Here is a 56,348-nt window from a genome sequence, read left to right on the forward strand (position 1 = left end):
CGATCGTCATCCCGTCGGGATCAGGATCGCGCGACTTCTGCGTACAGTTCGACATCCGGTCAGGCAGCGCAGACGCGGCCGCCGGCAGCTTCTCGGCGCTGGCCTTCGGCGATGGCAGCGTGGTGGCCAGCAACGCCGGCCTGACCGAGACATTGGCCTCGGCATCGGCGCGCGGTGCGTCGATGGATCTGATCGACTGGAAGGTGCAGGCAACCCAATCGGCCGCCGCCGGCACCCTGCAGGTGCGCGCCTTCGACTGCGACGTCAAGTTCTGATGGACTGGTCGGCGATCATCTCGGAAATCGGCGGCGGCCTGCCCGCCGTCGTGATCGTCGCGCTGGCCTGGCGCGACTGGATCAACACCAAGCGCCTTGATGCCGCGCATGAGGCCCGTCTGAACGACATGCGCGATCACAGCAAGGAACTGCGCGAGGTGTCGGACAACGCCACGGCGGCGCTGAACGGAATGGCCCGCCTGCTGGAGGATCGCCGGAATGTTTAGTTGGCCCTGGCATCGCAAGCAGGCCCGCCACGAGGCGGCCATCGAAGCCCAAAGGATGCTGACCCGCGCTTCGGTGGACGACGTGAAGAATGCCGCCAGCAGACTGCAAACCGTGCTGGATCAGATGCGCGAAACGAACGAGGAGCGCCGCAATGAACGGCACGATTGATATTCCCCTGAACGTGCTGGTCGGGGTTCCGGCCACCTTCGTGATCCTGATGGGGGTGCGCGGCCTGGTACCGCACCTGTTCCGGCCCGAGCGGCGCGATGCCTTTCACCTGGCCATGGCCATGGTGCTGATCCTGGCGCAGGGCGCCGGGCGCACGGGCTATTGGGACCTGGTGCGCGTATTCACCGGCCCCGACCTCTGGGCCGTGGTGCGCGACGCCCTGGGCGGTGCCGAGGCGAATGCCATCTGGAACCTCGTTTTGCTCTGGGGCGGGCTGCACCTGCTGAAATTGTTGCACCTGCTGGTGCCGGTGGGCGACCGGCACCGCTACTCGATGTGGACCGCCTGGAACTATCCCACCCATCTTCGCGGCCTGCTGTGTCATCTGCGCCCCCGGCGGCGCCGTAATCGCGGAAAGGACGGTCAATGATCTATCAAGGCAAGGCACGGTATCCCGTGCATGAGGTAATCTTGCACACTTCGGCTACGCCGGGCGACTGGTGGAAGGGCAAGACGCCGTGGGAAATGCGGCAAGCGATCTGGGAGTGGCATGTCCACGACAACGGCTGGTCGGACATTGGCTATCACCGCGTTGTGCCGCCGCAGGGCGGGGTGGTGACCGGGCGGTCGATCTACAGGGTCGGCGCCCATGTGAAGGAGCGGAACAGGGGAACGATCGGGATCTGCATGATCCCGGTGCGTACTCATGCCGGCATCAAGACATTTGAGGATTATTTCACGCCCGAACAGCGTGAGAGTGTCCGATCCTACATCGCGGACCTGCGGACGCTGACGGACATAACGAAAGTCAGCGGGCACAACGATTACGCGAACAAGGAATGCCCAGGTTTCAAGGTGCGTTCCGAGGATTGGCTGAAGTGACCCGTTACGCCCTCGTAGCCGCGCTACTGGCCTGTCTGGGATTTGGCGGCGCGGCATGGTGGCAGTCCAGCAAGGTGGATGACCTGCAGGACAGGATTTCCGCCCAAGGCCGCGCCAATGCCGCTCTGATGGCGCAGGCCGTTCAAGCCAGACTGTCCGCTGCCGTCGCTGCTGCATACCGCGAGAGTGAAGCGCGCCGCGCCTCTGCCGCCAATGCCACCATCGAAAAAATCCTGACCGCCGATCTAGGGGAGTGTGCCGATGCGCAGCTTGATCCTGCTCTGTCCGATATTCTTCGCGGCCTGCGACAAGCAGATTGAGTACATCGAGGTCAGCCCCGATGTGCCGGCCGAGTTGCTGACGCCCTGCGAGATCAGCGACCGTGTGGCCGCGACCTATCGCGATCTGGCCGTTCTGGCGACCGAACATCTGCGCAGCGCGGAATGTGCGAATGGGAAGATCGAGGCGGTTGGGGAGATCGTTGGAGGAGTGCAGGCGACGAAAATGGTTGGGAGGTAAGGAAAGCGAGACACCAAGCGGCGCTGCAGACTGCCCTGCTTTTCCAGCCAGGATGGGCGGAGAGCGGACGTTCAATGCGCGTGCGAGATCAATGTTGCCAAATCGTGGAGGCAGACACTCTACCACCACCACCCGGAGGAACCCTAGGTGGCCTGCAGTCAGTGCGGAACGCGGCCCGACAGCGTCGCAGCATAGTAAGCGCGGCACTTTCACGAAAGCGGCCACAGATGCAGTCTGAAAAGTCTAGCAGCCCACTGCATGAAGTACACAGAGCGTACTAAGATGGCAGTGCGCTGTCTTGCTGATGGCACAATGATGCCAGTGGTGTTAAGGAGCGGCATGGCCAAGGAACTGAACGAACCTGACAACGACATAACCGCGCTTACGGTGCGGGTGCCACGTGCGCTGGTAAGCAACATTGATCACGAGCGGAAAGCTCGGGCCGTCCAGGTGCCGCGCAACACTTGGATTCTGGAGGCTGTTGTTGAGAAGCTAGATCGGGAAAAACAGGGTAAGCATAACGGAATGGGCCAGGGAGCAGACGATGGCGAGAAGTGATCTGCTTATCTCGCTGGTCAAGGCAGGATCAAGCGGTGACTCCCGAAGTGTGCGGGCTGCGGCCGAAGCCATTATTGCCGAAGAAAAGGCCAAGAACCATAACGTGCTGGCGGATCGCTTGACGAAGGCCATGCATGCCAATGGCAATGGCAATGGCAATGGCAAAGGTTACCAAGCATCTGCGGTTCTCGGAGGAAATCCCAATCGTCATCGGGAATTCCTGCTCGAACTGGTGCCCGAAAAGCGCATCGAGGATCTAGTGCTATCGGATCTGAACCGCCGTGCCTGTGCGGAACTTATCGAGGAGCAACAGCGCGCCTCGGTTCTGCGGTCGCATTCGCTCGAGCCGCGACACCGGATTCTGCTTTCCGGACCGCCGGGCAATGGCAAAACCTCGCTGGCCGAGGCGATTGCTGAGGCGTTGGCGCTGCCGTTTTTCGTAGTTCGCTACGAAGCGATGATCGGCAGTTATCTCGGCGAGACAGCGGCCCGGCTGAAACGCGTTTTCGACTATGCACGGACTACTCCCTGCGTTTTGTTTTTTGATGAATTCGATGCTGTTGGCAAGGAGAGGGGGGACGAACACGAGACTGGCGAAATCAAACGCGTCGTGACCTCGCTGCTGATGCAGATGGACGATCTGCCTAGCTATACGATCACCGTGGCGGCAACTAACCACAGCGAACTGTTGGATCGGGCGGTCTGGCGCCGGTTCCAGCTCAGGCTGTCGCTGAACGCGCCGACGCGGGCGGAATTGACCGCGTATTTTCAGCGGTTTGCGGACGGTATGGAACAACCCCTAGGGCGGGCTGCTGGCAGCATTGCGAAATCGCTCGGCTCGATCAGCTATGCTGAGGCCGAGGAATTCTGCCTAGATGTCCGCCGTCGGCACGTTCTGGCCATGGGGGAACTACCACTGAAAAAAACTGTCGAGGAGCGGCTGAAGATGTGGGCCGCGCGAACCTCGCCGAATGCTCGGGAGGATGCCTCGCATGACCGAATACCCCCTTCTGCCGGTTCCAAAGCCGGGGAGTGACAAGCGGCCTAAGGGCGGTAGCGGCGGGAGCAAGGTTCAGACCCCGTCGCGCGCCGAGCAGCGCGACCGGCTCGGCCCGATTTTTCAGCGGCTCCGCGATGTTTTCGATCGGAATGGAGATCCGCTGAGTCTTCGCGAGGAACCGCTTGGCATTGCGCCGGAACGGGCGCTGGTGTTCGAGGTCGCGGGCTCGATCGGCGACTTCAGCGCGGCAGTCGCACGTATCGGCGGGCTAGATTTTCTTGCCGACGAACAAATGATCTTCGAGCCAGACGATAAGTTCGGGGTGATCGAGACCCGCAAAGGGCGCGAGCCTGGTATCCGCGACGATAAGCCGATCGCAGGCCGCCTTTATATGGCCATGCCGGACACGCAGGCCCTGCGCAATCTGCTGTCGCTCTGGCGGCTCTATGAGGTGGGCGAGGCTGCTCCGCGTGGCTTCGCGCCTTGGTTTGAGGTCTTCAAGCATCTGCATACGCTGCGGGCTTGGGGACCGGCAGATCGGATCCCTAGCGAAACGATCCAGTATCTCGAAGAAGAACTGGCCGTAAAGGGGGCGAATGCCGTCGTACGCGTAGAGGTCGAGATGTGGTATGTCGGCACCGCAGCACGGCGCTCGGCGGCGAAGGCGAGTTTCGAAGACGCAGTCGCGGCGGCCGAGGGAGTGGTCGTCGATCAGGCGGAGATAGGTGAGATCGGCTACATGGCCCGGTTGGTCGACCTGCCGGCGGTGGAAGTGCAGCGGCTGATCGCGCGGGAGGAGGTCAGCCTGGCGATTTGCGACGATGTTATGATGGTGCGGCCGCAATCGACTGTGGAGTTTCCTGTCGGAGCCGATCCGCTTGACGAGGAGTTGCATGCGCCGCCCGATCCGGAAGTACGGCTTCCGCCAGTGGCCGCCTTGTTCGATGCCATGCCGGTGCAAAACCATACGCTGCTTGCCGGCCGCTTGGTTTTGGACGACCCCGACGATTTCGAGGCAATGAGCGTGGTCGCGGAGCGCAAGCATGGGACAGAAATGGCGTCACTAATCCTCCATGGCGACCGCAATCTAGAAGAAGAGCCTCTGTCCCGGCCCATTTATCTCCGCCCGGTGCTTTATGCACCGGGTGGGGGACGGAGTGAGCAGCCGCTGCGCGACCGGCTGTTGCTCGACCTGATCTATCAAGCGGTCCTCCGGATGAAAGTTGGCGACGCCGAGGGCGAAGCGACAGCGCCGGGCGTCTTCATCGTCAATCTCTCGTTGGGTGATCGTAACCGTCCCTTTGCTGGGCCGATGAGCCCTTGGGGCCGACTGCTCGATTATCTTGCGGACAGGTTCGGCATCCTGTTTCTAGTAAGTGCCGGCAATGTCACTGAACCGCTTGCGGTTCGGGACTTCGCGGGACTGACTGACTTCGAGAACGCCTCGGCCGAGGACCGCGAAGCTGCGATCTTGCGGGCGCTGGCGGAACAGCAGGCAGTCCGCACGCTGCTTTCGCCGGCGGAGTCACTTAATGCGGTCACCGTCGGCGCCTGGCACGAGGATGGCGCGCCGCCGATGAATGGCGCGGCGGTATTCTCGCCCTTTGCAGAAGCAACCGGCCCCAATATCTCCTCCGCCATTGGCCTCGGACACCGGAAGGTGGTCAAGCCGGACATCTTCATGCCGGGCGGCCGTGAACTCGTCCGGGTTTCCGCCAACGGCGCAGGCGGCGTTAGTCTTCGGTTGGTGCCGCCGGGGCGGCTATACGGCTTGCGTTGCGCCGTGCCCGACGGTGGAGGCGACGTGACCCGTGAAGGGTTCAGCTCAGGCACCAGTGCAGCGACGGCGCTGGCGACGAGGGCCGCACATCGCATCTTCGATGCGCTCTCCGATCCAGACAATGGTAATCTTCTCGAAGGAGTGGATCCCGATTTCTATGGGGTTATCGTTAAGGCGATGTTGGTGCATCGCGCACAATGGGGCAGCTTAGGTGGGCTACTCGACCAGACGTGGCTGCCGCAGGGGCCGGGCAGCCATGTCGTTCGCCGGGATGGTATCGCCCGGCTTCTGGGCTATGGTCGACCGGCGGTTCATGAGGCGATGGAATGTGCCGCGAATCGGGCCACGATGATTGGCTTTGGGGAGATTCCTGCCGGTGAGCAGGCAGCCCTGTACCGTATCCCCCTGCCGCAGAGCTTGGAGCGCGTGCGCGAACCGCGCGCGCTGACGGTTTCGCTGGCGTGGTTCTCGCCGGTAAACATTCGGCATCAAGCTTATCGACGAGCAAAGCTGGAGGTCGCACCGGATAGTCCGGATACCAGATTTGGTGTCGCGAGGGTCGCCGGTCAGCCCTCGGACAAAGCCGCGCCTCGCGGGTCGCTTTTACATGTTCGCTATGCCGGCGAGCGTGCCGTCGCGTTTGTCGATGGCAATACCTTAGGGCTCCGTGTCTTCTGCAGAGAGCAGGGCGGCGCGCTTGATCAGTCGATCCGCTATGGCCTCGCCGTCACAATCGAGGCAGGCGCGGCCATCAGCGTCTATGAAGAGGTACGCCAAGGGCTGGGTATCCGGCCTCGACCCTAACCTTCGACGTCTATAGCAGAAAATGCTGCGCTCTCTTTTGAACGAGTGCTTTCGGGGTGATCGCGTCGCAGCAATGAGCTAGGCGGAATGTCGGCTATGGGCCGTTCGCGACAGCGGCCCCACTGTCTGTTGCCATTCCTTGGCTGCCAAACCAACCTTCCCCTATGGAAACCGAACTAGCCAACATCGCCGCGATCCATCTCTGGTGCGCTAACGGTCACGCAGGCGAGGCCGTGGCCGTCGCGGATCTGCTACGCTTGCCGCACCCGCCTCGCACCGTCGGCGATGTAGTCCGCCGGGCCCGGTGCAGGCAGTGCGGTGCGGCCTGCGCTGACTTCAGGCTGTCGGGGAAGATGCATTCGGCCTGAAGGCTACGCTGCGATTGTCATCTGGGTTCTCAGGGTATTCGAGGTGCCGCAGGCTAGCGGGATCAGAGAACCGCACGCCCACGCTTGGCATCGCCCCGGGCACTACATCTTCCCGGTCTGCGTCGGTCATCCAATCAATGGGCCAGATCAAGTTAACCTGGCGGCCGGTGCAAGACGTGACGGACAAGACCGCGCAACGCTCAGGTGGAATTTTCATGGGGGCTCCGGGGCTAGTCGGATGTGGTGTCATGGTCTTTCCAACATTGCGTGTCGTTATCCGCCATCTCCCAAGTTCCGGCGTTGGGGCAGGATAGCGGTTATGGGTTAAGGGGTGGTTTAGCCGGTTTGGACGCCGGTTTTCTCATCAGCCCCGCCCGCGCAAGCGCCGCATCGTCGGTGGGGTCGATGAGGTGGTCGGTGCGGTAGCCGTTGACGAGAGTTGCGCAGAACAGACCGTCATGATCGTCGGCCACAACGGCCCCCTCGTGCCAATCTCCGTAGAGAGTTGTGGTTGCCCCACCGTCGCCGACATATCCGCAATCGCAAAGGCCAGACGACCACCGCCACTCCCCCGGCGTTGCCGCCGCGTCCAGCTTGGCAAGGTCAGTCATTCGGTGTCTCCCTTGCTTGCGTCCCGCCATCGCCCCGGCGCGACAGCTTCCATGGCCGTCAGCGCTGCCCTCGCCGTGTCTGCATCTGCCCCCTCGTTCCCCGCGATGCGTTCCAGGGCCGCCCTGCCTTCTGCCGCCATGGTCCTGTAATCGTCACGCGCACGTCTGGCCCGCTCTGCGCGCTTCTTCCACTTGGCCGCGTTGCCGTCAGCCTCCATGGCCCTTTCGGGCATCGTATAGTCCTCAGGCTGTTCAGCCCCGGTTGGGATTTCCACAGGGTTTCCCGTCGCTGGGTCAAAGTCGGGACGTGTGTCAGTCATGCTGAGTCTCCGTTGGTGTGGTGGATTGATCGTGCCGTGAGCAGGCGCTGGCACTGGATTCCCGCGCGAGAAGGCCCGTCGCAGGTTCGCCTTGTGTTTTCGGTTTGTCCGTGCGACGGATTTGGCCGATGTGATTGAAAAGACCGTAAAGCCATGGGATTCAAAATCCCCCGCCGCAAGGCGTGCCGGTTCGAGTCCGGCCTCGGGTACCATTGCTTGGCGGTGCATTGCTGGGAGCCTGCCGTGCGCCGCGCCCTTCTGATCCTCTCGCTCATGATCGCAGGCCAGGTGGCGCGGGCCGAAACCGTGACGGTTGCCGTCGCCGCCAACCTCCTGTCGACCGCGCAAGGCCTGGTGGCCGCCTATGAAGCCGATCATCCCCACCGGGTGGAACTGGTTCACGGCTCGACCGGCAAACTTTACGCCCAGATCCGCGCCGGTGCGCCCTTCGACATCTTCCTGGCTGCCGACGCCGAACGCCCCGAACTGTTGGAGCAGGAGGGGCTGACCGCCGCGCGCCGGGCCTATGCCCTGGGGCTGATCGCGCTGGTGACGGCTCCGGGTCTTGCCAACGACGCGGCGACGCTGGATTCCGTGCGCCTTTCCATCGCCGACCCCAAGGTCGCGCCCTACGGGCGGGCGGCGGAACAGGCGTTGCGCCATCTTGGCGTCGATACCGGCACGGCCCGGCTGATCCTGGGGGAAAGCGTCGGGCAGGTCGCGGTGTTCTTTGCCACGGGCAATGTCGATGCCGCCGTGATCTCGGTGTCGCAACTGGCGCAGGTGCGCGCCGAACGTGCGCTTGACGTGCACGCGATCGACCAGGCGACCTTCGATCCGATCCGCCAGGAGGGGGTTCTGCTGGCCCGCAGCGGCGACAGCCCTGCCGCGCAGTCGTTCTGGGGCTGGCTGGAATCGCCCGTCGCCCTCGCGATACTTGACAAGGCCGGCTATGGCAGGCCCGACCCGTGATCTGGGCCGCGGTCTGGTTGTCGCTGAAACTGGCGGCCCTGACGACGGTGATCCTGCTGGTGGCGGGGCTGCCCTTAGCCTGGTGGCTGGCCACCACCCGCAACCGCCTGCGCCCCATGGTCGAGGCGCTGACCGCGCTGCCGCTGGTGCTGCCGCCCACGGTGCTGGGGTTCTACCTGCTGATCCTGATGAGCCCGGAGGCCCCCCTTGGTGCGGCCTTCCTGCGGCTGACCGGTGATACCCTCACCTTCAGCTTTTCGGGGCTGGTCATCGCCTCGATCTTCTATTCGCTGCCCTTCGCTGTGCAGCCGATGCAGACGGCCTTTGCCGGGGTCGGCCCCGGGCTGATGGAGGCCGCGTCGATGCTGGGGGCCAGGCGGCGCGATGCCTTCTTCAGCATCGCCATGCCCCTGGCGCGGCGCGGGATGCTGACGGCGGGTGTGCTGACCTTTGCCCATACGCTGGGTGAATTCGGCGTGGTGCTGATGGTGGGGGGCAACATACCGGGGCGCACGCGGGTGATTTCGATCGAGATCTATACCGCGGTCGAAACCCTGGATTATGCCACGGCGCATATCCTGTCGGCCGCGCTTCTTGTCCTGTCGTTCGTGGTGCTCAGCTTCGTTTATGTCCTGAACCAGGGCCGGGGGCGGCGCCTTGTCTGACAGCCTGAGGTTTGACGTTGCGCTGGCGCGGGCCGGGTTCGGGTTGGCCATGGCTGCCGATGTTCCGTTGCGCGGGATCACCGCCATCACCGGCCCCTCGGGCAGCGGCAAGACCACGTTGTTGCGCATCCTTTCGGGGCTGGAGCCGCAGGCGACCGGCCATGTGCAACTGGCCGGGCGTATCCTGCAGGGGCAGGGCACCTTCGTGCCGCCGCACCGGCGCGGCATCGGCTATGTCTTTCAGGAACCCCGCCTGTTTCCGCATCTGAACGTCGCGGGCAACCTGGCCTACGGCGCAAGGCGGCGGGGTGTGGGCGCGGCGCGCGTGGACGAGGTGGCCGATCTGCTGAACCTCGGCCCGTTGATGCAGCGTGACATTCGCGGCCTGTCGGGGGGCGAGGCGCGGCGGGTCGCCCTTGGGCGGGTCATGGCCTCGGGGCCCGACATCCTGTTTCTGGATGAGCCGCTGACCGGGCTGGACACCGCGCGCAAGGCCGAGATCCTGCCCCATGTCACCCGCGCCAGCCAGGCCTTCGGCGTGCCCGCGCTGTTCGTCAGCCATGCCCGCGACGAGGTGCTGACGCTGGCCGACCGTGTTCTTTCCGTGGCCGATGGCGCGATCACCGGCTGGGCAAACGACCCGGTGCGCCTGGCGGCCCGGGTGATCGAACAGGCGGCGGGGGGCGCTGTCTTCGATGTCGGCGGGGCGCGGGTAACGCTGCCGGTGAAGGCGGCACCGGGCGAACGCTGGTCGCTGACGCTGCCGGTTGAATCGACGCTGATTTCGCTGGCCGATCCGGGGCCGACATCGGGGCACCTAACCCTGCAAGGCCGCATCGCGGGGATGACCGACAACCACCTGCGCCTGAGCCTTGCCGGGCAGAACGTGCTTTGGCCGCTGGCCAACTGGCCGGGCGCGGCTGTGGTTGGTGATCCGGTCTGGCTGACGCTGCTGGCGGTCTTGCCCCGCCCCGAGGTCGGCCGATGGGCGAATGATTCGAATTGATCGTTCCCGGAACACGATCAATTGCTCCGAAAGCACCAGATTGACCAAAATTATCGCTACGTCGTGCCTGTCGTCGCGATTGTTTGAACTGCCCTCGGGGTTGTGCCCAGGTTCTGCCACAATCCTGCCCAATTCCGGTCAGCCCAGCGTTGCGTTGCCGCCCAAAAAGGTTACCGAAGCGTCAATTTCAACAATAAAATCCTAGGGAACTGTCCGAATCCGCCCCTCGGAACGGCCTTTGAACCGCCAAATCAGACCACAATCCCCGGTTGTAGACAGGTGCTGAGTCGCCAACCGATGCGGGTGCTGCCAGCGGTTAACCTCCAACTACCATTATAATTTTCCGCTTGGTTGCGCCGTTGGCTGCGCTAGTTTGGGTTGCGAACTGGGTTTCGAGCGTCGTTGGGGGACGACCGGATCGAACCCGGCACGGAACATCGTGCCGGCAAGATCGAATGAATGTCTGCACGGGTCGGTTTTCGGCTCAAGCGCTTCATTATTTTTGCGTTCCAGCTGATGGGACGGTCGGAATGGGATTGCTTGCATCGAGAACCGATGAGGCATTCCGGATTGGAAAGCTCGACGGCGCGCCGCCAGGTGCAGTGCCGCGCGTCGCATGGAGATGGAGCCGGATTATGTCGAACGACACAAAGAACATTGAAAACCAAACCCCTGCTGCCGGTACGCCGGTCGCAAGCTCGGGGCCGGTGCCCGCCAGCCGTGGCGGCGTCGTCGATGGCGACCAGAACGCCAACCCCGATGACCTGATCGACCTGAACTATGACGACGACCCCGAGGGCGACCGCGTCGACAACAACGACGCCATCCTGTCGAACCCCGGGTCGAACGACGACATCATCAAGGCGCGCGAAGGGAACGACACGATCCTGGCGGGCGAGGGCGACGACGATGCCTATGGCGGCAATGGCGACGACTACATCGAAGGCGGAGCGGGCGACGACACCCTGCGCGGCGAAGCGGGCGACGACACGCTGAAGGGCGATGACGGGCGCAACTTCCTTGAGGGTGGCGATGGCGACGATAAGTTCATCGGTGGCGAAGGTGCCGACAGCCTCTTCGGCGGCGAAGGCATGGACACCATCGATTACTCGGGGTCGTCCGATCCGGTGAACGTCAACCTCGACGACAACACCCTGTCGGGTGGCGATGCGGGCAACGACAGCATCGACAGCGGCAGCCGCATCGAAGGCGTCATCGGTTCGGCCGGGGACGACACGCTGACCGGCGGCACGGGCCCCAACGACCTGCGCGGCGGCGACGGCGACGATTCCATCACGGCCGGCGCGGGCGATACCGTGGCGGGCGATGGTGGCGACGATTACTTCACCGTGGCCGACGATCAGCTGGCCCCCGGCGAAACCCTTTACGTCATCGGCGGCGAAACCGGCGAAGTGAACGGCGATACGCTGGATCTGCGCGGGCTGGTGGATGATCCGGCCGCACAGGTGACCTATTCCAACACCGATCCGGGCGCCGGTGGCGGCCTGACGGGCGTTGCCACCCTGAACGACGGCACGATCGTCGACTTCACCGAGATCGAGAACATGGTCTTCGACGGCCCGAGCGGTGGCCCCGATGGCATCGTGTCCGGCACGCCGGGCGACGACAACATCGACCTTGGCTATACCGGCGACCCCGATGGCGACCGGATCGACAACAACGACGCGATCCTCGGCCCGAACCCCGGCAGCAACGACGATATCGTGCGCGCCGGTGACGGTGACGATACGGTCGATGGCGGCGAAGGCGATGACGACATCGACGGCGGTACCGGCGATGACGATCTGTCGGGTGGTGTCGGCGATGACACGATCACCGACGGTTCGGGTTCGGAAACCGTCAGCGGCGGCGACGGCGACGACCTGATCGACGTGTCGGGCAACGATCCGGCGCTGGATACCCCGCCCTTCGTCGTGCCCGGCGTCATCGAACCCGATGCCTTCCCGGACGACGACCGCGACTCGGTCGATGGCGGCGCGGGCAATGATACCATCCGCACCGGCGACGACCGCGACACCATCAACGGCGGCGACGGCGACGACAGCATCGAATCCGGCATCGACGATGACCTGGTCGATGGCGGCGCGGGCAACGACTACATCGACGACATCCAGGGCGCCGACACCATCTATGGCGGCGACGGCAATGACACGATCATCGCCGGCATCGACACCCTGTCCGACTATGTAGGCGACGACCCCAACAACCGCCCGGGCGAATCCGACCCGAACCAGGAAGACGGCCGCGATTTCGTCGATGGCGGCGCGGGCGACGACCTGATCTTCACCGGGGACGACCGCGACACCATCGTCGGCGGTCTGGGCAACGACACGATCAACGGCGGCATCGACGATGACGAGATCAGCGGCGGCGAAGGCGACGACAGCCTGACCGGTAGCCACGGGTCCGACACCATCACCGGCGGCGCCGGGAACGACACCATCCATGGTGGTTTCGGGAACGATCCGATCCCGGGTTTCGCAGGGGAAGAGCCTGACGCGACCGATCCTGTCCCCGAGAACGGCCGCGATTACCTTGATGGCGGCGCCGGCGACGACGTGATCTATGGCGAAGACGACGATGACACGCTGATTGGTGGCACCGGCGACGATTACCTCGACGGCGGTATCGACAACGACAGCCTGGAGGGCGGTGCCGGAAACGACACGCTGATCGGCGGCCAGGGCGATGACATGCTGGCCGGTGGCGCCGACGACGACCTGCTGGAAGGCGGCGACGGCGACGACACCCTGGACGGTGGCCGCGGCAACGACATCCTTGACGGTGGCGATGGCGCGAACCAGCTGAGCGGCGGCCAGGGCGATGACCTGATCACCGGCGGCGCGGGCGACGACACGGTGGTAGGCGGCTTCGGCAACGACACCATCGACACCGGCGCGGGCGATGACACCATCGAAGCGGGGGCCGGGGATGACGTGGTCACCGCGGGCGCGGGGGACGACACCGTGCGCGGCGGCGATGGCGAAGACACCATTTCGGGCGGTCCGGGCAACGACAGCCTTGAGGGCAACGACGACGCCGATACCTTCATCGACGTGAACGGTGGCGATACCGTTTCGGGTGGCGCGGGCTTTGGCCCCGACAGCCGCGACTTCGACACGCTGGACCTTACCGGTTCCATCGACGGAACGCCGGGCGCCGTGCGCTACGAGTTGCAGGACACCGTGACCGACAGCGACGGCAACGGGATCGACGGGTCGGTCGTCTACTTCGATGCCGATGACAACGAGGTGGGTCAGATCGACTTCACCAACATCGAAGAGATCATCGACACCGTGCCGCCCTGCTTCACCCCCGGCACGCTGATCGCGACTCCGAAGGGCGAACGCCTGGTCGAGGATCTGCGCGAAGGCGATCGCGTGATCACCCGCGATAACGGCATCCAGCAGATCCGCTGGGTGGGTCACACCACGCTGGACGGTCGCGCCTTGGCCGAAAACCCCAGGTTGCAGCCGGTGCTGATCCGTGCGGGTGCCTTGGGCAATGGCCTGCCGGAACGTGACATGCTGGTGTCGCCCAACCACCGCGTGCTGGTGGCCAACGACAAGACCGCGCTGTACTTCGAAGAGCGTGAGGTCTTGGTGGCGGCCAAGCACCTGGTCGATGGCAAGGGGATCGTCGAGGTCGAGGCAAGTTCGACCACCTACATCCACTTCATGTTCGACCAGCACGAGGTTGTGCTGTCCGACGGGGCCTGGACCGAAAGCTTCCAGCCCGGCGATCAGAGCCTCAAGGGGATCGACAGTGCCCAGCGGGATGAAATCCTGGCGCTGTTCCCCGAACTGGAAAACGCTGAGGGCTTGGCCGATTACGCCGCCGCCCGCCGCACCCTGAAAAAGCACGAAGCGGCGCTTCTGCTGAAGTAACCCCAAGTTAAGCAGCGAACGGCGCGATGTCGAAACACATCGCGCCGTTCAACTGTGGCTGGGGGGAGGGCTGCCTCCCGGTCACTTTTTCAAAGGTTGTTCGCGATGCCTGCCAGGTTTCCGGCAGGCTTTTTCGTTTTCAGGTGTGACTGTCGCGGGCGCTGCGCCAGGCGGCCCAGGCCTCGGGCGTGTCGAGATCGACCAGCGCGCGCCGGCCCGCAAGGGGCAGGGTGACGCAACGACCACGGTTGGCGGCCAGGATGGCGCGCGCGCCGGTATCGCCCCGCAGATCGGCCAGGTCGGGCAGGCAGTCGGCCGGCAGGATCACGGGATGCCCCGGTGTGCCATCCTTTGCCCCGGCGCGGACGATGCTGCTGGCGTGGCCTTTGGTGAAACCTTCGATCAGCAGCGTCAGGTCGGCCGTTTCGATGTCGGGCATGTCGGCCAGCATCACCATCAACCCGTCGGGCCGCCCCGCTGCAAGGGCGCCAAGGCGCAGGCTTTCGCCCATGCCCTCGGCGGCGCCGGGCACCTCGATCACGGCAAGGGGAAGGTCGTGCAGGCACGCAAGCCGCGCGTGGTGCCGGGGGGGCAGGGCAACGATCACCGGTGCACCCGTGGCCACCGCCGCCCGGGCCTGTCGGCGCAACAGGGGCGTTCCGTCGACAAGCTGGGTCAGCTTGTCAGCCCCCCGCATCCGCGAAGACGACCCCGCCGCAAGCAGCAGGATCGTCACGTCGCAAGGTGGCGGCACGCTCATCTCTCGGGGATCAGGCCCCGCGGCGAGAAGCGCAGCACCAGCAACAGCACGACACCCATGGTCAAAAGCCGCATATGCGCGGCGCTTTCGATCAGGTGATCCTTGAGCGGCGATCCATCGGCCATGCCGGCGGTGATCAGGTTGATCAGCATCAGGCCCATGGGTTCGACCTGAACCCAGAGGAACCAGATCAGGAAGCCCCCAAGGACCGAGCCCCAGTTGTTGCCCGACCCGCCGACGATCACCATAACCCAGATCAGGAAGGTGAAGCGCAGCGGCTGATAGCCGGTCGGGGTCAGTTGGCCGTCAAGCGTGGTCATCATGGCGCCGGCCAGACCGCAGATCGCGCTGCCCAGGATGAAGACCTGAAGGTGACGCCCGGTCACATCCTTGCCCATCGCCTCGGCCGCGGTTTCATTGTCGCGGATCGCGCGCATCATCCGCCCCCAGGGCGATTTCAGCGCCGTTTGCGTCAGCCAGATCAGCAACAGCAGGACCGAGGCGAAGAGCGCGGCATAGAGCAGCTTGACCACGATGGACGAGGCTGTCACCGGATCGGCGCCGATGGCCTGCATCCGCGCCAAAAAGTCGGTCGATTGCTGCAGGTCCACCTCGTAGGGTACCGGTCGGGGCAGGCCGATGACGTTCTTCACGCCGCGCGCCAGCCAGTCTTCGTTCTTCATCACGGCGATGATGATCTCGGCAATGCCCAGCGTGGCGATGGCCAGGTAATCGCTGCGCAGGCCCAGGGCCGTCTTGCCGACGATCCAGGCCGCACCCGCCGCCAGAAGACCGCCCACAGGCCAGCCGATCAGCACCGGCAGGCCCAGCCCGCCCAGGTTGCCCGACACGGCGGGGTTCACCGCCTCGACCGCCTCGACACCGCCATCAAAGACAGCGCGGAAGGCATAGAACCCGATGACCAGCAGCACGGTGATGGCCACCCCGCGCCAGCGCCCGGGCTTCATCCGCTTCCAGACGAACACGGCGCCCAGGATCGTCGCCAGCGCGAGAAGCAGCCCCAGCAGGATGCGGACGCCACCCGCGGCCCAGGCCTCGGCCACCGGGGGCATGCCGATGATGACGGCGCCAAGGCCGCCAAGGGCGACAAACCCCATCACCCCGATGTTGAACAGCCCAGCATAGCCCCATTGCATGTTCACGCCCAGGGCCATGATCGCGCTGATCAGGCCCATGTTGAAGATCCCCAGCGCCGAGTTCCAGGATGAGGTGAAACCGGTGAACAGGAACATCGCCGCAACGGCGGCAAAAAGAAGCGGTGCTCTGACAGAAGCGCTCATACCGATTTCCCCTTGAACAGGCCGGTGGGTTTGAACAGCAGCACGATCACCAGGATCGAGAAGCTGACCGCGAATTTGTAATCGGTGCTTAGAAGCTGGACGAGCCCCTCGGGTTCATACCAGGGCAGGAGGTAATCCAGCACCTTGCGGAAGGCATAGGTCACCATCACCTCGGAGTAGGCGATCAGGAAGCCCCCCGCGATGGCGCCCACCGGGCTGCCCAGCCCGCCGACGATGGCACTGGCGAAGATCGGCAGAAGAAGCTGGAAATAGGTGAAGGGTTTGAAAGACTTGTCCAGCCCGTAAAGCGTGCCCGCAATGGTGGCCAGCGCCGCGACGATCAGCCAGGTGATCGTCACCACCCGTTCGGGGTTGATGCCCGAAAGCAGCGCAAGGTCTTCGTTGTCGGAATAGGCGCGCATGGATTTGCCGGTGCGGGTGCGGTTCAGGAACCAGAACAGGAAGGCCACCACGATCACGGCCGTGACAATGGTGATCCCCTGCGAGGTGCGGATGGAAAGCGCCTCGTCAAGGCCGGTCATCGTCTTGAATTCGCGGGCCGTGATGATGAAGCGTTCGCCATCCGCGAACTGCTGGTCGTCGGGGCCGATGATGAAGCGCACCAGCCCATTCATGATGAACATCACCCCCATGGACACGATCACCAAGATCACCGGTGCGGCCTTCTGTTCGCGGTAGAACCGATAGACGGCCCTGTCGGTGCCCAGAAGCAGAAGCGCGGTGCCCGCGATGCCGAAGGGCAGCGCCAGAAGCGCCGTGGGCAGCGGGCCGAAGGAAATGCCCCAGCCCTGGAACAGCCAGGTGAACAGGATCGTGACCATGGCGCCAAAGGCCATCGTGTCGCCATGGGCGAAGTTCGAGAAGCGCAGGATGCCATAAATCAGCGTGACCCCCAGCGCCCCGAGGGCCAGCTGGGCGCCGTAGGAGGTGGCGGGGATGAGCACGAAATTGGCCAGCACCACAAGGGCGTTCAACAGATCCATCATGCCACCTTTCGGGTCGCGGCGCGGCCCTGGGGCGCACCGGATACGTCGTTTGCGTCAAAGGGATGGGAAAGGCCCGGCATCCCGTGCCGGCAGTCGGAACGATAAACAGTCATCCTATCCCCCAAGAAAGCTTGCGCGCACATCGGGGTTGGACAGAAGTTCTTCCCCCGTGCCGGTAAACGCGTTGCTGCCCTGCACCAGGACGTAACCGCGGTCCGCGATCTCCAGCGCCTGGCGGGCGTTCTGTTCGACCATGAGGATCGAGATGCCCGTGCGGGCCACCTCGATGATGCGGTCGAACAATTCGTCCATCACGATGGGGCTGACCCCGGCCGTGGGTTCGTCCAGCATCAGGACACGCGGCTTGGTCATCAGGGCGCGGCCCACCGCCACCTGCTGGCGCTGCCCGCCCGAAAGCTCACCCGCCGGCTGGCGGCGCTTGTCGCCCAGGATCGGGAACAGGTCATAGACCTGCGCGATGGTCTTGCCGATGTCGTCGCGGCGCAGAAAGGCGCCCATTTCGAGGTTTTCCTCGACGGTCATCGAAGTGAAGATGTTGTGGGTCTGGGGTACGAAGGCCATGCCCTTCGCCACCCTGTCCTGCGGGGTCAGGTGGGTGATGTCCTCACCCTCAAGCCGCACCGCACCGCTGCGCACGTTCAGCATCCCGAAGACGGCCTTCATCGCCGTGGATTTGCCCGCGCCGTTCGGCCCGACGATCACCGCGATCTGGCCCGGGTCCACCGCCAAGGTGCAGCCGTGCAGGATGTCGGCACCGCTGCCATAGCCGCCCGTCATATTGTCGCCGATCAGGAAGGGGCCATCCGTTACACGCGGCGCCCCCGATCCCATGGTTCTGTGGCGCACCGGATCGCCCGATCCGCCCGCGCCGCTGCTTTTCGTGATCGAGCGGTCCTTGTTGCCGCGATCATCCTGCCATGGATTTCCGGTCATGCTGTCGCCTTGTTCTTCAGGCCGGTGCCAAGGTAGGCCTCGATCACCTGTTCATTGGCCTTGATCTGGTCGATGGTGCCTTCCGCCAGGACGTGCCCCTCGGCCATGACGATCACGGGATCGCACAGGCGGCCGATGAAATCCATGTCGTGTTCGATCATGCAGAAGGTATAGCCGCGCTCGCGGTTCAGGCGCAAAATCGCGTCGCCCACCGTGTTCAGAAGGGTGCGGTTCACCCCGGCGCCCACCTCGTCCAGAAAGACGATCTTGGCGTCCACCATCATCGTGCGGCCCAGTTCCAGCAGCTTCTTCTGCCCGCCCGACAGGTTGCCGGCGCGTTCGTCCTTCAGGTGGTCGATGGTCAGAAACTCGAGAACCTCGTCGGCCTTCTTGAGAAGCGCCGCTTCCTCTTGCGCGATGCGGGCGCGGCCGAACCAGGCGTTCCAGATCGTTTCGCCCGACTGGGCCGGGGGCACCATCATCAGGTTTTCCCGCACGGTCATCGACCCGAATTCATGGGCGATCTGGAAGGTGCGCAGCAGCCCTTTGTGAAACAGCGTGTGCGGCGGCAGGCCGGTGATATCCTCGCCCGCCATGGTCACCTTGCCCGAGGTCGGTTTAAGAACGCCGGCGATGACGTTGAAAAGAGTGGTCTTTCCGGCGCCGTTCGGCCCGACAAGGCCGGTGATCGACCCCGCCTTGATTTCAAGAGATGCACCGTCGACGGCGTGAAACCCGCCGAAATGCTTGTGCAGGTTTTCGACAACGATCATGTATTGCCCCTTCGCGTCCCCGTTGGCCGCTTCCGGTTTTGCATCGGAATACGGAAACAACCCGGCGCACGAGGGGCGCGCCGGGTTGCCAGTTGAAAGCGGATCAGACGATCAGCGGTACCCTTTGGTCACCAGCTTGCCGTCCTCGAACGCGATCTCACGGTAGTTGCCGGCGGATTCGCCCGGGCCGATCAGTTCCACCGCCGAGGCGCCGACATAGTCGATCTCGGTTCCGGCCTTGAGAAGCTCCAGCGCCTTGGCCAGTTCGCCGGGATAGATCTTTTCGCCCGGAGCGTTGGCGACATCCATCACCTTGCCCGCGTAATCGGCGGATTCCACCGAACCGGCAGCCTGCATCGCCAGCAGGATCAGCGCGGCGGCGTCATAGCTTTCAGGAGCGAAGGCGCTGGTGGGGTCAAAGGCATCGCCCACCAGATCGTTGAAGGTGGCCACGCCGGGGCTGTCGGTGCCAGGGTGCTGACCGGTCGAACCGTCGATCTCGCTGCCGAAGTTCTTCTCAAGCTGCGAGCTGACCATGCCATCGGGGAAATGGAAGGTGTCGAAAGCACCCGAATCCAGCGCCGCGCGCACGATGCCCGATCCGCCACCGTCGACATAACCCGCCACCACGAGGCGCTGACCACCGGCCGCGGCCAATGCCCCGACTTCAGCCGAATAGTCGGCCTTCAGGTCTTCGTGGGCGGTGTTGATGGTCACCTTGCCACCGGCTTCGGTGTAGGCGGCTTCGAAGGCATCGGCCAGGCCCTTGCCATAGTCGTTGTTGACATAGGACACGGCCACTTCCTCGATCCCCTGGTCCAGCAGAACCTGGGTCATCACCACACCCTGACGGGCATCCGAGGGCGAGGTGCGGAAGAACAGGCCTTCGTCCTCGACCGTAGACAGGCCCGGCGACGTGGCCGAGGGCGAAATCATCACGATGCCGTTGGGAACGGCCACGTTCGACAGGATCGCACCGGTCACGCCCGAACAGGCGGCGCCGACAATACCCTTGATGCCGTCCGAGGTAATCAGGCGTTCGGCGGCGGCGGTCGCGGCGCCGGCGTCGATGCAGGTACTGTCACCGCGCACCGGAACCACGGTCATGCCATCCAGGAACTTGCCCGAATCCGACACTTCCTTGATCGCCAGTTCGGCAGCGGGGCCCATTTCGGCGGTCAGCGCTTCAAGCGGGCCGGTAAAGCCCATGATCACGCCGATCTTTACCTCTTCAGCCTGGGCCGCCGAGAAGGCCGAGCTGGCGGCGACGGCGGTCATGGCGGAGGCCATAAGTAGCTTTTTCATTTAAGTCTCCCTGTTGTGGAACGTTGTCCTGAGGGTGACGTTATTGTGGGTCGGTCCAAAAGAAAAGGGTGTTGATCTGCACATTTACCCCGAAAATCCGGGGTTGCCGCGGTTTACCCTACGTCCGGTCGCCCTATCTGGAGGGGAGAAGAACAGGAAGGGAAGGCCACGGGATGAGAACGAGAATCTGCGCGACACTTCTGGCACTGGCCTGTCTTTCACCCCTCGCCAGCGCCGCCATGGACAGCAGCCTTGGCGCGATCGAGGTGGCGCCGGTGGTGACGGGGTTGAACGAACCCTGGGGCTTTGCCTTCCTGCCCGGCGGGGGTTTTCTGGTCACCGAACGGGCAGGCCGCCTGCAACATGTCGGTGCTGATGGGTCGGTGAAACAGGTGTCGGGCCTGCCCGATGTGCATGTCGAAGGGCAGGGCGGCCTGCTTGACGTCATGGTGCCCCGCGATTTTGCCGAAACGCGCGAGGTTTTCCTGAGCTATGCCAAGAAGCAGGGCGGCGGCGCAGGAACGGCCCTGGCGGTCGGGCGCCTGTCGCAGGCGGGCGACCGGCTTGAGGATGTGAAAGTGATCTTCGAGATGGCACCGGGTTCGGACGGCGGGCGGCACTTTGGTTCGCGCATCGTCGAGGGGCGTGATGGCCATCTGTTCCTCACCATTGGCGACCGTGGCACCGGCCCGCAGGCCCAGAATACCGCAAGCCACAACGGCAGCGTGGTGCGCATCAACCGCGACGGATCGGTGCCCGCCGACAACCCCTTCGTCGGCCAAGAGAATGCCCTGCCCGAAATCTGGTCCTACGGCCACCGCAACCCCCAGGGCGCGGGGCTGGACGGCGCGGGGCAGCTTTGGGTGGTGGAACATGGCGCAAAGGGCGGAGACGAGGTGAACCGCGTCAAAAAGGGCGCCAATTTCGGCTGGCCCGTCATTTCCTACGGCACCCATTATTCCGGCCAGCAAATCGGCGAGGGCACGCAAAAACCGGGCATGGCGCAACCGGCCCACTACTGGGACCCGTCGATCGCACCTTCGGGGATGACTTTCTATTCCGGGCGGCTCTGGCCGGAATGGAAGGGCGATCTTCTGGTGGGGTCGCTGAAGTTCGACATGATCTCGCGGCTGGACGGCGACACCATGAAAGAGGAAGAGCGCCTGAAATCCCCCGAAACCGCCCGCGTGCGCGACATCCGCGAAGCACCCGACGGCACTATCTGGTTTCTCGCCGTCGGGAAGGGCACACTTTACCGGATGAGCCCACGCTAGGTTCTTTCTTGCTGCAAATACTCATTTCACGCCAGATCGGCGCGGTGCTTACGAGGGCAGGCGGCTGGCCTGGATTCCACGCTCGCGATAGGGCGTGGTTTCATAATGGGCGCGGTAGCATTTCGAAAAATGCGACGGGCTGGCAAAGCCGCAGGCCAGGGCGACGTTGATCACGCTCATGTCGGTCTGCATAAGCAGGTTGCGCGCCTTTTGCAGGCGCAATTCCATGTAATACCGCTTGGGCGAACGGTTCAGGTAGCGACGGAACAGCCGTTCCAGCTGGCGGGTCGACATGCCGACATCCCGCGCCAGAATGGCGGGGCTGATCGGATCTTCGATATGACTTTCCATCATCTGGATCACCGTCGACAGTTTCGGATGCCGCACGCCGATGCGGGTGGGCACCGACAGCCGCTGTATGTCCTGGTCGGTGCGGATGCTGGAATAGATCAGCTGGTCGGCCACGGCGCTGGCCAGGGTTTCGCCGTGCTCATCGGCGATCAGCTTCAGCATCAGGTCGATCGAGGATGTGCCCCCCGCCGTGGTATAACGGTTGCCGTCGATCACGAAGACCGATTTGGTCAGCGTGACTTCCTCGAATTCCTCGGCGAAACTGTCCTGGTTTTCCCAATGGATCGTGGCCCGCTTGCCATCCAGAAGCCCGGCGCGCGCCAGGGTGTGGCCGGCGGTGCACAGCCCGCCGATGGTGACCCCGCGCCGCGCCTCGCGCCGCAGCCAGTTGACCACGCGTTTCGTCGTCGCGCCGGAGACGTCGATGCCGCCGCAGACCAGCACGGTATCGTCGCGGTTCAATTCGTCCAGGTCGCTGTCGGTCTGGAACACGGTGCCGACCGAACTGCTGACCGGTTCGCCCCCCTCACCGGCGATGACCCAGGAATAAAGCTGGGTGCGGGCCAGCCGGTTGGCGATGCGCAGGCTTTCGATGGCGCTGGCAAATGACAGCAGCGTGAAATTGTCCAGCAGGAGAAAGACAAAGTGGCGCGGTTTGTCGCCCGCCGTATCCACATCCACGCTATAGCGACTCACTTCCATGGCAACGATCCGATCCCTGCGACCGGGCGAGCCAAGCAGGTTTGCGTCGCGCCCGCAAGATGCGGATGTCGCATTTGCACCACGCGGTTTGACCCTGCGTCGGTTTAGCTGTTTGCAACCCTTGCCGCCCTGCGTATAACCGCCGCCTGAAATGCATGTGTTTCCGGAGCAAAGACGATGACTCAGTGGCAGAAATCCGACTGGCGCAACAAACCGCGGGTCCAGATGCCCGATTATACCGATCCGGCCGCCCTGGCCGCGGTCGAGCAGGGTCTGGCCAAGTATCCGCCGCTTGTCTTTGCCGGTGAGGCGCGCACCCTGAAACGCGAGCTTGCCGAGGTATCGCGCGGCGAGGCATTCCTGCTTCAGGGCGGCGATTGCGCCGAGAGCTTTGCCGAGTTCAGCGCCGACAACATCCGCGACACCTTCAAGGTGATGCTGCAGATGGCCATGGTTCTGACCTTCGGTGCCAAGGTGCCGACGGTGAAGGTGGGCCGCATGGCGGGCCAGTTCGCCAAGCCGCGCAGCGCGCCCACCGAAACCAGCGGTGGCGTGGAACTGCCCAGCTACCGTGGCGACATCATCAACGGCTTCGATTTCACCCCCGAGGCGCGGATTCCCGACCCCGGCCGCATGATGCAGGCCTATACCCAGGCGGCTGCGACGCTGAACTTCCTGCGCGCGCTTTCCAAGGGCGGCTATGCCGACATTCACCGGGTGCACGCCTGGACGCTTGGGTTCACCGAATCCGACGAGGCCGAGAAATACCGCGACATGGCCAACCGCATCCAGGATGCGCTGGATTTCATGACGGCGGCAGGTCTGACCAGCGACAACAACGCCGAACTGGCCACCGTCGATTTCTACACCAGCCACGAGGCGCTGCTGCTGGAATACGAAGAGGCACTGGCCCGCGTCGATACCACCAGCGGCAACACCCTGGCCGGATCGGGCCACCTGATCTGGATCGGCGACCGCACCCGCCAGCCCGACGGCGCCCATGTGGAGTTCTGCAAGGGCGTGCTTAACCCCATCGGCCTGAAATGCGGCCCCTCGATCTCGACCGACGACCTGAAGCGTCTGATGGCCACGCTGAACCCGAAGAACGAGGCGGGCCGCCTGACCCTGATCGCCCGTTTCGGCGCCGGCACGGTGGGCGACCACCTGCCCAAGCTGATCCGCGCGGTCGAGGAAGAAGGCGCCAACGTGGTTTGGTCCTGCGATCCGATGCACGGCAACACGATCAAGTCGGCCAGCGGTTACAAGACGCGCCCGTTCGATTCCGTGCTGCGCGAGGTGCAGGAATTCTTCGAGGTGCACAACGCCGAGGGCACCGTTCCCGGTGGCGTGCATTTCGAGATGACAGGCCAGGACGTGACCGAATGCACCGGCGGCGTGCGGGCGGTGACCGATGAAAACCTGTCGGATCGTTACCACACGGCCTGCGATCCGCGCCTGAACGCCAGCCAGGCGCTGGAACTGGCCTTCCTCGTGGCCGAACAGTTGAGCAGCCGCCAGGCCGCCAGCCGCACTGCCGCGGCCAGCTGATCTTTGCGGCGGCGGTGCCTAGGCGCCGCCGTCGATCAGCGTCAGACGGGGTTTGCCCCGCTGGCGCGCACCCTTCACGGTATCGATCACGGTGGGCGGGTTGGTGGTATCCTGGCCGGCCGGTCGGTCGCCATAGCCGATCAGCGTGCGGCGATTGTCCGACGAGATGGTGAAACGGTGGGGCGCGCCGATCATCGGGGCGCTGGCCGAAAGGCACCCCAGCGCGCGCGTCACCTGTCCGGCATCGTCGCGCAGCGGCAAAAGCAGCATCCGCGCCGCCATCCGCCCCTTCGTCACCTTGCCCGGTCCGGCCAGCCACAGATCGACGCGGGCCGGTTCGCTGAAGACGCATTCCACCGCATCGGCGAGGGCCGTCCGCGCACCCGGCAGGAAGAAGCACGACAGGGGCATGCCGCGCACCTCCATGCCCATCAGGTCGGACAGGTGGTTTCCGGCAAGGCGGATGCGCGCGATGCCCGGCGCGATACGTTCGATCAGGAAGGTGCGATCCAGCGCGCCGACAATGCCGCGGGGGTCGATCTCGGCGCGGCGCGGCATCAACCGCCCGTCACAGAGGCTTTGCCAATAGGCCTCGACCTCGCCGAAACAATCCGACTCGACCGGCTTGCGCTGGAACATGGAAACCACGCGGCCCATGGGTGTTTCGCTCTGCTGCATCTCTTTCCACCTCACGCTCACCTTTGTGTCCGCCAGAAGGTGCACCCCCCGGTGCCGTTTTCCGCTGGACCAATCATGTCCCCCATGTGTCTTATAGCAGCCAAGCTGCCTTAAAGCTGTCACATTTTCGCCAAAAGGTTAACACGCATGCCCAATTCGATGACCGGTTTCGCCGCGGCCCAGGGGGCCTTCTCCGATTGGTCCTGGTCATGGGACATTCGCAGCGTCAACGGCAGGGGCCTGGATCTGCGCTTGCGGGTGCCCGACTGGATCGAGGGGCTGGAGACTGAAATCCGCCCGTTGCTTCAAGGGGCTGTGGCGCGGGGCAATGTCACCCTGTCGCTGCGGGTCGTGCGGGCGGGGCAGGCGGCCGGCGTTCGGATCGACGCCGAGGCCCTGGCCCGCACCCTGGATCAGATCGCCGCCGTGGAAGAGGCGGCGATGGCGCGGGGTGTCAACATTGTGGCACCCAGCGCCACCGACATCCTGTCACAACGTGGCATTCTGGAGGCGCCCAGCAGCGAGGCCGAGGATACCGCCCCCCTGCGCAAGGCGCTTGTCGCCGATTTCCCGGCGCTGCTGGCCGATTTCAACGCCATGCGCGCCCGCGAGGGGGCCGCGCTGCATGGCGTTTTGACGGCACAGATCGATCAGATCGCCGACCTGACGCAAGAGGCCGGAGCGCTTGGCGCCGAACGCGCCGACAGGATGGCGGCCCAACTGCGCGAAAACCTGGCGCGGGTTCTGGACAACAGCCAGGGCGCCGACTCCGACCGCGTGGCGCAGGAACTGGCTCTGATTGCCGTAAAGGCCGACATCACCGAAGAACTTGACCGGCTGCGCGCCCATGTCGAGGCCGCGCGCGAGCTTCTGGCCGACGATGGTCCAGTGGGGCGAAAGCTGGATTTCCTGACGCAGGAATTCAACCGCGAGGCGAATACCCTCTGCTCGAAATCTCAGCATCCTGGGCTGACACGGGTTGGCCTTGCCCTGAAAACCACGATAGACCAGATGCGTGAACAGGTTCAGAACGTGGAGTAACCCATTGGCGCGACGCGGCCTTCTTATCATCTTGTCTTCGCCTTCGGGGGCGGGGAAATCGACCTTGGCCAAGCGGCTGATGGCCTGGGACCCCAGCCTGCGGTTCTCGGTCTCAGCCACCACGCGCCAGCCCCGCGAGGGCGAAGTTGACGGCAAGGATTACTATTTCGTCAGCGAAGAGGCGTTCAAATCCCAGGTCAAGCAGGACGAGATGCTGGAACACGCGCAGGTTTTCGGAAACTACTACGGATCGCCCAAGGGCCCAGTCGAGGCGGCAATCAACGACGGGCGCGACGTTCTGTTCGATATCGATTGGCAGGGCGCCCAGCAGATCGAGAATTCGGCGCTGGAAAAGCACGTTCTGTCGATCTTCATCCTGCCGCCCACGATTTCCGAACTGCGCCGCCGGCTGGTGTCGCGCGGGCAGGACGATGCCGAAACCATCGCCCGACGGATGCTGAAATGCTGGGACGAGATCAGCCATTGGGGCGGCTATGACTATGTGCTGGTCAACGATGACCTGTTCGAAACCGAAGCCCGCCTGAAAACCATCATCACCGCCGAACGGCTTCGCCGCACTCAGCAGCCCGACCTGCTGGATCATGTGCGCGGGCTTCAGGATGAATTCGAGGAGGTATCATGACCCTATACGCACTGGACGGGCAGGCGCCCGAGATTGCCGCCGATGCCTGGATCGCACCCGATGCCAACGTGATCGGCAAGATCAGGGTGCTGGGCCAGGGCTCGGTCTGGTTCGGCTGCACGCTGCGTGGCGACAACGAATGGATCGAGGTCGGGCAGGGCAGCAACGTGCAGGAAAACTGCGTGCTGCACACCGACATGGGCTTTCCCCTGACCATCGGCACCGATTGCACCGTGGGCCACAAGGCGATGCTGCACGGCTGCACCATCGGGGATGGCACGCTGATCGGCATGGGGGCGACCATCCTGAACGGTGCCGTGATCGGCAAGGGCTGTCTGATCGGGGCGGGTGCGCTGATCACCGAGGGCAAGAAAATTCCCGATGGCAGCCTCGTGATGGGGGCGCCCGGCCGCGTGGTGCGCGAATTGGACGATGCGGCGCAGAAGGCGCTTCTCGGCTCGGCCGAGGCCTATCGCGTCAACGCCCGCCGATTTGCCACGGGGCTTGCGCCGGTCTAGCGTGCGGTGGGCGTCAACTCAGGTCCGCAGGGCTCAGCACCCCGAAATCAAGCCCCGGAAAGGTGGCGCGCACTTCGCGGCAGACAAGTTCGGGGTTGGGCAGGTTCGTATCGAAAATCCGCTGGGCGTTCTGGAAGTTGTGCAGGTAAAGAAGCTCGGCCAGGTCCATGCAATCGAACAGGGGCGTCATGGCAAGCGACAGGACGATATCGGGATGACGCCGGTTCAGGAGGTATCGCGGAACATCGAAGATCTGGCAGATCTTGACCGGTGGCTTGCTGGGCAGACGGGCCTGGGCCAGATGCAGATAGACAGGGTCGCCCACGAACAGGCAGGCCCGCACATCATTCAGATGGGTGACGGGTGCGGGACGGCTGGCCATACATGTCATCTTGGGCATTCTGGTCACGCTGTTGTTCTTGGTCCTGCATTTTCGTTCGTTCCGGTTCTTCCGGGGCGGGCCCGTTCCAAAAGTTTTTATCTATCATGAGGCTACACCGGAAACTCCAGCCTAGGCGAAAGATTTCCGGAATGCCATGGACCAACCAGCAAGGATTCGCCACCCCCGGCCCGAAAACAACGCAGATCCAGGACCATAATGGACAACAATGATATCCAGATCGTTCTGGACGCGCTTCAACTTCCGGCTTTCCTTGTCGATCACGAGGAACGGATCACCGTCAGCAATGCACCCGCGCGCCGGCTTCTGGGCGGTGCCCTGCGCGGCGGGCATTACGCCGCCGTCCTGCGCCAGCCCCAGATCCTTGAGGCGATCGAAACGGTGATCGCCGGTGGCGGCCCGGCGCGGGCCAGTTTCGCCACCTCGTCCGGTGCGCGCGAAACCATCTGGATGGCCAGTGCCGCAGCCTTGTCTGCGGGCGGGCGACAGGGCGTTCTCGTCAGCCTCGAAGATACCACCGAGATGCTGGAGGCCGGGCAGATGCGGCGCGATTTCGTGGCCAACGTCAGCCACGAACTGCGCACGCCGCTGACCGCGCTGATCGGTTTCATCGATACCCTGCGCGGCGCTGCCCGCGACGATGCGGCAGCACGCGATCGTTTCCTGTCGATCATGGAGCGCGAGGCCAACCGCATGAACCGGCTGGTCAAGGATCTTCTGTCGCTGTCGCGCGTGGAAAGCGAAGAGCGCATGCGCCCGACCGGCAGGCTGGACATGGGCGAGCTGCTGCGCTCGGTCATCCAGTCGCTGACGCCGCTTGTGGGCGATCACGGCCAGCGGATCGAACTGACCGGCGCCGATGACCTGCCGGCAATCAGCGGCGATGGCGACCAGTTGCGCCAGGTTTTCACCAACCTGATCGAGAATGCCGCGAAATACGGCGCCCGCGACGAAACCGTGACCGTGGCGGTGCAGGTTCTGGCGCGCGATCCATCGTTGCGCTGTGCGGCCCTTCAGATCGACGTGGTGGACCGGGGCGAGGGGATCGACCCGATCCACCTGCCGCGCCTGACCGAACGCTTCTATCGCATCGACGATCACCGGTCGCGTGAAAAGGGCGGCACGGGGCTGGGTCTGGCCATCGTCAAGCATATCGTCAACCGCCATCGCGGGCGCCTGCGCATTTCCAGCACGCCGGGCGAAGGCAGCCGGTTTTCGGTTCTTCTGCCGCTTGCCGGGGACTGACCGCGCATTGTCATGAACCTGTTACGTTTCTGTCGCAAAAGCTTGGCATGGCCGCTCTAGATGCGGGGCCAAGGCCGCAACGGTGCGGCCTCTACGACAAACAGGAGCTTTGCATGTCCCTCGTGAAACTGTCCGTTTCCGCCCTGGCCGTCGCGGCCGCATCGGCCACCGCCGCCGCCGCCCGTGACCAGGTGCAGGTTGCCGGATCGTCCACCGTTCTGCCCTATGCCGCCATCGTCGCCGAAGCCTTTGGCGAGAACTTCGATTTTCCGACCCCGGTGGTTGAATCGGGCGGATCGTCGGCGGGCCTGAAGAAATTCTGCGAAGGCCTGGGCGAAAACACCATCGACATCGCCAACGCCAGCCGCCAGATCCGCGAGAAAGAGATCAAGGCCTGCGCCGAGAACGGCGTGACCGACATCATCGAGGTGCGCATCGGCTATGACGGCATCGTCTTCGCCAGCGACATCAACGGCAACTCCTTCGCCTTCACCCCCGAAGACTGGTACAAGGCGCTGGCCGCCGAACACTATGTCGACGGCGCGCTGGTGAAGAACGAACTCACCACCTGGGACCAGGTGAACCCCGATCTGCCCGCCCAGCCGATCCAGGCCTTCATCCCCGGCACCAAGCACGGCACCCGCGAAGTGTTCGAGGAAAAGGTGATCCTGCAGGGCTGTGAAGACGGCGGTTACATGCAGGCGATGCTGGACGGCGGCGTCGATGAGGACATGGCCGAGGAAAAATGCATGGCCATCCGCACCGACGGGCGTTCGGTCGACATCGACGGCGATTACACCGAAACCCTGGCCCGCATCGAAAGCAACAAGGACGGCATCGGCGTCTTTGGCCTGTCGTTCTACGAGAACAACACCGACAAGCTGCAGGTTGCCACGATGACCGGTGTCGTTCCCTCGACCGAGACGATCTCGACCGGCGAATACCCCGTGTCGCGCCCGCTGTTCTTCTACGTAAAGAAGGCCCACATCGGCGTGATCCCCGGCCTGAAGGAATACGCCGAATTCTTCGTGGCGGACGAGATCGCCGGCCCGGACGGCCCGCTTGCCGAATACGGCCTGGTGGCCGACCCCGATCTGGCCACCACCCAGGCCACCATCGCGGACGAAAACGTCATGAACGGCGGAAGCTGAAACTGACTGCCGAACGGGGCAGGGTGCATGTTGCGCCCTGTCCCACCTTGTGATTTCCGGGGGATTTCATGCCGTTGATCTGGCTTCTTGCCCTGCTTGCCGCATTGTCGGCGGCTGGTTTCGTTATGGGGCGGCGGCGCGCCGTGCTGTCATCGGGTGGCGATGTGCGCCGCTTGCATTCCTTGCCCAACTATTATGGTTTCAACGTAGGGCTGGCGGTGATCGTGCCGTCGCTTTTGGTTCTTTTTTGTTGGCTTCTGGTGCAACCCCTGGTCATCGAGGCCCGCGTCGCAGCACAGCTTTCCCCCGAGGCGCTGAGCCAGGCCAGCGACCCCGCACTGGTCATGAGCGACGTGCGCCGCCTGGCCGAAGGTCTGGACGTGGCCATCGCCGAGGGCGCGATGAGCGGGGATGACATGCGCAACCTCGAGGCCGATGGCGGCAACATCCGCGCGGCCCTGGGGGCCGTGGGTGTCGCGCTGGGGTCAGAGGTTGAACCTTCGGTGCTGGTGGCGGCGCAATCCTATATCGCGCAGGTGCGCACCGGGAACATGGTTCGCAATGTCACGGTCATCCTGCTGGCCCTGGCCGGGTTCCTTTGGGCCATGCGCCTGACGGCCCCCGGTTTTCGCGCCCGCGGCGCGGTGGAACGGGCGGTTCTGGCGCTGTTGATCGCGGCCGCCTCGATCGCCATCCTGACGACGGCGGGCATCGTGCTGTCGATGCTGTTTGAATCCATCAACTTCTTTCGCCAGTATCCGATCTCCGATTTCTTCTTCGGCACCACCTGGTCGCCCAACTTCCGCGGAAACTCGGACCTCGGGATCCTGCCGTTGCTCTGGGGTACGCTTTACATCAGCTTCATTGCGCTTCTGGTGGCGGTGCCGGTGGGGTTGTTCTCGGCGATCTACCTTTCGGAATATGCCGGGCCGAAAGTGCGCGGTGTCGCCAAGCCCCTGATCGAGGTTCTGGCCGGCATCCCCACCATCGTCTACGGGCTGTTCGCGCTGATCACAGTCGGCCCGCTGCTGCGCGATCACTTTGCCCAACCCCTGGGGCTTGGCGAAAGCGGTTCCTCGGTCATGACGGCGGGGCTGGTCATGGGGATCATGCTTATTCCCTTCGTCAGTTCGTTGTCGGACGACATCATCAACGCCGTGCCGCAATCCATGCGCGACGGCAGCCTTGGGCTGGGCGCGACGAAATCGGAAACCATACGCCAGGTTGTCGTTCCCGCCGCGCTGCCCGGGATCGTTGGCGCCGTCCTTCTGGCCGCATCCCGCGCCATTGGCGAGACGATGATCGTGGTGCTGGGGGCAGGGGCGGCGGCCAAGCTTGACCTGAACCCCTTCGAGGCAATGACGACCGTGACCGTCAAGATCGTCAGCCAGTTGACCGGCGATACCGATTTCGCCGCGCCCGAAACCCTCGTGGCCTTTGCCCTTGGCCTTACACTTTTCGTCATCACCCTGGGGCTGAACGTCATCGCCCTGGTGATCGTGCGCAAATACCGGGAGCAGTACGAATGAGCGATATTTCCGCAATCCCCGCCGCCGCCCCGCATTCGTCGCTGCACCGTCAAAGCGCGCGCACGAAAAAACGCAACGCCGCCGAGAAGCGGTTTCAGGTTTACGGCATGATGGCTGTGGGCTTTGGGCTGCTGGCGCTGGTGGTCCTGCTGGCGTCGATCCTGGGCAACGGGCTGTCTTCGTTCCGCCAGACCCATGTCGTGCTGCCCGTCGAACTGTCCGAGGCCAGGCTGGACAAGTCCGGCGAACGTGACATCGAGGCGATCAAGAAGGTTTCGACCTTCGGCTATGCGCCGTTGATCAAGGACGCGCTGGCCCGCGGGATGGAAGAGAGCGGCATCGCCATCGAAGGGCTGGATGAAAAAGACGCGGGCGAGATCATCAGCAAGGAGGCGCCCGCGCAGATCCGCGATTTCGTGATCGCCAACCCCGACCTGATCGGCACCACGCAGGAATTCCGCCTGCTGGCGAACGGACGGATCGATGGCTATTTCAAGGGCCGCGTCAGCATGGAAAGCGCCGCGCTGGACAGCAATGTCAGCCCCGCGCAGTTGCAACTGGCCGAGGCGCTGAAAGAGGCGGGGCTTCTGACCACCGGCTTCAACCGCGATTTCATCACCGCGCCCGACGCCAGCGATCAGCGCCCCGAGGCGGCCGGTCTTGGTGTCGCGATCCTGGGCTCGCTTTACATGATGCTGGTGGTTCTGGTGCTGGCCCTGCCCATCGGCGTGGCCGCCAGCATCTATCTTGAGGAATTCGCGCCGAAAAACCGCTGGACCGACCTGATCGAGGTGAACATCTCGAACCTCGCCGCCGTGCCCTCCATCGTCTTCGGCATCCTCGGCCTTGCCATCTTCATCAACTTCGCCGGCCTGCCGCAATCAGCCCCCATCGTCGGCGGCCTTGTCCTGACGCTGATGACATTGCCCACCATCATCATCGCCACCCGCGCCAGCCTGAAATCGGTGCCCCCCAGCATCCGCGACGCGGCGCTTGGCGTGGGGGCCAGCAAGATGCAGGCGGTGTTCCACCATGTCCTGCCGCTGGCGGCACCCGGCATCCTGACCGGCACCATCATCGGGCTGGCCCAGGCCCTGGGGGAGACCGCGCCCCTGCTGCTGATCGGAATGGTGGCCTTCGTCAAGGAATTCCCCGGCGCGCCGCCCGAAGGCTTCTTTGATCCTGCCAGTGCGCTGCCGGTGCAGATCTACAACTGGACCCAGCGGGCCGATCCGGCCTTTGTCGAACGCGCATCGGGGGCCATCATCGTGCTTCTGGTCTTTCTTGTGGTGATGAACACCATCGCCGTGATCCTGCGCCGCCGGTTCGAGCGGCGCTGGTAAGGAGAACCGCCATGAAAGACCATTTTACAGTCGAAAGCGAAATCATGACCGAAACCAAGATCACGGCCCGCAACGTGCAGGTGCATTATGGCGATACCCACGCCATCAAGGATGTCAGCGTCGAGATCGCCGACCGCACCGTGACGGCTTTCATCGGGCCGTCGGGCTGTGGCAAATCCACCTTCCTGCGCTGCATCAACCGGATGAACGACACCATCGACATCTGCCGCGTCGAGGGCGACATCCTGATCGACGGCGAAGACATCTATGACCGCAAGGTCGATCCGGTGCAACTGCGCGCGAAGGTGGGCATGGTGTTTCAAAAGCCCAACCCCTTTCCGAAATCCATCTACGACAACGTGGCCTATGGCCCGCGCATCCACGGCCTGGCCCGCAGCAAGGCCGAACTGGACGAGATCGTCGAGAAGTCCCTGCGCCGCGCCGCCATCTGGAACGAGGTGAAGGACAGGCTTTCGGCCCCCGGCACCGGCCTTTCGGGCGGGCAGCAGCAGCGGCTGTGCATTGCCCGCGCGGTGGCCACCGAGCCCGAGGTTCTGTTGATGGACGAACCCTGCAGCGCGCTTGACCCCATCGCGACCGCCCAGGTCGAAGAGCTGATCGACGATCTGCGCCGGCAGTTTTCGGTGGTGATCGTCACCCACTCGATGCAGCAGGCCGCCCGCGTCAGCCAGCGCACCGCCTTCTTTCACCTCGGCAACCTTGTGGAATTCGGGGAAACCAGTCAGATTTTCACCAATCCGCAGGACAGCCGCACCGAAAGCTACATCACCGGACGTATCGGGTAAGGAAACGACACGATGACCGAACAACATATCTCGTCCGCCTTCGACCGCGATCTTGAGGGTGTCACCGCGCTGATCATGAAGATGGGCGGCCTTGTCGAGGCGGCGATCCTGGACAGCGCCAATTCGCTGGTCGACCGTGACACCGAACTGGCCGCCCGGGTGCGGGCGGGCGACATTGCCATCGACAATCTGGAAACCCGCATCAACGAGGAAGCCGCGCGCATCATCGCCCTGCGGTCCCCCGTGGGCAACGATCTGCGCACCGTCCTGAGCGTGATGAAGATCAGCGGCAACCTGGAACGCTGCGGCGACTACGCCAAGAACCTGGCCAAGCGTACGACGGTTCTGGCCGAGATGCCCCAGGTGGGCAGTTCGTCGCAATCCATCCGGCGCATGGCCCGTGAGGTTCAGAAGATGCTGAAGGACGTGCTGGATGCCCATATCCAGCTTGACGCCGAACTGGCCGCCGACGTGCGCGACCGCGACCGCGACATCGACCAGATGTACAACGCCCTGTTCCGCGAATTCCTGACCCACATGATGGAAGACCCGCGCAACATCACCGCCTGCATGCACCTGCATTTCATCGCCAAGAACATCGAGCGCATGGGCGATCACGTGACGGCGGTTGCCGAACAGGTGATCTATCTGGTGACGGGCGCCCTTCCCGAAGAGGACCGCGACAAGCAGGACAGCACCTCGTTCGCGCGTCAGCCCAAGGCCTGAGCTGATGAGCGCCGATCTGCCCCGTGTCCTTGTCGTCGAGGATGAACCCGCCCAGCGCGAGGTGCTGGCCTATAACCTCGAAGCCGAGGGGTTTCACGTCCTGCGCGCCGAAAGCGGCGATGAGGCGCTTATGCTGGTGCGCGAGGACGCGCCCGACGTGATCGTCCTTGACTGGATGCTGCCGGGGGTTTCGGGCATCGAGGTGTGCCGCCGCCTGAAGATGCGCCAGGAAACCCGCGCCATCCCCGTGATCATGCTGAGCGCGCGCAGCGAAGACACCGACAAGGTGCGTGGCCTTGATACCGGTGCCGACGATTACATGGGCAAGCCATATTCGATCAACGAACTGGTGGCCCGCGTGCGCGCCCAGTTGCGCCGCACCCGCCCCGCGGCGGTGGGTCAGCGGCTCGAGTTCGACGACATCACGCTTGACGCCGAAACCCATCGCGTGACCCGCGACGGCAAGACGCTGAAACTGGGCCCGACCGAGTTTCGCCTGCTGGCCACCTTCATCGAGAAGCCCGGCCGCGTCTGGAGCCGCGAACAGCTGCTTGACCGGGTCTGGGGGCGTGACATCTATGTCGATACCCGCACGGTCGACGTGCATATCGGCCGGTTGCGCAAGGCGCTGTGCCTGCATGGGGGCGAAGATCCGGTGCGCACGGTGCGCGGCGCGGGCTATGCCCTGGGCTAGGCCCCCACCGCCATCCCCCAAAAAAGAGACGCTTGGTTACGCAGCCGCACTGGAAGGGATCAGCCCCGTCACCGCTTTGCCCCACCATGGAGCCGAGATGGCGCGCAGGAAGACGTGACATCGACCACATGGGAGGATTTGCGATGAAGAAGAATTTCCTTGGCACCATTTCGACGCTGGCGGTGATGACCGCCGGCAGCGCGGCCCTGGCCGATGCGCATTCCGGGCCGCTCAAGGTGGGCGTGCTGGTGACGCTGGAAGGCACCTATGCCGTTCCGGGCGAAGACGGCGTGCGCGGCATCGAACTGGCCCTGGCCCAGCATGACGGCATGGCCGGCGGGCGCGAGATCGAGCTGACGACCGTATCCACCGACACCACCCCCGACAGCGCCGTGCGCGGCGCGCGCAAGCTGGTGGAACAGGATGGCGTGGAAATCGTGATCGGGCCGCTTTCCGGTTCCGAAGGCATCGCGATCCGCGACTATTCGAAAACCCAGCCGGGCGTCACCTTCATCAACGGCATCTCGGGCGCACAAGAGGCCACCTATGTCGACCCGTCCGAGAACTTCTTCCGCTACAACATGGAAGGGGCGCAGTGGTCGGCCGGTCTGGGCGATTACGTGTTCAACGAAAAGGGATACAAGACCGTCGCCACCATCGGCGAGGATTATTCCTTCATCTACACCCAGGTTCTGGGCTTTGCCCTTGGGTATTGCCAGGCGGGCGGCGAGATTACCGAACGCTTCTGGGTGCCGCTGGGCACCAAGGACTTCGGCTCGATCATCGCGTCTCTGCCCGATGATGTCGATGCCATCTACCTTGGCCTTGGCGGCGGCGATGCCGTGAACTTCCTCAACCAGTACCAGCAGGCCGGCGGTGAGGCGAACCTGATCGGCGGCACGATCATGGTTGACGGCACGGTGCTGAACTCCAAGGGTTCGGCCAAGGATGCGCTGATCGGGGTTCCGTCCTCGGGGCCGCAGGCCGATACCTATGACGGGGAAAAATGGGTCGCCTATGTCGATGCCTACAAGGAAATGTTCCCCGATGGCTTCCCCTCGCCGTCGCTTTTCGCCACCGGTTACTACAACTCGACCAACGCCATGCTTCAGTGTCTTGACGAGGTCGAGGGCAACCTGGGCGAAGGCCAGGCCGATTTCCGCGAATGCCTGAGCAACATCGAACTGGATGCCCCCAACGGCATGATCACCCTGGACGAGAACCGCCAGGCCATCGGCACCAACTATATCACCGAAGTCTCCGAACAGGATGACGGCACCCTGGCCAACAAGGTGGTCAAGGTTGTCGACGGTGTGGACCAGCGCCTGGGCCTGAGCAAGGAAGCCTTCGACGCCATCGGCCTTCCGGGCCGCGACGTGCCCGAGTGCAAGACCTCGTACTGATCGGGGCCTGACCGCAGAGACCCGAAACCCGGGCGGCATCCCTGGCGATGCCGCCCGGTCTTTCCTTACACATTCATTTCGGTGTGGCGCCATGACGCTGATCACCTATCCCACGCGCGTGCATTTTGCCGATGGCGTGCTGGAAGAGGCTTTGCGCTCGGAGCTTGAGAGGCAGGGCCATCGCCACCCGCTGTTGCTGTGCGATGCAACGCTTGAGGGCAGCGTGTTCCAGGAACGGGTGCTGGCGGGCGTGCCGCGCCATTCGGGCCGGGTTGCCATGCAGATGGGGCCATTGGCTGACCCCCGGGCCGTCATCCGGGCGGTAGAAGAGCAACATGCCGAAAGGCCCATCGACGTGATTGTCGCCTTTGGGTCGTCCCGTGCCATTGAGGTGGGGCGCAAGTGCCGCCGCGCGCTGTCCACCGACCGCGAGGCGCGGCTTGATCTTTTCGCGGTACCGGGGGCCGATGGCATGCCCGATCCCTGCACCCGCAACCTGGAAAGCTGGCGCATGGGGCTGCCGTCGATCCTGATCTGCGATCCGACGCTGACGCTGCACGCCGACCGCCGAGCAAGCCAGGCGGCCTCGGTCCTGTCGCTGGCGCGCTGTCTGGAAAGCTATCTTGCCGTGGCCTTCAACCCGCCCGCCGATGGCATGGCGCTGGATGGGTTCCTGCGCTGCATTCGCAACATCCACCGCCTGAACGACAGCGACGACGGGCTGGCGGTGCGGCGCGATCTGATGGCTGCCTGCCTGAATGCCATGCTGGCGCAGGAAAAGGGGCTTGGCCCGGCGCAGCTTCTGGCGCGCGCCTTGGGGGCGGGGCCGGAACCGGGCGCCGTGGCCCGGCTGATCCTGCCCGGCATCCTAGCCGCGGTGGCGCCCGACGGCGAAAAGCCTGCGGCGCTGTGTTCGATGATGGGCTGTGCGCTGGGGCTGGCCGAGGGCATGCGCGATTTCCTCGAAGACCTGCCGATGCAGCGCAGCCTGTCGGACATGGGGGTGGGGGCCGACGACATCGACCGCGCCGCCGAGGCGATGGAGGGGCGCAGCGATCTGCCGCCCGCCGCCGCGCGGGATATATTGGAGTCGGTCTTTTGAAACCCCTGCTGATCGATGGCGCATGGCAGCGCACCTCCCACGGGGTCGAGAACGTGAACCCCTCCGACACTGCCGACGTGATCGACACCTATGCCCAGGCCGGTGTCGCCGAAACCCAGACGGCCATCGCTGCCGCCCTGGCGGCAGCGCCTGAATGGGGCCTCTCGGCGCCGCTGCTGCGCCATGATATCCTGCGCCGCGCGGGGGATGAGATTCTGGCCCGTCGCGAAGAACTGGGGCGGCTTCTGTCGCGGGAAGAGGGCAAGATCGCCCGCGAGGGCATTGCCGAGGCGACCCGCGCCGCCCAGATCTTCCACTTCTTCGCGGCCGAGGCGCTGCGCCTGTCGGGGGAAACCGGCGCCTCTCTCCGCCCCGGCGTGACAGTCGAGGTGACGCGCGAACCGGTGGGCGTCGTCGGCATCATCGCGCCCTGGAACTTTCCGCTGGCCATTCCGGCCTGGAAGATCGCCCCGGCCTTGTGTTTCGCCAATACGGTGGTGTTCAAACCAGCCGAGCTTGTCCCCGCCTCGGCCTGGGCGCTGGCCGACATCCTGCATCGGGCAGGGGTGCCCGATGGGGTTTTCAACCTGCTGAACGGGCCGGGCGCGGTTGTGGGGCAGGCCATGCTGGACGATCCGCGCATCGACGCCCTCAGCTTTACCGGTTCACAGGCAACAGGGACGCGGGTGGCGGCGGCCAGCCTGCCGATGATGCGCCGCCTCCAGCTTGAGATGGGGGGCAAGAACCCGCTGGTGGTGCTGGACGATGCCGACCTTGATGTCGCGGTGCAATGCGCGCTGGACGGCGCGTTCTTTTCCACCGGGCAGCGGTGCACCGCCTCGTCCCGCCTGATCGTGACCGAGGGCCTGCACGACCGGTTCGTCAGCCGCTTGACCGAGGCCGTTTCGGCGCTGCGGGTCGGCCATGCGCTGGAGGATGCATCGGACATGGGGCCGGTAGTGAGCGAGGCACAGTTGCAGCAGCATCTGGCCTTCATCGCGCAGGCCCGCGCCCAGGGCGGCCACCTGCGCACGGGCGGCGAGGTGCTGCGCCGCGAGACTGCGGGATTCTACCTCTCGCCGGCCCTGATCACCGAGACCGATCCGAAAATGACCATCAACACCACCGAGGTTTTCGGCCCCGTCGCCAGCGTGATCCGCGTGCGCGACTATGAACATGCGCTGGCTGTGGCCAATGACACGCCCTTCGGGCTGTGCGCCGGGATCTGCACCACCAGCCTGAAACATGCCAGCGATTTCAAGCGCAAGGCACAGGCCGGGATGGTCATGGTGAACCTGCCGACCGCCGGTGTCGATCACCACGTGCCCTTCGGCGGCACCAAGTCCAGCAGCCATGGCCCCCGTGAACAGGGCGGGCAGGCGCGTGAATTTTTCACCACACTGAAGACGGCATATGTGCAACCCTAGGCCGAAAGCTGCCCGTCGCCACGTAACCCTGAGTATGATTATTGGCGCGGCGGGCTTGCCCCGAAGGGGGTGGCCGTGCGGCACTGGACATTCCGGTACAATCGCCGCCAGAGCGATACGCCGGCCATAGGGAGGATGACAGATGAGTCATGCGGTGTCGGTATCGCACGGAGAGTTCGGCCGTGCCACGATCTATCGGCTGGACCGGCCGATCATCAACCACGCCCATCGTGAAGGACATATCGTTTACAATATCGGCGGCCCGGCCGCCACGATGACGGTGGCAGACAGCGAGGTGCCCTGCACCGCGACCACGGCCACCGCCATCAGCCCATGGGAGCCGCACAGTTGGAACGGCTCTCCCGAGGGTGAGGTGGTATCGCTGACGCTTTACATAAAACCGATGTGGTTTCTCGAAAACTCGGCCTCGGCGGAATATGCGCTGAAGTTCGGGCGCAGCGCGATCACGGTCACCCCGGTGATCGACGACCTGGTGAAACGGCTGACCGCGCATCTGCTGGAGGACGAGGAACACAACGGCTTTGACGATCTGCTTTTCGCCCTGACAAAGGAGAGCTTTGAACAGACCTGGCACGCCGCGCCGCAAGGCAGCCTGAACACCGCCTGCCAGCGGTTCAGCGATTTCCGCGTGCGTCGGTCCCTGCGCCTGATGGAGGACCGGATGACCGAGGATGTCGACATGGAGGGCATCGCGCGCTCGGTCGGCCTGTCGCGGCCGCATTTCTTCAAGCTGTTCAAGCAACAGATGGGCGTGACGCCCAATATCTACCTCAACACCCTGCGCGCCGAACAGGCGATCGAGGATCTGCTGACCACCGACAAGTCGGTCACCGACATCGCCCACGACCTGGGCTTTTCCAGCCAGGCCAGTTTCACCCGGTTCTTTTCCTCCAACGTCGGCATCGCGCCCAGCGAATACCGCCGGGTGGCCCATTGCTCCAGCACCGCTTTTCCGATGATCGGGCAGGCGGGCAGACTGTCGGGTATGCCGGTTTCGGGGGTGCGCAACTAACCTGAGGCGACAAGGCCCGGCAAACGGGCAGGGGAGGAATGGGTGATCGTCATGGCCAAGTGCATCTGCGCCGTCCCGGTGGGCCGGTCCGCACCATGAGGCGTTTCGCCACCCGCCATCCTGTCTGGACTGCGATCCTGGCGGTCATCGCCGCGCTGCTGTTGTGGATGATCTTTGCCGTCTGGCCCGACGGGTTCGAGGAAGTGTTCGGCCGCAAGAAGGTGTTCCTGAACGCGCTGTTCAACGGCATCACCCTGGGCGGGCTCTATTTCCTGGTGGCCAGCGGGTTTACCCTGATCTTCGGGCTGATGCGCAACGTGAACCTGGCGCACGGGTCGCTGTACCTTCTGGGGGGCTATGTCGGCTATTTCGCCGCCGACATCACGGGGTTCTGGCTTCTGGCCTTCCCCATCGCCTTCGTGGTGGTCGGGTTCTTCGGTATCATGCTGCAAATCCTGGTCTTTAGACGGATGGAGGGCGAAGACCTGCGCCAGACCCTGGTGACCATCGGCATTTCCATCGTGGTGGCCGACCTGATGCTTTGGGGCTTTGGCGGTGATTTCTACAACATCTCGCCACCCGAATGGCTCTCGGGCCCGATGAGCACATTTTTCGTGACCGCCGTCAAATCCTCGGGCGAACCGGTGTTCATGAAGTACCCGATGGTGCGCATCGTGATCTTTGCCGCCTCGGTGGTGGTGGGTGTGGCCATGTGGCTGGCGCTGAACAAGACGCGTATCGGCATGATGATCCGCGCCGGCGTCGATGATCGCGACATGCTGAGCGCGACGGGCGCGCGCATCCAGATCGTCTTTGTCGGCGTCTTTGCCTTCGGGGCCGGGCTTGCGGGGATCGCCGGTGTCGTCGGCGGCACCTTCCAGTCGATCGCCCCGGGCGAGGATATACGGTTCCTGCTGGCCAGCCTCGTGGTGGTGATCGTCGGCGGCATGGGGTCGATTCCCGGCGCCGCGCTGGGGGCTCTGCTGATCGGGCTGGCCGAACAGTTCGGGTCGGTCTATTTCCCGACCTATGCCGTCGTGCTGACCTTCCTCATCATGGTGATCGTGCTGGCCTTCCGCCCGCAGGGTCTGTTGGGAAAGGCCTGACCCATGGTTGCCATGCCCGAATCCGACGCCCGCAGCGAAAAGAAGCCGCCCCAATGGGTGGAAAACACACCACCCGCCTATTGGGTGCTGGGCATCCTGCTGTTGATCGTGCCGACCTTCGCCAGCAACTTCGTGATGTTCCAGATCATGGGCTGGACCTTCATCCTGGGCCTGATTGCCCTGTCGCTGATGTTCCTGGGCGGATATGGCGGGATGGTATCTTTGGCGCAAATGGCCTTTGCAGGCTTTTGCGGCTACATGATCGCCATCTTCGGCAACAGCGCGGTCGAGGGGATATCACAGGGCTGGCCCTGGTGGCTGGTCATTCCGCTGGCGTTGTTCCTCACCATGCTGTTCGCCACCCTCGTCGGCTGGCTGGCCGTGCGCACCGAGGGTATCTATACCATCATGATCACCCTCGCCATCGCGGCGGCCTTCTTCTATTTCGCGCGCCAGAACTACGAGGTGTTCAACGGTTTCCAGGGCTTCAATTCGGTCCTGCCGCCCGAACTGTTCGGGGTCGATTGGCGCGGGCCGGTGGCCTTCTATTACCTCACCCTGTTCTGGGCCGTCGCCGGATATGCCGCGGTGCTTTACGTCAGCCGCGCGCCCTTCGGGCTGGCGCTGCAAGGGGTGCGCGACAATCCGCGCCGCATGGCCGCGCTGGGGTACAACGTGACCGCGCACCGGGTGGCGGCCTATGCCTTTGCCGCGCTGATCGCCGGGATCGGCGGTATCCTTCTGACCTGGCAATCGGCGCAGATTTCGCCCGGCACCATCAGCATTCAGGCCGCCATCGACGTTCTTGTGATCGCGGTGATCGGCGGGCTGCGCCATCCCATCGGCGCCTTCATCGGCGCCTTCATCTTCGTGCTGCTCAAGACCTTCGCCGTCGATGTCCTGATCGCGCTGGGGCTGGGGGGTGAGAGGTTCAACCTGCTGATCGGCATCGGTTTCCTGATCATCGTATTCTGGTCGCCCGACGGCCTTCTGGGGCTTTGGGAAAAGCTGCGCGACAGCCGCAAGCGCGATCCGCTGACCGGCAAGGGGGTGGAGTGATGGCGCGCGATACCGTCACCGAACGCCTTGCCGCCACCGGCACCGACAACGCGCTGGAGCTGCGCGGTGTGTCGAAGAAATTCGGCGAGCTCGAGGCCCTGGGCGGAATCGAGATGACCGTGAAGCCGGGCGAGCGCCGCGCGGTGCTGGGCAGCAACGGGGCGGGCAAGACGACGCTTTTCAACTGCATCACCGGCGATTTCGCTCCCACCACGGGCGCCATCCGCTTTTTCGGCGAAGACGTGACAGCCTTTCCCGCGCAGGAACGCATCCGCCGCGGGTTGCGCCGGACCTATCAGATTTCGCTGCTGTTTTCCGGGCTCTCGGTGATCGACAATATCTATCTTGCCTGTCGCGGCGTGTCGCGGGGGCGGTTTTCCTTCATCCGTCCGGGGCGGTCTGACGCGCTGATGCAATCGGCCGAGGATCTTCTGCGCGTCGTCCACTTGGAGCCAGTGCGCGACACCATGGTCAGCGACCTGTCCTATGGCCAGCAGCGCCAGCTTGAAATCGCCATGGCGCTGTCGGGGGCGCCGCGCTTCATCCTGTTCGACGAACCGGCCGCCGGTCTTTCACCCACCGAACGCAGCGAACTGGTGCAAATCCTCACCGGGCTGCCCTCGCATGTTGGCTACATCATCATCGAACACGACATGGACGTGGCCCTGCGCGTGTCGGACATGGTGACGATGATGCACAACGGGCGCATCTTCAAGGAAGGCAAGCCCGCCGAAATCGAGGACGACGAAGAGGTGCAGGCGCTGTACCTGGGGGGCGGCCATGACTGAGCGCAGCGGCCCGGCAATCCTCGAGGTGAAAGACCTCAACGTCTATTACGGCCAGTCCCACGCGTTGCAGGGGGTGAACCTGACCCTTGGGGGCGGTGTGCTGTCGGTGGTGGGGCGCAACGGCATGGGCAAGACGACGCTCTGCAAGGCGATCATGGGTCTGGTGCCCACCGCCTCGGGCGGCATTTCCCTTGGCGGTCAATCGCTTGCGGGGCTTTCCTCGGCCGAGATCGCGCGCCTTGGCATCGGCTATGTGCCCCAGGGGCGGCGGCTGTGGAAATCGCTGACCGTGGATGAACACCTGAAGCTTGTGGCAACGAAAGGCGGCGCCTGGACGCCCGAGCGTATCTATTCCGTCTTCCCGCGCCTGGCCGAACGCAAAACCAACGGCGGCGCGCAACTCTCTGGTGGTGAACAACAAATGTTGGCCATCGGGCGCGCGCTTCTGCTGAATCCGCGCCTGTTGGTGATGGACGAACCGACCGAGGGTCTGGCCCCCGTCATCGTCAACCAGGTGGCCGATATGCTGATCCGGCTGGGGCAGGAGGGTGACATCGACGTTCTGGTGATCGAACAGAACATCGGCGTGGCCTGTTCCGTGGCCGACCGCGTGGCGATCATGGTGAACGGCAAGATCAACCGCGTGATGGACGCCGGATTGCTGGCCAGCGACCGCGACCTGCAACAGGCGCTTCTGGGGGTCGGGCGCCATGCCCACGACGAAACCCCCGACGATGCCGACACCCGCCCTGTGCAGGGCACAGCCCCGCGCGGCCCGGCCAAGATTTACCTGTCGAACCCGAAAACCCCGACCCGCTGGAGCGCGCCGGTGCCGGTTCACCTTCTCGAACAATCCGCCCGCACCACAAGCGAGGTTGCAGCCGGCCCATCCCAGAGCGCGCCAAAGGTCGAACCGCGCGCCGGGGTCGTCTATGTCTGCGGCACGCTGGATACCAAGGGCGACGAGCTGCGGTTCATGCGCGACATCCTCAAGGGTGCGGGCTTGCGGGTGGCCATGGTGGACCTGTCCACCAGCGGAAAACCCTCGGGCGCCGAGGTGCCGCCTGCCGTGGTGGCCGGGTTCCATCCGCGCGGATCGTCGGGCGTTTTCACCGGCGACAGGGGCAGCGCCGTGGCGGGCATGACCCTGGCGTTCGAGCGGTGGATGAAAACCCGCAACGACGTGGCGGGCCTTCTGGCGGCGGGCGGATCGGGCGGCACGGCCCTCGTGGCACCGGCCTTTCGCGTCCCGCCCGTGGGGGTGCCCAAGGTGATCGTCAGCACCGTGGCCAGCGGCAACACCGAACAATACGTCGGCCCCGCCGATATCATGATGATGCATTCCGTGGCCGATGTGCAGGGCCTGAACTCGATCACGCGCGAGGTGCTGGGCAATGCCGCCCATGCCGTCGCAGGCATAGCCAAGGCCCGCCAGAACGCCCAGCCCGCACCGGGCAAACCCGCCATCGGGCTGACCATGTTCGGCGTCACGACCCCCTGTGTGCGCCAGGTGGTGGCCCAGCTTGACGCCGACTATGACTGCCTTGTGTTCCACGCCACGGGAACCGGCGGTCGCAGCATGGAAAAACTGCTTTCTTCCGGCATGTTGCAGGGCGTTCTTGACCTCACCACCACTGAGGTTTGCGACATGGTGGCGGGCGGCGTTTTCGCCTCGGACACGACAAGGTTCGATGCGGCCATCAATTCGCGTCTGCCCTTCATCGGCGCCTGCGGGGCGCTGGACATGGTGAACTTCAACGCCCCCGACACGGTGCCGGAAAAATACCGTGGCCGGCTTCTCTATGAACACAATCCGCAAATCACCCTGATGCGGACTTCGGTTGAAGAAAACGTCGCAATGGCCCGTTTCATCGGGGAAAAACTGAATCGGATGAATGGCGTGGTGCGGTTCTTCCTGCCCGAAGGGGGCGTTTCGGCGCTGGATGCCAAGGGTCAGCCCTTCTGGGACCCGGCAGCCGACAAGGCCCTGTTCGACACGCTGGACCAGGTCGTGACCCAGACCGCCAACCGCCAGCTTGTCCGCGTGCCCCACAACATCAACGATCCCGAATTCGCAGCGCTGGTGGTCAAGACCTTCCGGTCGTTCCACGCGCAGCCGACCAAATCCGCCAAAGGAGCCTGAGATGATCGACCGCGACACCCTGATGCAGAAGTTTCGCGCGATGCGCGACGCGGGCGAACCCATCGTCGGCGGCGGCGCGGGCACCGGACTTTCTGCCAAATGCGAAGAGGCGGGCGGGATCGACCTGATCGTGATCTACAACTCGGGCCGCTACCGCATGGCCGGGCGCGGATCGCTGGCCGGACTGATGCCTTATGGCGACGCGAACGGTGTGGTGATGGAAATGGCGGGCGAGGTTCTGCCGGTGGTGAAACACACGCCGGTTCTGGCCGGGGTCTGCGCCTCGGACCCGTTTCGCCAGATGAACCGGTTTCTGGACCAGGTGAAGGCCGAGGGGTTTTCCGGCGTTCAGAACTTCCCCACCGTGGGGCTGATCGACGGCACCTTCCGCGCCAACCTGGAAGAAACCGGCATGTCCTATTCCCTTGAGGTCGACATGATCCGCATGGCCCATGAAAAGAGCCTGCTGACCACGCCTTATGTCTTCTGCGAAGATGACGCACGCGCGATGGCCGGGGCGGGCGCCGACATTATCGTCGTGCATCTTGGGCTTACGACCGGTGGTTCCATCGGTGCGGAAACCGGCGTGTCGCTGGAGGAGGCCCCGGCGCTGACCGACGCCTGGGCCAAGGCGGCGCTTGAGGTGAACTCCGATGTCATCGTTCTGGTCCATGGCGGCCCGGTGGCGATGCCCGAAGATGCCGAATACGTCCTGAAGAACACCAAGCATTGCCACGGGTTTTACGGCGCCTCGTCGATGGAACGTCTTCCAACCGAGATCGCGCTGACCGAACAGACCCGTAAATTCAAGAAAATCAGCCGCTAAGGCACCGAAGTTCACCCAAAGGGAGGGTATATCATGACCGGACAAGTGATAGGACAGTTGATCCTGTGGCTGATCATGGCGGTGATCGTCATTTTCATCCTCTACTGGGTGATGAACTGGCTCTACCGGCGTTCGACCAAGGAAATCGCCTTTGTGCGCACGGGTTTCCTGGGTGAAAAGGTGGTGATTGACGGAGGCGCCTTCGTCTGGCCGATCATCCATGACATCACGCCGGTCAACATGAACTCGCTTGACCTGAACGTGACGCGCGAGCGTGAGAAGGCGCTGATCACGAAGGACCGGATGCGCGTTGATATCGAAGCGTCGTTCTACATCCGCGTCAAGCAGACGAAAGAGGCGGTGACGCTTGCCGCCTCAACCCTGGGCCGCCGCACCCTGGAGCCTGAGCGGATTCACCAGCTTCTGTCGGGCAAGTTCGTTTCGGCCATGCGCTCGGTCGCGTCGGAAATGACCATGGAAGAGCTGCACGAGCAGCGCGGCGAATATGTGCGCCGCGTTCTGGATTATGCACAGGAAGGGTTGGACAAGAACGGGCTGGAGCTGGAAAGCGTCGCCATTCTGGATATCGACCAGACCGACATCGAGTATTTCAACCCCTCCAACCGGTTTGACGCCGAGGGCCTGACCAGCGTGATCGAGGCGATCGAAGGGCGGCGCAAGCTGCGCAACGACATCGAACAGGATACGATGATCCAGATCCGCGCCCGCAACCTTGAGGCCGAGCGGCAAAGCCTTGAGATTGAACGCGATTCCGAGTCGGCCCGCCTGGACCAGGAGCGCGAGATCGAATTCCGCCGCGCCCGCCAGCGCGCCGAACTGGCCCGCGAACGCGGCGAGCGCGAGAAGGAAGGCGAAGAGGCGACCCTTATCAGCCGCGAGGCCATCGAACGCGCCCGCATCGCCAACGAGGAACAGATCGCCGCCGCCCGCATCGCCAGCGAACGCACCATCCGCCAGCAGGAAATCGAACGCCAGCGGGTGATCGACGAGGCCGAGATTTCGACCCGCGAAGTGGTGGAAAAGGCGCGCATCATGCAGGAGCGCACCCTGACCGAGGCGCGCATTTCCAACACCCGCGACACCGACGCCGCCGAGATTTCGGCCCGCGAAGCCATCGAAAAGGCGCGGATCGCACAGGAAAAGGCGCTGACCGAGGCGCGGATCGAAAAAGACCTCACGACCCAGAGCCGCGAGATCGAACGCAAGCGCACCATAGACGAGGCCGACATTTCCGCCCGCGAGGTGATCGAGAAAGCCCGCATCGCCCAGGAGCGCGAGATCACCGAGGCGCGGATCGCATTCGAACGTAACACCCGCGAGAAGGAGATTGAGCGTAACCTGGCCATCGAAGAGGCCGAGATCGCCAGCCGCGAGGCCAGCGAGAAGCTGCGCATCGCCCAGGAGCGCACGGTGAGCGCCGAGCGGATTTCCAGCGATCAGGAGACCCGCAAGCTGGAGATTGCCCGCAGGAAAGCCCTGGAAGAGGCTGAAATCGCAAGCGAACAGGCGATCGAGGCCGCCCGGATCGCCCGCGAAAAGATGCTGGCCGCCGAGAGGATCGAAAGCCAGCAGGCCACCCGCGCGAAAGAGATCGAACAGCGCAAGGTTCTGGACCAGGCCGAAATCGCCGCCAGCGAGGAAACCAGCAAGGAGCGGATCGCCCAGGAAGAGCGCATTCGCAGCCTGGAGATTGCCCGCAACCAGGCCATCGACGAGGCCGAGATCGCCAGCCGAGAGGCGGTGGAAAAGGCCCGCATCGCCACCGAGGCCCGCACCCAGGTGGAGCGGATCGAGAACGAGGAGCGCACCAAGGAGCGTGACCTGGCCCGCGAACAGGCCATCGCCTTTGCCGACACCGCGAAACAGGAGGCCGTGGAGGCCAAGCGGATCGCCAAGGAGAAGAAGCTGGCCGCCGAACGCATCGCCTATGAGCAGGACATGCGCGAACGCGAAATCGCCCGCAACCGCGCCGTGGACGTGGCCGCAAGCAGCGCCGCCGAGGCCGTGAACGCCGCCAAGATCACCGAGGCCGCGCGCACCCGTGCCGCCGAGATCGCCCGCGACGCCGAGATCCGCAGCCGCGAGATCGAGAAGCAGGAGGCCATCGAGGCGGCCGAGATCTCCAGCCGCCGGTTGATCGAAGGGCAGCGGATCGAGAAGGAGGCCGAAACCACGGTCGAGAAGATCGCCCGCGACCGCAAGATCCGCGATCTGGAGATCGAGCGCAACAGGGCGCTGGACGCCGCCCAGATCGCCGCCGACGAAGCCATCGAAGCCGCCCGCGTGGCCAAGGCCAAGACGGTGGACGCCGAAAAGATCGTGGCCGAGCAGGAGCTGGACTCCAAGCGGCTTGAGCGTCGCAAGGTGCTGGAGCAGTTGGAGATTGCCCGCGTACAGGCCCTTAACGAGGCCGAGATCGCCAGCCAGGAGGAGATCGAACGCGCCCGGATCGCATCGGAACGTGGGCTGGACGACGCGCGCATCGGCCACCAGACCGAACGCCGCCGCCTGGAGATCGGCCGCGAGAGAGCCGTGGAAGAGGCGAACATGGAAAAGGCCATCGCGCTGTACCAGAAGTCGCTTGACCAGTCCGCCGCCGCCATCGAGGCCGAGAACGCCCGTGCCCGCGCCGTCGAGGCGGCCGAGAAGGTCAAGACCGTCGGCGAAACCGAAGAGGCATCGCGCCGCAAGGTCGTGGGTGTGACGGCGGCCCAGCTTGAGGCCGAGAAGACCCGCATCAAGGCCGAGGCCGACAAGATCCGCACCGCGGTCGAGGCCGAGGCCCAGAAGCTGATCAACGAGGCCGAGAACGTGCTGACCGACGGCGCGCGCACCAGCCTGTTCAAGCGCAAGATGCTGGAGCATGTGGAAGGCATCGTTTCGGCCAGCGTGAAGCCGCTGGAGAAGATCAACGACATCCGCATCATGCAACTGGGCGGCAGCGGCACCCAGGGGCTGAACTGGGCCGACGGGGCGCCGGGCGGCGGCGGTGGCGGGGGCGGCAGCAGCCCCACCGACGAGGTGATGAACAGCGCCCTGCGCTATCGCGTGCAGGCGCCCATGGTCGACAGCCTGCTGTCCGACATCGGGCTGGACGGCAGCAACATCGCCAAGTCCGACATCTTCCGCAACGCCAGCGACATGACCCGCGCGGCCGGCGAAATCGCCCGCAGCAGGGCGGCGCAGAAGCCCAGCGACAAGCCGACGGAGAAATCGTAAATGGCGCGTGTGTTCATCAGCTCGGTCATTCCTGCCGAACCTGCCAAGGTCTGGGAAAGGGTGCGCGATTTCAACGCCTTGCCCAAGTGGCACCCGCGCATCCGCGACAGCCGGATCGAAGACGCGCTGCCCTCGGACAAGATCGGCTGCATCCGCAACTTCCACCTTCAGAACGGCGACATGATCCGGGAAAAGCTTGTCGGGCTAAGCGATTACGACCTGTTCTTCACCTATACCATGCTTGAGGGGCCAATGCCCCTGTGGGATTACATGGCCACCTTCCGCCTGACCCCGATCACCGACACCAACCGCACCTTTGCGGAATGGTCGGCCGAGTTCGAATGCGACCCGAAGGATGCCGGCGATCTGGTGAACGGCATCGGCAGCAACGTGTTTCAGGGCGGTTTCGACGCGCTGAAGCGGCACTTCGGGGGCTAGGCCATGGTCAGCGTGATCCGCAGCACCGTGATGCCCGCGCCGATCGAGGCGGTCTGGGAGGTGCTGCGCGATTTCAACGGGCATGATCAATGGCACCCCGCCGTCGCCAGCAGCGCCATTGAACGGGGCCGCGACGCCGACAGGGTGGGCTGCGTGCGCCGCTTCAAGCTGGAGGACGGCAGCGAGTTGCGCGAACAGCTTCTCACGCTCAGCGATGCGGAGACGGCGTTCAGCTATTGCCTGCTCGACACTCCGATTCCGCTTTTGAACTACGTCGCCCATGTGCGGCTGATCCCGGTGACGGACGGCGATCACACCTTCTGGGATTGGCGCTGTCGGTTCGACACCCCGAAGGGGCGCGAGGATGAACTGGCCACCATGGTGGGCGACAACATCTATCAGGCCGGGATCGATGCGATCCGGGTGCATATGGGATTGGAGGGCGCATGACGCTGGCGGTTGAAACCTATCCGACCCTGCGCGAAGCGGCGCAGGCGCTGGGTGATCGGGCGCGGTATCTGGGCGGCGGCACCTTGCTGATGCGGGCCGTGAACTATGGCGACCAAAGCTTTGATCGCATTGTCAGAAGTCGTGAGGTTGACCGGACGGTGCGATCCGAAGGGCAGGGCATCCGCATCGGCGCCGGGGCCACCATGGCCGATGTCCTGGCCAGCCGCGACCTGATCGCGCTGCATTCGGTGGCCCGCATCGTCGGCGGCCCGGCGGTGCGCAACATGGCCACGGTGGGCGGCAACCTCTTCGCCGCGTCCCCTTATGGCGATTTCGCCACGGCGCTTCTGGCGCTGGATGCCACGGTGCAGATGGCCGACGGGCAGAACCTGCCGATGGAAAGCTTCCTGTCGGGCCGTGCGCGGATGCGCGGCATTGTCGCCTCGGTCACGGTGCCAAGGGTGGGTGAGGGCGAATTCCGCTTTGCCAAGGTCAGCCGGATCAAACCCAAGGGCGTTTCGATGATGTCGCTTGCCGCCGTCCTGCCGGGGGTCGGGTCGGGAAGGCTGGGCGATGTGCGTATCGCCTTCGGCACCATGGGGCCGACACCGCTGCGCGCCAAGGCGGCTGAACAGGCGCTGCGCGGCCGGGGGCTGACCGACGCCGAAATCGAACCGGCACTGAAGGTCTGCTGTGACGGGTTGCAACCCGCCGACGATGAACTGGCCACCGAATGGTACCGCCGCGAGGTGGCGCCGGTTCACCTGAAACGCCTGCTGCTGGGGGGGCGCCGCTGATGGCTCGCACACCGCTGACATTCACGCTGAACGACGCCGAAACCGGGGTTTTCGTGGTTCCGGGATCGAACCTTCTTGATGTGCTGCGCCGGGGTGCCGGTGATCTGACACCCAAGCAGGGCTGCGCCCAGGGCACCTGCGGCAGTTGCACGGTTCTGATCGACGGGGTGCCGCACCTGTCCTGTCTGACCCTGGCCGAGACCGTCGAGGGCAGGCGTATTGACACCACCGGCGGCCTTGCGGGCGGGCCGGACCTGCACCCGCTGCAACAGGCCGTCATGGAGGGTTTCGCGGCACAATGCGGGTTCTGCACGGCTGGCATGCTGATGGCGGCCAAGGCCCTGCTGGACCGCACGCCAAACCCCACCCGCGACGAGGTGATCGAGGCGATCAGCGGCAATCTCTGCCGTTGCACCGGCTATGAACCCATCGTCGATGCCATCCTGACGGCAAGCGCACGGATGCAAGGACGCACAGCATGAGCAGCACCGAATTCCGCAAGGACCTGTTCGCCGACGAACGCGACGACACATTGAAAGAGATCGGCAAGCCCACGATACGGCAGGATATTCTGGGCCATGTCACCGGGCGCACAAAGTATTTCGACGATCACCTGTTTGATGGTCTGCTGCACATGCGCGCCGTGCGCTCGCCGCACCATCACGCCCGTATCCGCCGTATCGACACCGAGGCCGCCGCGCGAATGCCCGGGGTGCGCCGGGTGGTGACGGCGAAGGATGTTCCGGTAAACCTCAACACCCTGCTCAGCCTGATCAATTTCGGCCGCGACGATGAACCGCTTTGCGCCCATGACAAGGTGCGCTTTTTGGGCGAAACCGTCGCCTGGATCATCGCCGACACCGAACGCGAGGCCCGCGATGCCGTGGCGCAGGTGCGCGTGGATTACGAACCGCTTCCCCATGTTCTGGACGTGGAAGAGGCGCTGAAGCCCGACGCGCCGGTGGTGAACGAGGTCTATCCAAACAACACCTTCGATTATCACGGCAAATACGACCACCAGAAGCTGCGCTTTGGCGATGTGAACGCCGCCTTTGCCCGGGCCGATCACGTGATCGAGGCCGAATACCAGATGTCGCCCATCGAACAGGCGCCCATCGAAACCTGCGGGGCCATCGCCGCGCCCGAACAGAACGGGCGCTTCGTCTGCCACACCAACACCCAGGCGCTGTTCTTTTCCCTCGGCACCACGGCAAAGCTGCTGGATACGCCTTCGTCACGGCTGCACTTCATCGGCGGCACCGCCGGCGGCGGGTTCGGCGGCAAGGTGGATTCCATCGTCGAACCGACCGCCGTTCTGGGGGCCATGCTGACCGGGCGGCCGGTGAAATTCGCCTGGGACAGGTACGAGGAAATGCAGGTGGGCGCGCCCCGCGGCGGCGAACGCTGGCGCATCAAGGACGGGGTGATGCGGGACGGCACGATCATCGCGCGGGAATTCACCGGTTTCTTCGATTCCGGCGCCTATATGCGGCTGTCGCCCTATGCAATCATCAAGGGCACCGGGCATCTGCCGGGGCCCTATTCGATTCCGAACGTCGCCAGCAACGTCTATTGCGTGGTGGCGAACCGCACGCCCGCCACCGCCATGCGCGGTTTCGGAATCACGGCGGTGGATTTTTCCATCGAATGCCACATGGACCGGGTGGCCGAGGCGGTGGGCATGAACCCGATCGAGCTGCGCATCCTCAATGCCTATCGCGACGGCGACATGAAGGCACATCGGCGGAAGGCCAAGAACACCGCCCTGATCGAATGCTGCCAGGTGGCGGCGGGCAAGGCGGGTTGGTCGATTTCCGCCGATGCCATGGCCCAAAGCTCGCTTCGGGGCGGCGGTCTGGGCGAACGCGGCGCAATCCCGGAAACCGCTACCGATGAAGAGGGGCGGATCGGGGAACGGCGCGCCGGGCGCACCCGCGACACCGCGCCATCGCGTCAACCGACGGGCCGGGTGCCTGCGGGCCATGCCGGGCAGGCGGTAACTGCCGCGCCGGTGCAGAACCCCGATATGGAGATCGAGATCGAGAGGATCGGCCACCGCATTGCCGCCCAGCAGGGCGCGGCCCCGGCACCCCGTGCGCCGCAACCACCCGCAGGCCAGCCCACGCCGCCACGCGCGGCCCCGCCCGCCGCCGCACCGCAATCGTCCTATGCCCCGCCGCCCAGCCCGCAGGCCACGGCGCCGACCTACCAGCAGCCTCCGGCACCGACGCCACCGCCCGCGCCAACACCACCCACGCCGCCGGCGGCAAGCGAACCCTATAAACCCGAGCAACCGTTCAGCCGCGGCGTCAACCGCCCCGGCACCTCGCGGTTCCTCTCTGGCACGCGGAGGCGCTGACATGGCCATTCACAAGGGGCGCGGTTTCGCCTGCATCAACTATCCCATCGGCATGAACCTGGGCGGCGATCCAGCGCAAGCGCTGGTGCATTCCACGCCCGACGGCAAGTTCATGGTCGCCCTTTCGGCCATCGACCTGGGGCAGGGGATGAAATCGGTCACCCGCCAGATCGCCAGCGAAACCCTGGGCGTCCCGGTCGAGGATGTCTATGTCGACACCGCCGACAGCGACACCGGCCCCCACGACATGGGGTCTTTCGCATCGCGCGGCACCCATCGCGTCGGCAACGCCGTGATCCGCGCCAGTGCCGAGGCCCGCAAGCAGATGCTTGAGGCGGCGGCCGAAGAGCTTGAGGTGAACGCCAGCGATCTTGACACCGACGGCAAGGGCAACATCCACGTCAAGGGCGCGCCCTCCCGCAGCATCACCGTGGCCGATACCGCCATGGCCGCGCAGTTCAAGCAGGGGCGCACCCTGGCCGGGCGCGGGATCTTCCTGATCCCGCCCTCGGACGCCGACGCCGAAACCGGGGAAATGACACCGGTGACATGTTTCGCCCATGCGGCCCTGGTGATCGATCTGGAGGTGGACGACGAAACCGGTGATGTCGAGGTGAAAGAGATCAACTCGGCCTATGAGGTGGGGCGCGCGCTGAACCCGAAACTGGTGGAACAGCAGTTGATCGGCGGCGCCTGGATGGGGGTGTCGCACGCGCTTTATGAAACTACCGAACCGCAATATCCCAAGCGCGATCACGGCCCGCAGGATTTCAACACCTACCTGATGCCGGGGCCGGGGCAGATCGTGCCCCACAACATCGCCGTGCTGGAACGCCCGGCCGAGGATGCGCCCTTTGGCGGCAAGGGGCCGGGCGAGATGTGCGCCAACCCGGTGCTGCCTGCCGTGGCCAATGCGATCTACAACGCCGTTGGCATACGCTGTGACCGCCTGCCCATCACGCCCGAGAAAATCCTGCGCGGGCTGCGGGCCAATGGCGGCGCGCGCCCGCAACAGGTGCGCTAGGTGGCGGTGCGCGCCAATATCGCCGGGCTGAGCAGCCCCGAGGCGTTGCAGCGCGCGCTGGTCGATGCCCAGTACCTGGCCGACGATGCCCTTGCCACGTCAAGCTATCTTGCCCTGGCCCTGGGCAAGCCGATGTTGCTGGAGGGGGCGCCGGGCGTGGGCAAGACCGAGGCGGCGAAGGCCCTGGGTGGCGTGCTGGGCCGGCAGGTGATCCGGCTTCAGTGCTTTGAAGGCATCGACGCGGCGGCAGCACTTTATGAGTGGAACTATCCCCGCCAGATGCTGGCGATCCGGCAGGCGGGGCAGGATCATCTGAACCTCTACGGGGAGGAGTTCCTTTTGGAACGCCCCTTGCTGACCGCTTTAAGAAACCCCGCCACCTCGTTGTTGTTGATAGATGAAATCGACCGCGCCGATCACGAGTTCGAGGCCTTCCTTCTTGAATTCCTGTCGGATTTCACCATTTCCATCCCCGAAACCGGCACCGTGCGCGCCATGCAGCCGCCGGTGGTGGTGCTGACCAGCAACCGCACCCGCGACCTGCACGAGGCCTTGCGCCGCCGCTGCGTCTATCACTGGATCGACTATCCCCATCCCGCGCTCGAGGCGCAGATCGTCATGGCCCGCGCGTCGCGCGTGGCGCAGGCGACGGCGGATGCCGTGGTGGCCAGCGTGAACGCCCTGCGTGCCGAACCTCTGGCCAAGCCGCCGGGCGTGGCCGAAACCATCGAATGGGCCGAGGCGGCAACGCTGTTGAACGGGCAGGGCGCGCGCTGGCCCGATGCCTTCCGCCGGGCCATCGGCGTTGCGGTCAAGGATCACGATGACATGGCCTATCTGGCCCCCCGCCTTGACGGCCTTCTGCCCGGAGAGGCCGCATGACCCTGCCGCGCGCCCTGTCGCCCTTCGTCGGCTTTGCCCAGGCGCTGCGCCAGGCAGGCTTTGCCGTGTCGCCCGACCAGACCGCCAGCTTCATCGAAGCGGTGGGCGTGCTTGGCCCCCGCGATCTGACCGATGTCTGGCGGGCAGGGCGGGCCTTGTTTTCGGTGCCGCCTGAACGGCTTGCGGAATATGACGCGCTGTTTCGCGCGATCTTCCTGGGCCAGACGGTCGCCGCACCCGCCGAGGGCGAGGATGACAGCGTCGAGGCCTTCGAGCCGACGGGCGAGACGCAGGAGATCGAGGTTGGCCAGGACGAAAGCGAAGTGGGCGGCGAGGCGGTGACGGCCGAACGGCTGGGCCGGCGCGAACTGGCCACGCGCGACGATGACGCCGCGCTGGTGCAACTTCATCGCGAGGTGCCGGGCGCGCTGCCGCGTCGCCTGTCCTATCGGCGCCAGCGAGCCAACCGGGGCACCCGGATGGACATGCGCCGCATCCTGCGCGAGGCGGCAAGGCGCGAAGGCGATGTGCTGCGCCTGTTCGAAACCCGCCGCAAGACGCGTCAGCGGCGGGTACTGCTGCTGATCGACGTGTCGGGGTCGATGAAGGAACGTTCCGAAGCCTCTTTGCGGCTGGCCCATGCCGTGGTGCAGGTGGCCGACCGCGCCGAGGTCTTCACCCTCGGCACCCGGCTGACCCGTGTCACCGCCGCCCTGCGCCCCGCCGACAAGGCCCAGGCGCTGGAGCGGGCAGGGGCGCTGATCGCCGATTTCGACGGGGGAACGCGGATCGGCGAGGCGCTGGCCACCTATCTGGCAGTGCCGCGCTTTGCCGGCTTTGCGCGGGGGGCTGCCGTGATCGTGCTGTCCGACGGGTTGGAGCGGGGCGATCCGGCGGCGATGGTGGATGCTGTCGCGCGGCTGTCGCGCATCGCCTGGCGGCTCGATTGGCTGACGCCGCTGGCCCGCGATCCGGATTATGCCCCGGAAACCGCAGGTCTCAAGGCGATCCTGCCACTGATCGATACCCTGGCCGACGGCGCCGATACCGCCGCCATCACCGACCACATCCTGAACCTGAGGCGTGCCGCATGATCGATGCCCATCACCACATCTGGCTGCAAAAGGATCTGCCCTGGCTGCTTGGCCCCGAACAGCCGCGCATCTTCGGACCCTACCGCGCAATCATGCGCGATTACACCACCCGCGAATACCTGGCCGACATCGCCGGAACGGGCATCGGGAAATCGGTTTACGTCCAGGCCAACTGGGCGCCCAACTGGTTCATGGACGAGGCGGCCTGGGTGCAGGAGCAAGGCGAGGAACACGGGTTGCCCGATGCCATCGTCGGCTATGCCGATTTCACCACTGGCGATGTGCGCGACCAGCTGGACAAGTTGAAGAAATACAACCGCATGCGCGGCATTCGTCAGCAACTGCATTGGCATGAGAATCCGAC

The 56,348-nt window shown here is 64.5% G+C and carries 56 protein-coding genes (1 of these 56 running past the window's edge); 45 read left to right on the forward strand and 11 right to left on the reverse strand.

The window, feature by feature from the left end:
• The 10 genes from H7828_RS16765 to H7828_RS16810 form a co-directional block, all read left to right on the forward strand.
• A partial coding sequence (locus H7828_RS16765) for a hypothetical protein (RefSeq protein ID WP_226781973.1) occupies window positions 1–275 on the forward strand: 275 nt, incomplete at its 5' end.
• Complete coding sequence (locus H7828_RS16770; protein WP_226782217.1) at window positions 275–502, forward strand: hypothetical protein; 228 nt, start codon at window positions 275–277, stop codon at window positions 500–502. The genes H7828_RS16765 and H7828_RS16770, both read left to right, overlap by 1 nt.
• Entirely contained in the window at window positions 495–671 is a 177-nt protein-coding gene (locus H7828_RS16775; protein WP_226782218.1) for a hypothetical protein, read from the forward strand. The genes H7828_RS16770 and H7828_RS16775 overlap by 8 nt, the downstream gene beginning before the upstream one ends.
• On the forward strand, window positions 655–1,101 hold the full coding sequence (locus H7828_RS16780) for a hypothetical protein (RefSeq protein WP_226782219.1): 447 nt from the start codon (window positions 655–657) through the stop codon (window positions 1,099–1,101). Before H7828_RS16775 ends, H7828_RS16780 begins: the two co-directional genes overlap by 17 nt.
• Entirely contained in the window at window positions 1,098–1,553 is a 456-nt protein-coding gene (locus tag H7828_RS16785; protein WP_226782220.1) for an N-acetylmuramoyl-L-alanine amidase, read from the forward strand. Before H7828_RS16780 ends, H7828_RS16785 begins: the two co-directional genes overlap by 4 nt.
• Window positions 1,550–1,873 carry a hypothetical protein gene (locus H7828_RS16790; protein ID WP_226782221.1) on the forward strand — a complete coding sequence of 108 codons (324 nt, stop codon included), beginning with the start codon at window positions 1,550–1,552 and terminating at the stop codon, window positions 1,871–1,873. The genes H7828_RS16785 and H7828_RS16790 overlap by 4 nt, the downstream gene beginning before the upstream one ends.
• The gene (gene lysC / locus H7828_RS16795; RefSeq protein ID WP_226782222.1) at window positions 1,815–2,072 is read left to right on the forward strand and encodes an Rz1-like lysis system protein LysC; all 258 of its coding nucleotides are present in this window, start codon (window positions 1,815–1,817) and stop codon (window positions 2,070–2,072) included. Before H7828_RS16790 ends, lysC begins: the two co-directional genes overlap by 59 nt.
• A 339-nt stretch (window positions 2,073–2,411) precedes the next feature.
• Window positions 2,412–2,630, forward strand: coding sequence for a hypothetical protein (locus tag H7828_RS16800; RefSeq protein ID WP_226782223.1), 219 nt, complete (start codon window positions 2,412–2,414; stop codon window positions 2,628–2,630).
• Complete coding sequence (locus tag H7828_RS16805; protein ID WP_226782224.1) at window positions 2,617–3,666, forward strand: AAA family ATPase; 1,050 nt, start codon at window positions 2,617–2,619, stop codon at window positions 3,664–3,666. The genes H7828_RS16800 and H7828_RS16805 overlap by 14 nt, the downstream gene beginning before the upstream one ends.
• The gene (locus tag H7828_RS16810; RefSeq protein ID WP_226782225.1) at window positions 3,623–6,214 is read left to right on the forward strand and encodes a S8 family peptidase; all 2,592 of its coding nucleotides are present in this window, start codon (window positions 3,623–3,625) and stop codon (window positions 6,212–6,214) included. The genes H7828_RS16805 and H7828_RS16810 overlap by 44 nt, the downstream gene beginning before the upstream one ends.
• Window positions 6,215–6,899: 685 nt before the next feature.
• Here H7828_RS16810 and H7828_RS16815 read toward each other — a convergent pair.
• Together H7828_RS16815 and H7828_RS16820 are read right to left on the reverse strand one after the other, a co-directional pair.
• Window positions 6,900–7,193 (reverse strand): hypothetical protein, encoded by a 294-nt coding sequence (locus tag H7828_RS16815; protein WP_226782226.1) that lies wholly within the window; start codon window positions 7,191–7,193, stop codon window positions 6,900–6,902.
• Window positions 7,190–7,513 (reverse strand): hypothetical protein, encoded by a 324-nt coding sequence (locus H7828_RS16820; RefSeq protein ID WP_226782227.1) that lies wholly within the window; start codon window positions 7,511–7,513, stop codon window positions 7,190–7,192. The genes H7828_RS16815 and H7828_RS16820 overlap by 4 nt, the downstream gene beginning before the upstream one ends.
• A 243-nt stretch (window positions 7,514–7,756) precedes the next feature.
• Here H7828_RS16820 and modA point away from each other — a divergent pair, with 243 nt between their 5' ends.
• The 4 genes from modA (at window position 7,757) to H7828_RS16840 (ending at window position 14,064) form a co-directional block, all read left to right on the forward strand.
• A complete protein-coding gene (modA, locus tag H7828_RS16825) occupies window positions 7,757–8,485 on the forward strand; it encodes a molybdate ABC transporter substrate-binding protein (RefSeq protein WP_226782228.1) in 729 nt (242 codons plus the stop codon).
• Window positions 8,482–9,150 (forward strand): molybdate ABC transporter permease subunit, encoded by a 669-nt coding sequence (modB, locus tag H7828_RS16830; RefSeq protein ID WP_226782229.1) that lies wholly within the window; start codon window positions 8,482–8,484, stop codon window positions 9,148–9,150. Before modA ends, modB begins: the two co-directional genes overlap by 4 nt.
• A complete protein-coding gene (locus tag H7828_RS16835) occupies window positions 9,143–10,156 on the forward strand; it encodes an ATP-binding cassette domain-containing protein (protein ID WP_226782230.1) in 1,014 nt (337 codons plus the stop codon). The genes modB and H7828_RS16835 overlap by 8 nt, the downstream gene beginning before the upstream one ends.
• A gap of 635 nt (window positions 10,157–10,791) precedes the next feature.
• A complete protein-coding gene (locus H7828_RS16840) occupies window positions 10,792–14,064 on the forward strand; it encodes a Hint domain-containing protein (RefSeq protein ID WP_281070764.1) in 3,273 nt (1,090 codons plus the stop codon).
• A gap of 139 nt (window positions 14,065–14,203) precedes the next feature.
• Here the strand turns inward: H7828_RS16840 and H7828_RS16845 are convergent, their stop codons facing one another.
• The 6 genes from H7828_RS16845 to H7828_RS16870 form a co-directional block, all read right to left on the reverse strand.
• Window positions 14,204–14,824, reverse strand: a complete 621-nt coding sequence (locus H7828_RS16845) for a nucleotidyltransferase family protein (protein WP_226782231.1) — start codon at window positions 14,822–14,824, stop codon at window positions 14,204–14,206.
• A complete protein-coding gene (locus tag H7828_RS16850) occupies window positions 14,821–16,125 on the reverse strand; it encodes a branched-chain amino acid ABC transporter permease (RefSeq protein ID WP_226782232.1) in 1,305 nt (434 codons plus the stop codon). The genes H7828_RS16845 and H7828_RS16850 overlap by 4 nt, the downstream gene beginning before the upstream one ends.
• Window positions 16,122–17,129: a branched-chain amino acid ABC transporter permease gene (locus H7828_RS16855; protein ID WP_226782233.1), complete on the reverse strand. Its 1,008-nt coding sequence runs from the start codon at window positions 17,127–17,129 to the stop codon at window positions 16,122–16,124. Before H7828_RS16855 ends, H7828_RS16850 begins: the two co-directional genes overlap by 4 nt.
• A gap of 117 nt (window positions 17,130–17,246) precedes the next feature.
• Window positions 17,247–18,086 carry an ABC transporter ATP-binding protein gene (locus H7828_RS16860; RefSeq protein WP_226782234.1) on the reverse strand — a complete coding sequence of 280 codons (840 nt, stop codon included), beginning with the start codon at window positions 18,084–18,086 and terminating at the stop codon, window positions 17,247–17,249.
• The gene (locus H7828_RS16865; RefSeq protein WP_226782235.1) at window positions 18,083–18,859 is read right to left on the reverse strand and encodes an ABC transporter ATP-binding protein; all 777 of its coding nucleotides are present in this window, start codon (window positions 18,857–18,859) and stop codon (window positions 18,083–18,085) included. The genes H7828_RS16860 and H7828_RS16865 overlap by 4 nt, the downstream gene beginning before the upstream one ends.
• Before the next feature lie 111 nt (window positions 18,860–18,970).
• Window positions 18,971–20,164, reverse strand: a complete 1,194-nt coding sequence (locus H7828_RS16870) for an ABC transporter substrate-binding protein (protein ID WP_226782236.1) — start codon at window positions 20,162–20,164, stop codon at window positions 18,971–18,973.
• 173 nt (window positions 20,165–20,337) lie between these two features.
• Here H7828_RS16870 and H7828_RS16875 point away from each other — a divergent pair, with 173 nt between their 5' ends.
• Complete coding sequence (locus tag H7828_RS16875) at window positions 20,338–21,438, forward strand: PQQ-dependent sugar dehydrogenase (RefSeq protein ID WP_226782237.1); 1,101 nt, start codon at window positions 20,338–20,340, stop codon at window positions 21,436–21,438.
• A gap of 48 nt (window positions 21,439–21,486) precedes the next feature.
• Here H7828_RS16875 and H7828_RS16880 read toward each other — a convergent pair whose 3' ends face one another.
• Complete coding sequence (locus tag H7828_RS16880; protein WP_226782238.1) at window positions 21,487–22,491, reverse strand: GlxA family transcriptional regulator; 1,005 nt, start codon at window positions 22,489–22,491, stop codon at window positions 21,487–21,489.
• A gap of 177 nt (window positions 22,492–22,668) precedes the next feature.
• Here H7828_RS16880 and H7828_RS16885 point away from each other — a divergent pair, with 177 nt between their 5' ends.
• Window positions 22,669–24,039: a class II 3-deoxy-7-phosphoheptulonate synthase gene (locus tag H7828_RS16885; RefSeq protein ID WP_226782239.1), complete on the forward strand. Its 1,371-nt coding sequence runs from the start codon at window positions 22,669–22,671 to the stop codon at window positions 24,037–24,039.
• An 18-nt stretch (window positions 24,040–24,057) separates the two neighbouring features.
• Here the strand turns inward: H7828_RS16885 and H7828_RS16890 are convergent, their stop codons facing one another.
• The gene (locus H7828_RS16890; protein WP_226782240.1) at window positions 24,058–24,717 is read right to left on the reverse strand and encodes a PAS domain-containing protein; all 660 of its coding nucleotides are present in this window, start codon (window positions 24,715–24,717) and stop codon (window positions 24,058–24,060) included.
• A gap of 147 nt (window positions 24,718–24,864) precedes the next feature.
• On the opposite strand from H7828_RS16890, the gene H7828_RS16895 reads away from it, so the two are divergent.
• The 3 genes from H7828_RS16895 to H7828_RS16905 are packed head-to-tail and all read left to right on the forward strand — an operon-like array spanning window position 24,865 to window position 26,919.
• Window positions 24,865–25,758: a YicC/YloC family endoribonuclease gene (locus H7828_RS16895; RefSeq protein ID WP_226782241.1), complete on the forward strand. Its 894-nt coding sequence runs from the start codon at window positions 24,865–24,867 to the stop codon at window positions 25,756–25,758.
• A 4-nt stretch (window positions 25,759–25,762) separates the two neighbouring features.
• On the forward strand, window positions 25,763–26,401 hold the full coding sequence (gene gmk / locus H7828_RS16900; protein ID WP_226782242.1) for a guanylate kinase: 639 nt from the start codon (window positions 25,763–25,765) through the stop codon (window positions 26,399–26,401).
• Window positions 26,398–26,919, forward strand: a complete 522-nt coding sequence (locus H7828_RS16905; protein ID WP_226782243.1) for a gamma carbonic anhydrase family protein — start codon at window positions 26,398–26,400, stop codon at window positions 26,917–26,919. The genes gmk and H7828_RS16905 overlap by 4 nt, the downstream gene beginning before the upstream one ends.
• A 13-nt stretch (window positions 26,920–26,932) precedes the next feature.
• Here H7828_RS16905 and H7828_RS16910 read toward each other — a convergent pair whose 3' ends face one another.
• Window positions 26,933–27,301 (reverse strand): hypothetical protein, encoded by a 369-nt coding sequence (locus tag H7828_RS16910; RefSeq protein ID WP_226782244.1) that lies wholly within the window; start codon window positions 27,299–27,301, stop codon window positions 26,933–26,935.
• A 216-nt stretch (window positions 27,302–27,517) separates the two neighbouring features.
• Here H7828_RS16910 and H7828_RS16915 point away from each other — a divergent pair, with 216 nt between their 5' ends.
• From H7828_RS16915 to H7828_RS17040, 26 genes are all read left to right on the forward strand, one after another.
• Entirely contained in the window at window positions 27,518–28,564 is a 1,047-nt protein-coding gene (locus H7828_RS16915; protein ID WP_226782245.1) for a sensor histidine kinase, read from the forward strand.
• Between the two features lie 113 nt (window positions 28,565–28,677).
• Window positions 28,678–29,715: a substrate-binding domain-containing protein gene (locus tag H7828_RS16920; protein ID WP_226782246.1), complete on the forward strand. Its 1,038-nt coding sequence runs from the start codon at window positions 28,678–28,680 to the stop codon at window positions 29,713–29,715.
• Between the two features lie 68 nt (window positions 29,716–29,783).
• On the forward strand, window positions 29,784–31,244 hold the full coding sequence (gene pstC / locus H7828_RS16925; RefSeq protein ID WP_226782247.1) for a phosphate ABC transporter permease subunit PstC: 1,461 nt from the start codon (window positions 29,784–29,786) through the stop codon (window positions 31,242–31,244).
• The gene (gene pstA, locus H7828_RS16930; RefSeq protein ID WP_226782248.1) at window positions 31,241–32,587 is read left to right on the forward strand and encodes a phosphate ABC transporter permease PstA; all 1,347 of its coding nucleotides are present in this window, start codon (window positions 31,241–31,243) and stop codon (window positions 32,585–32,587) included. Before pstC ends, pstA begins: the two co-directional genes overlap by 4 nt.
• 11 nt (window positions 32,588–32,598) lie before the next feature.
• Window positions 32,599–33,393 (forward strand): phosphate ABC transporter ATP-binding protein PstB, encoded by a 795-nt coding sequence (gene pstB / locus H7828_RS16935; RefSeq protein ID WP_226782249.1) that lies wholly within the window; start codon window positions 32,599–32,601, stop codon window positions 33,391–33,393.
• A gap of 12 nt (window positions 33,394–33,405) precedes the next feature.
• Window positions 33,406–34,119: a phosphate signaling complex protein PhoU gene (phoU, locus tag H7828_RS16940; RefSeq protein ID WP_226782250.1), complete on the forward strand. Its 714-nt coding sequence runs from the start codon at window positions 33,406–33,408 to the stop codon at window positions 34,117–34,119.
• 4 nt (window positions 34,120–34,123) lie between these two features.
• Window positions 34,124–34,813, forward strand: a complete 690-nt coding sequence (gene phoB, locus H7828_RS16945; protein WP_226782251.1) for a phosphate regulon transcriptional regulator PhoB — start codon at window positions 34,124–34,126, stop codon at window positions 34,811–34,813.
• A 143-nt stretch (window positions 34,814–34,956) separates the two neighbouring features.
• Window positions 34,957–36,216 carry an ABC transporter substrate-binding protein gene (locus tag H7828_RS16950; protein ID WP_226782252.1) on the forward strand — a complete coding sequence of 420 codons (1,260 nt, stop codon included), beginning with the start codon at window positions 34,957–34,959 and terminating at the stop codon, window positions 36,214–36,216.
• A 91-nt stretch (window positions 36,217–36,307) separates the two neighbouring features.
• Window positions 36,308–37,318: a dehydroquinate synthase/iron-containing alcohol dehydrogenase family protein gene (locus tag H7828_RS16955; protein WP_226782253.1), complete on the forward strand. Its 1,011-nt coding sequence runs from the start codon at window positions 36,308–36,310 to the stop codon at window positions 37,316–37,318.
• Window positions 37,315–38,745, forward strand: a complete 1,431-nt coding sequence (locus H7828_RS16960) for an aldehyde dehydrogenase family protein (protein WP_226782254.1) — start codon at window positions 37,315–37,317, stop codon at window positions 38,743–38,745. Before H7828_RS16955 ends, H7828_RS16960 begins: the two co-directional genes overlap by 4 nt.
• Window positions 38,746–38,887: 142 nt before the next feature.
• The gene (locus tag H7828_RS16965) at window positions 38,888–39,778 is read left to right on the forward strand and encodes a helix-turn-helix transcriptional regulator (RefSeq protein WP_226782255.1); all 891 of its coding nucleotides are present in this window, start codon (window positions 38,888–38,890) and stop codon (window positions 39,776–39,778) included.
• A 95-nt stretch (window positions 39,779–39,873) separates the two neighbouring features.
• Window positions 39,874–40,884, forward strand: a complete 1,011-nt coding sequence (locus H7828_RS16970; RefSeq protein ID WP_226782256.1) for a branched-chain amino acid ABC transporter permease — start codon at window positions 39,874–39,876, stop codon at window positions 40,882–40,884.
• A gap of 3 nt (window positions 40,885–40,887) precedes the next feature.
• Complete coding sequence (locus tag H7828_RS16975) at window positions 40,888–41,943, forward strand: branched-chain amino acid ABC transporter permease (RefSeq protein WP_226782257.1); 1,056 nt, start codon at window positions 40,888–40,890, stop codon at window positions 41,941–41,943.
• Window positions 41,943–42,731, forward strand: coding sequence for an ABC transporter ATP-binding protein (locus H7828_RS16980; protein ID WP_226782258.1), 789 nt, complete (start codon window positions 41,943–41,945; stop codon window positions 42,729–42,731). The genes H7828_RS16975 and H7828_RS16980 overlap by 1 nt, the downstream gene beginning before the upstream one ends.
• Window positions 42,724–44,874, forward strand: coding sequence for an ABC transporter permease (locus H7828_RS16985; RefSeq protein WP_226782259.1), 2,151 nt, complete (start codon window positions 42,724–42,726; stop codon window positions 44,872–44,874). Before H7828_RS16980 ends, H7828_RS16985 begins: the two co-directional genes overlap by 8 nt.
• Window position 44,875: 1 nt before the next feature.
• Window positions 44,876–45,700: a phosphoenolpyruvate hydrolase family protein gene (locus H7828_RS16990; RefSeq protein ID WP_226782260.1), complete on the forward strand. Its 825-nt coding sequence runs from the start codon at window positions 44,876–44,878 to the stop codon at window positions 45,698–45,700.
• Window positions 45,701–45,733: 33 nt separating this feature from the next.
• Entirely contained in the window at window positions 45,734–48,940 is a 3,207-nt protein-coding gene (locus H7828_RS16995) for a flotillin family protein (protein WP_226782261.1), read from the forward strand.
• Window positions 48,941–49,378: an SRPBCC family protein gene (locus H7828_RS17000; RefSeq protein WP_226782262.1), complete on the forward strand. Its 438-nt coding sequence runs from the start codon at window positions 48,941–48,943 to the stop codon at window positions 49,376–49,378.
• Window positions 49,379–49,381: 3 nt separating this feature from the next.
• Window positions 49,382–49,828 (forward strand): SRPBCC family protein, encoded by a 447-nt coding sequence (locus tag H7828_RS17005; RefSeq protein ID WP_226782263.1) that lies wholly within the window; start codon window positions 49,382–49,384, stop codon window positions 49,826–49,828.
• The gene (locus H7828_RS17010; protein WP_226782264.1) at window positions 49,825–50,625 is read left to right on the forward strand and encodes an FAD binding domain-containing protein; all 801 of its coding nucleotides are present in this window, start codon (window positions 49,825–49,827) and stop codon (window positions 50,623–50,625) included. The genes H7828_RS17005 and H7828_RS17010 overlap by 4 nt, the downstream gene beginning before the upstream one ends.
• Entirely contained in the window at window positions 50,625–51,107 is a 483-nt protein-coding gene (locus H7828_RS17015; protein WP_226782265.1) for a (2Fe-2S)-binding protein, read from the forward strand. The genes H7828_RS17010 and H7828_RS17015 overlap by 1 nt, the downstream gene beginning before the upstream one ends.
• Complete coding sequence (locus tag H7828_RS17020; protein WP_226782266.1) at window positions 51,104–52,984, forward strand: xanthine dehydrogenase family protein molybdopterin-binding subunit; 1,881 nt, start codon at window positions 51,104–51,106, stop codon at window positions 52,982–52,984. Before H7828_RS17015 ends, H7828_RS17020 begins: the two co-directional genes overlap by 4 nt.
• Window position 52,985: 1 nt before the next feature.
• Complete coding sequence (locus H7828_RS17025; RefSeq protein WP_226782267.1) at window positions 52,986–54,008, forward strand: xanthine dehydrogenase family protein molybdopterin-binding subunit; 1,023 nt, start codon at window positions 52,986–52,988, stop codon at window positions 54,006–54,008.
• A complete protein-coding gene (locus H7828_RS17030) occupies window positions 54,009–54,890 on the forward strand; it encodes an AAA family ATPase (RefSeq protein ID WP_226782268.1) in 882 nt (293 codons plus the stop codon).
• Window positions 54,887–55,984, forward strand: a complete 1,098-nt coding sequence (locus H7828_RS17035) for a vWA domain-containing protein (protein ID WP_226782269.1) — start codon at window positions 54,887–54,889, stop codon at window positions 55,982–55,984. The genes H7828_RS17030 and H7828_RS17035 overlap by 4 nt, the downstream gene beginning before the upstream one ends.
• A protein-coding gene (locus tag H7828_RS17040; protein ID WP_226782270.1) for an amidohydrolase family protein crosses the window boundary here: on the forward strand, window positions 55,981–56,348 show its beginning. It continues 508 nt past the right edge of the window; the window shows 368 of its 876 coding nt (coding positions 1–368); its start codon is at window positions 55,981–55,983; its stop codon lies off the right edge, out of view. Before H7828_RS17035 ends, H7828_RS17040 begins: the two co-directional genes overlap by 4 nt.

Origin of the sequence: Oceaniglobus trochenteri, assembly GCF_020529025.1 — a bacterium.
GTDB lineage: Bacteria > Pseudomonadota > Alphaproteobacteria > Rhodobacterales > Rhodobacteraceae > Oceaniglobus > Oceaniglobus trochenteri.

What these genes read in the sequence shown, in the direction of transcription:
- H7828_RS16770 (WP_226782217.1), top strand. Translation starts at nt 275, where the DNA reads ATGGACTGGTCGGCGATCATCTCGGAAATCGGCGGCGGCCTGCCCGCC.
- H7828_RS16775 (WP_226782218.1), top strand. Translation starts at nt 495, where the DNA reads ATGTTTAGTTGGCCCTGGCATCGCAAGCAGGCCCGCCACGAGGCGGCC.
- H7828_RS16780 (WP_226782219.1), top strand. Translation starts at nt 655, where the DNA reads ATGAACGGCACGATTGATATTCCCCTGAACGTGCTGGTCGGGGTTCCG.
- H7828_RS16785 (WP_226782220.1), top strand. Translation starts at nt 1,098, where the DNA reads ATGATCTATCAAGGCAAGGCACGGTATCCCGTGCATGAGGTAATCTTG.
- lysC (WP_226782222.1), top strand. Translation starts at nt 1,815, where the DNA reads ATGCGCAGCTTGATCCTGCTCTGTCCGATATTCTTCGCGGCCTGCGAC.
- H7828_RS16800 (WP_226782223.1), top strand. Translation starts at nt 2,412, where the DNA reads ATGGCCAAGGAACTGAACGAACCTGACAACGACATAACCGCGCTTACG.
- H7828_RS16805 (WP_226782224.1), top strand. Translation starts at nt 2,617, where the DNA reads ATGGCGAGAAGTGATCTGCTTATCTCGCTGGTCAAGGCAGGATCAAGC.
- H7828_RS16810 (WP_226782225.1), top strand. Translation starts at nt 3,623, where the DNA reads ATGACCGAATACCCCCTTCTGCCGGTTCCAAAGCCGGGGAGTGACAAG.
- H7828_RS16815 (WP_226782226.1), bottom strand. Translation starts at nt 7,193, where the DNA reads ATGACTGACCTTGCCAAGCTGGACGCGGCGGCAACGCCGGGGGAGTGG.
- H7828_RS16820 (WP_226782227.1), bottom strand. Translation starts at nt 7,513, where the DNA reads ATGACTGACACACGTCCCGACTTTGACCCAGCGACGGGAAACCCTGTG.
- H7828_RS16840 (WP_281070764.1), top strand. Translation starts at nt 10,792, where the DNA reads ATGTCGAACGACACAAAGAACATTGAAAACCAAACCCCTGCTGCCGGT.
- H7828_RS16845 (WP_226782231.1), bottom strand. Translation starts at nt 14,824, where the DNA reads ATGAGCGTGCCGCCACCTTGCGACGTGACGATCCTGCTGCTTGCGGCG.
- H7828_RS16850 (WP_226782232.1), bottom strand. Translation starts at nt 16,125, where the DNA reads ATGAGCGCTTCTGTCAGAGCACCGCTTCTTTTTGCCGCCGTTGCGGCG.
- H7828_RS16855 (WP_226782233.1), bottom strand. Translation starts at nt 17,129, where the DNA reads ATGGATCTGTTGAACGCCCTTGTGGTGCTGGCCAATTTCGTGCTCATC.
- H7828_RS16860 (WP_226782234.1), bottom strand. Translation starts at nt 18,086, where the DNA reads ATGACCGGAAATCCATGGCAGGATGATCGCGGCAACAAGGACCGCTCG.
- H7828_RS16865 (WP_226782235.1), bottom strand. Translation starts at nt 18,859, where the DNA reads ATGATCGTTGTCGAAAACCTGCACAAGCATTTCGGCGGGTTTCACGCC.
- H7828_RS16870 (WP_226782236.1), bottom strand. Translation starts at nt 20,164, where the DNA reads ATGAAAAAGCTACTTATGGCCTCCGCCATGACCGCCGTCGCCGCCAGC.
- H7828_RS16875 (WP_226782237.1), top strand. Translation starts at nt 20,338, where the DNA reads ATGAGAACGAGAATCTGCGCGACACTTCTGGCACTGGCCTGTCTTTCA.
- H7828_RS16880 (WP_226782238.1), bottom strand. Translation starts at nt 22,491, where the DNA reads ATGGAAGTGAGTCGCTATAGCGTGGATGTGGATACGGCGGGCGACAAA.
- H7828_RS16885 (WP_226782239.1), top strand. Translation starts at nt 22,669, where the DNA reads ATGACTCAGTGGCAGAAATCCGACTGGCGCAACAAACCGCGGGTCCAG.
- H7828_RS16890 (WP_226782240.1), bottom strand. Translation starts at nt 24,717, where the DNA reads ATGCAGCAGAGCGAAACACCCATGGGCCGCGTGGTTTCCATGTTCCAG.
- H7828_RS16895 (WP_226782241.1), top strand. Translation starts at nt 24,865, where the DNA reads ATGCCCAATTCGATGACCGGTTTCGCCGCGGCCCAGGGGGCCTTCTCC.
- H7828_RS16905 (WP_226782243.1), top strand. Translation starts at nt 26,398, where the DNA reads ATGACCCTATACGCACTGGACGGGCAGGCGCCCGAGATTGCCGCCGAT.
- H7828_RS16910 (WP_226782244.1), bottom strand. Translation starts at nt 27,301, where the DNA reads ATGGCCAGCCGTCCCGCACCCGTCACCCATCTGAATGATGTGCGGGCC.
- H7828_RS16915 (WP_226782245.1), top strand. Translation starts at nt 27,518, where the DNA reads ATGGACAACAATGATATCCAGATCGTTCTGGACGCGCTTCAACTTCCG.
- H7828_RS16920 (WP_226782246.1), top strand. Translation starts at nt 28,678, where the DNA reads ATGTCCCTCGTGAAACTGTCCGTTTCCGCCCTGGCCGTCGCGGCCGCA.
- pstC (WP_226782247.1), top strand. Translation starts at nt 29,784, where the DNA reads ATGCCGTTGATCTGGCTTCTTGCCCTGCTTGCCGCATTGTCGGCGGCT.
- pstA (WP_226782248.1), top strand. Translation starts at nt 31,241, where the DNA reads ATGAGCGATATTTCCGCAATCCCCGCCGCCGCCCCGCATTCGTCGCTG.
- pstB (WP_226782249.1), top strand. Translation starts at nt 32,599, where the DNA reads ATGAAAGACCATTTTACAGTCGAAAGCGAAATCATGACCGAAACCAAG.
- phoU (WP_226782250.1), top strand. Translation starts at nt 33,406, where the DNA reads ATGACCGAACAACATATCTCGTCCGCCTTCGACCGCGATCTTGAGGGT.
- phoB (WP_226782251.1), top strand. Translation starts at nt 34,124, where the DNA reads ATGAGCGCCGATCTGCCCCGTGTCCTTGTCGTCGAGGATGAACCCGCC.
- H7828_RS16950 (WP_226782252.1), top strand. Translation starts at nt 34,957, where the DNA reads ATGAAGAAGAATTTCCTTGGCACCATTTCGACGCTGGCGGTGATGACC.
- H7828_RS16955 (WP_226782253.1), top strand. Translation starts at nt 36,308, where the DNA reads ATGACGCTGATCACCTATCCCACGCGCGTGCATTTTGCCGATGGCGTG.
- H7828_RS16965 (WP_226782255.1), top strand. Translation starts at nt 38,888, where the DNA reads ATGAGTCATGCGGTGTCGGTATCGCACGGAGAGTTCGGCCGTGCCACG.
- H7828_RS16970 (WP_226782256.1), top strand. Translation starts at nt 39,874, where the DNA reads ATGAGGCGTTTCGCCACCCGCCATCCTGTCTGGACTGCGATCCTGGCG.
- H7828_RS16975 (WP_226782257.1), top strand. Translation starts at nt 40,888, where the DNA reads ATGGTTGCCATGCCCGAATCCGACGCCCGCAGCGAAAAGAAGCCGCCC.
- H7828_RS16980 (WP_226782258.1), top strand. Translation starts at nt 41,943, where the DNA reads ATGGCGCGCGATACCGTCACCGAACGCCTTGCCGCCACCGGCACCGAC.
- H7828_RS16985 (WP_226782259.1), top strand. Translation starts at nt 42,724, where the DNA reads ATGACTGAGCGCAGCGGCCCGGCAATCCTCGAGGTGAAAGACCTCAAC.
- H7828_RS16990 (WP_226782260.1), top strand. Translation starts at nt 44,876, where the DNA reads ATGATCGACCGCGACACCCTGATGCAGAAGTTTCGCGCGATGCGCGAC.
- H7828_RS16995 (WP_226782261.1), top strand. Translation starts at nt 45,734, where the DNA reads ATGACCGGACAAGTGATAGGACAGTTGATCCTGTGGCTGATCATGGCG.
- H7828_RS17000 (WP_226782262.1), top strand. Translation starts at nt 48,941, where the DNA reads ATGGCGCGTGTGTTCATCAGCTCGGTCATTCCTGCCGAACCTGCCAAG.
- H7828_RS17005 (WP_226782263.1), top strand. Translation starts at nt 49,382, where the DNA reads ATGGTCAGCGTGATCCGCAGCACCGTGATGCCCGCGCCGATCGAGGCG.
- H7828_RS17010 (WP_226782264.1), top strand. Translation starts at nt 49,825, where the DNA reads ATGACGCTGGCGGTTGAAACCTATCCGACCCTGCGCGAAGCGGCGCAG.
- H7828_RS17015 (WP_226782265.1), top strand. Translation starts at nt 50,625, where the DNA reads ATGGCTCGCACACCGCTGACATTCACGCTGAACGACGCCGAAACCGGG.
- H7828_RS17020 (WP_226782266.1), top strand. Translation starts at nt 51,104, where the DNA reads ATGAGCAGCACCGAATTCCGCAAGGACCTGTTCGCCGACGAACGCGAC.
- H7828_RS17025 (WP_226782267.1), top strand. Translation starts at nt 52,986, where the DNA reads ATGGCCATTCACAAGGGGCGCGGTTTCGCCTGCATCAACTATCCCATC.
- H7828_RS17035 (WP_226782269.1), top strand. Translation starts at nt 54,887, where the DNA reads ATGACCCTGCCGCGCGCCCTGTCGCCCTTCGTCGGCTTTGCCCAGGCG.